Source organism: Streptomyces sp. NPDC020731 (genome assembly GCF_044334705.1).
Taxonomy (GTDB): Bacteria; Actinomycetota; Actinomycetes; order Streptomycetales; family Streptomycetaceae; genus Streptomyces.
In genome coordinates this window covers 108751-162192 of sequence record NZ_JBIRTN010000021.1, presented here as the reverse complement: position 1 = coordinate 162192, position 53442 = coordinate 108751, and the positions used below count along the sequence as shown (strand labels likewise).

Genomic DNA, 53442 nt, shown 5'->3' with positions numbered 1-53442 from the left:
GCCCCCCGGTCTACTCACCAAGTCCCACATTACCGGGGATTTTCAACTTACCCACTAAACACCGGGGTCCCGCGGTGATGACGCACGGAGCGGTGCGGCGCCCCCTCGCACAGGGGGCGCCGCACCGCGAGGGCCCGCCGGCTCAGCTCAGCGTCTGTATGGACGTCGGCTCGTACGGCGCCAGCTCGTCGAAACGGCCGGCCAGCACCTTGGCCGCCCAGTTCGGGTCCTGGAGCAGCGCTCGGCCCACGGCGACGAGGTCGAACTCGTCCCGCTCCATCCGGTCGAGCAGGTCGTCGATGCTGCCGAGCTCGGCACCCTCCCCCTGGAAGGCCTTGAGGAACTCGCCGTTCAGACCGACGGAGCCGACGGTGATGGCGGGCCTGCCGGTCAGCTTCTTCGTCCAGCCGGCCAGGTTGAGGTCGGAGTCCTCGAACTCCGGGAGCCAGTAGCGGCGCGTGGACGCGTGGAAGGCGTCGACACCGGCCGCGGCGAGCGGGGCGAGGATCGCCTCCAGCTCCTGGGGCGTCTCGGCGAGCCGGGCGTCGTAGGCGTCCTGCTTCCACTGCGAGTAGCGGAAGATCACCGGGAACTCGGGCGACACGGCCGCCCGCACCGCCGCCACGATCTCCGCCGCGAACGTCGCACGGGCCACCGGGTCACCGCCGTAGGCGTCGGTGCGGCGGTTGGTGCCGGACCACAGGAACTGGTCGATGAGGTAACCGTGGGCGCCGTGCAGCTCCACGCCGTCGAAGCCGATCCGCTCGGCGTCGGCGGCCGCCCGGGCGAACGCGGCGACGACGGCGTCGATGTCGCCCTGCGTCATCGCCTTGCCCTTGCCCTCGGTGCCGTCCGTGCGCACCCCGGACGGACCGACCGCCGGAGCCTCCGGGTACGGCGCCTGGCCCTGCTCGCGGACCATGCCGATGTGCCAGAGCTGCGGCACGATCGTGCCGCCCGCCGCATGCACCGCCTCGGCGACCTCCGCCCAGCCCGCGAGCTGCTCCTCCCCGTGGAACCGCGGCACCCGGTCGCTCAGCCCGGCCGACTCGTGCCCCACGTACGTCCCCTCGGTGACGATCAGCCCGACCCCGGCGGCGGCACGACGGGAGTAGTACGACACCACGTCCTCGCCGGGAACGCCGCCCGGCGAGAACATCCGGGTCATCGGCGCCATGGCGATGCGGTTGGGGACGGTCAGGCCGTTGATCGTGACGGGCCGGGAGAGGATCCCGGCGGCTCGGGCGGCGGCGTCCGGGGAGGTGACGGTCACGTGGGGCTCCTCTGCTTCGAATACCAGTTGGTATGTGCGCATGCATTAAATGCACGTTCAGCACCAACCGGGAAGCAGGGGGAGGCATTCCCTCTCGGGCCCAGGTGTGACTCCGGTCACGAAACGCCATCGGGGCACGGTCACCCGACGAGGACACGCCTCCTGCGCTTCGGCCTGTACGCGGACGGGGAAGGGCCGGCGCGGGTCGGCGCGCTCGTCGACGGGGCCGCGGCGGCGCCCGGCTCGTCGGACGGACCGTCCTGCGCACCCTGCCGGGGAGCGGGATGACGACCGCCGACCCCTACGGCCTCCTGGCGGAACAGTGGGCCCGGGAGCATCCGGGCCGGAGCAGCGGCGCACGGGAACCGGTCGAGCCGCGCGTCCGCCCGGTGTGTTCCCTGCGGTCCTGGCGGGCGATCCGCAAGGCGGTGCTGCGGGGCCTGTGCCCGCAGGGCGCGGCACCGCACACCTGCCGCGTCCCCCGGCGCGCCGCCCGATCCCGCCCGCCCGGAGCCCGGGCTCCGAGCCCCGGCGAGCCCGAGGACGGCCGCTGCCGGCGGTCTCCGTCCACTCGTGGGGAACCGCCATCGTGCTCCCCTCCCCCGTGGACATCACCCTCGGCACGGAGGAACTCGAGAACCGCGCGGACCGACCCCGCACACGCCCGAGGGCGGCACCCCCTGCCGGAACAGGGTGTGCCGCCCTCGGTCACGCGACGGACGGATCCGATCCCCGAAGGGATCAGAAGTCCATGTCACCGCCCGGCATGCCGCCGCCGGCCGGGGCCGCGTTCTTCTCCGGCTTGTCGGCGATGACGGCCTCGGTGGTGAGGAACAGCGCGGCGATCGACGCGGCGTTCTGCAGCGCGGAGCGCGTCACCTTCGCCGGGTCGATGATGCCCTCGGCGATCATGTCGACGTACTCGCCGGTCGCGGCGTTCAGGCCGTGGCCGACCTGAAGGTTGCGGACCTTCTCCACGACGACGCCGCCCTCGAGACCACCGTTGACGGCGATCTGCTTGAGCGGGGCCTCCAGGGCGAGCTTCACGGCGTTGGCGCCGGTCGCCTCGTCACCCTCGAGCTCCAGCTTCTCGAAGACCTGGGAGGCCTGCAGCAGGGCCACGCCACCACCGGCGACGATGCCCTCCTCGACGGCCGCCTTGGCGTTGCGCACGGCGTCCTCGATGCGGTGCTTGCGCTCCTTGAGCTCCACCTCGGTGGCGGCACCGGCCTTGATGACCGCGACACCGCCGGCGAGCTTCGCCAGGCGCTCCTGCAGCTTCTCGCGGTCGTAGTCCGAGTCGCTGTTCTCGATCTCGGCGCGGATCTGGTTCACGCGGCCCTGGACCTGGTCGGCCGAGCCGGCACCGTCGACGATGGTGGTCTCGTCCTTGGTGATGACGACCTTGCGGGCCTTGCCCAGCAGGTCGAGCGAGGCGTTCTCCAGCTTGAGGCCGACCTCCTCGGAGATGACCTCGCCGCCCGTGAGGATGGCGATGTCGCCGAGCATGGCCTTGCGGCGGTCGCCGAAGCCCGGGGCCTTGACCGCGACGGACTTGAAGGTGCCGCGGATCTTGTTGACGACCAGGGTCGACAGGGCCTCGCCCTCGACGTCCTCGGCGATGATCAGCAGCGGCTTGCCGCCCTGCATGACCTTCTCCAGGAGCGGGAGCAGGTCCTTGACGTTGGAGACCTTGGAGTTCGCGATCAGGATGTACGGGTCGTCGAGGACGGCCTCCATACGCTCCATGTCGGTGGCGAAGTACGCCGAGATGTAGCCCTTGTCGAAGCGCATACCCTCGGTGAGCTCCAGCTCCAGACCGAAGGTCTGGGACTCCTCGACGGTGATGACGCCTTCCTTGCCGACCTTGTCCATGGCCTCGGCGATGAGCTCGCCGATCTGGGTGTCGGCGGCGGAGATGGAGGCCGTGGAGGCGATCTGCTCCTTGGTCTCGACGTCCTTCGCCTGCTCCAGCAGGGCGCCGGAGACGGCCTCGACGGCCTTCTCGATGCCGCGCTTGAGGGCCATCGGGTTGGCGCCGGCGGCTACGTTGCGCAGGCCCTCCTTGACCAGGGCCTGGGCGAGAACGGTCGCGGTGGTCGTACCGTCACCGGCGACGTCGTCCGTCTTCTTGGCGACTTCCTTGACCAGCTCGGCGCCGATCTTCTCGTACGGGTCCTCGAGCTCGATCTCCTTGGCGATGGACACACCATCGTTGGTGATCGTGGGGGCGCCCCACTTCTTCTCGAGGACGACGTTGCGGCCCTTGGGGCCGAGCGTCACCTTGACGGCGTCCGCGAGCTGGTTCATGCCGCGCTCGAGGCCGCGCCGCGCCTCCTCGTCGAACGCGATGATCTTGGCCATGTGAAGTGGTCCCTCCAGGACTGGGGGTGATTCCTTCGGACCGCGCCCGCGCCCGCGACGGACGGCTCGCCAGCCCTGTGGTTCCTTGCCCCACACGGCCCGCGGGCCTCACCGACCCGGTCCTTCGTTGTCACTCTCACCTTCAGAGTGCTAACGCCAATGATTAGCACTCGACCCATGCGAGTGCAAGCGCCCATGGGGAGTACACGGGTGCGCTCAGCCGCACGCGAACACGGCGAAGGGCCCGCACCCCAGGAGGTACGGGCCCTTCGTCAGCAGAAGATGCTTGCGGCTGGCAGCGCGTTCAGGCGCTGAGACGAACCATGTCGGCCTGCGGGCCCTTCTGACCCTGCGAGATCTCGAACTCGACTCGCTGGCCTTCTTCGAGGGTGCGGTAGCCGTCCATCTGGATCGCGCTGTAGTGGACGAAAACATCCGCACCACCGTCGACCGCGATGAAGCCGTACCCCTTCTCCGCGTTGAACCACTTGACGGTGCCCTGAGCCATGCCTAACTCCCCTATTACTGGCCCTTGCACAGATCCGCACTTCGCGGATCCGGGTCAGACCTCACCCCCCAACGGTTGGGGGCGTGCGCCGGAACGCGTCGACCGCGGCTGAATGTATCTGTCCAACTGCCGTCTGCAACAGGTCAATCGGACGAGAAATCTGGACGACGCCGGTCCGGAATGTGGCGAGAATTCGCCTGAATCCGGGGCAAGTCGGGCCACGCAAAGGTCACAAATGCCGCGAAGGGTGCCCACACTTTGGCTACATCCAGTCGGGCCCGCGGCAGGAATTCAGTGTTTCCGATCAGCGGATCGGGAGCGCGTTCCCCAACTCTATCGCGCTCAATCCCATGGAATTGCCCCCTCCGCTTCTCTCACGGAGGGGGCAATGTCCTCAACACTCGGTAACCGTCATTACCGAAGGTAATGATCAGCCGCCGGCCACCGCCGGAATGATCGACACGCCGGCCCCGTCCGGGGTGGCCGTCCCGAGCCCCTGCTCGAACCGCACGTCGTCGTCATTGACGTAGACATTCACGAACCGCCGCAGCTTGCCCTGGTCGTCCAGCACCCGGGCGGCGATGCCCGTGTGGTTCTTCTCCAGGTCCTCGATGACCTGGCCGAGAGTCGCACCCTCGGCACTCACCTCGGCCTGCCCGCCGGTGTAGGTACGCAGGATGGTAGGGATCCGAACAGTAACGCTCACAACAAACCTCCGGTCGGGTGACTTACCGGGGACGCGGGGAGCCGTGCGATCAGCCCCCACCGGCCCGCGGACGAAAACGGTGGAGCAGCCCCTAGACGAGCCCGGCCTCACGGAACGACTCCAGGCTGGGACGGATCGTCGCCGTGAGCCCCGTACCGGCCACCGCGTCCAGCGTCTTCAGACCGTCCCCGGTGTTGAGCACGACGGTGGTCAGGGACGGGTCGAGCGCCCCGCTCCCGAGAAGCTTCTTGGCGACCCCCACGGTCACCCCGCCGGCGGTCTCCGCGAAGATCCCCTCCGTGCGCGCGAGCAGCTTGATCGCGTCGACGATCTGCTCGTCGTTCACGTCCTCCACGGCCCCGCCCGTCCGACGGGCGATGTCCAGCACGTACGGTCCGTCCGCCGGGTTCCCGATCGCCAGCGACTTGGCGATCGTGTCCGGCTTCTGCGGACGTACGACGTCGTGGCCCGCCTTGTACGCGGTGGACACCGGCGAACAGCCCTCGGCCTGCGCGCCGAAGATCTTGTACGGCCTGTCCTCGACCAGCCCGAGCTCGATCAGCTCCCGCAGCCCCTTGTCGATCTTCGTGAGCTGCGAGCCGGAGGCGATCGGGATCACGAGCTGGTCCGGCAGCCGCCACCCCAGCTGCTCGCAGATCTCGTACGCGAGGGTCTTCGACCCCTCGGCGTAGTACGGCCGCAGGTTGACGTTGACGAAGCCCCAGCCCTCGCCGGCCGGGTCGCCGATCAGCTCGGAGCAGAAGCGGTTCACGTCGTCGTAGTTGCCCTCGATGCCGACGAGCTCGCCGCCGTAGACGGCGGCCATGACGACCTTGCCCTGCTCCAGGTCGTGCGGGATGAACACGCAGGACCGGAATCCGGCGCGGGCCGCGGCGGCGCCCACCGCGCCGGCGAGGTTGCCGGTGGAGGAGCAGGAGAGGGTGGTGAAGCCGAAGGCGCGGGCGGCCTCGATGGCCTGGGCGACGACGCGGTCCTTGAAGGAGTGCGTCGGGTTGCCCGAGTCGTCCTTGACGAACAGCTTGCCGGCGTCGACGCCCAGCTCACGCGCGAGGTTGTCGGCCTGGACGAGCTTGGTCCAGCCGGGGTTGATGTTCGGCTTGGTCGCCACGTCCGCCGGGACGGGCAGCAGCGGCGCGTAGCGCCAGATGTTCGCGGGTCCCGCTTCGATCCGCTTGCGGAGCTCCTCGGTGTCGTGGGCCGAGAAGTCGTACGCGATCTCCAGCGGGCCGAAACACTCCTCGCAGGCGAAGACCGGGCCGAGGGGGACGCGGTGACCGCATTCGCGACAGGACAGCGCTGCGGCGGGGCCCAGGTCTACGGAGGTGGCGGCGGAGGAATCGGTGGTGCTTGCAACGGTCTGCACAGCCATGGAGGCGAGGCCCTTTCTCCTCATCTTCCTCACGACGCATCTCGCCGTGAGACGGATTTGGCACCTTCCCTAGCCGGGAGCCTCGCCACGTCCGTGTGACAAGAACCGACTGGAGGGTTGCCGGGGCTTCATCGGGCCGTATCCCTCTGCCCCTCTGGATGAGCGGTGTTCAGTTGTCGTCCGCGCGGTGACCCCGGCATGCGGTGGTCATCGGCGTTGTTCAAGACTGTAACCGAAGGCCTGCAGGGTGGAGACAGTCGTCCGAACCGCGAGATGGATCACAGGCCAGTGAGGAGCCCGGGACCGTGCTGGAAGAAGTCGAGCGCTGGCTGACCGACCGCGCCTGGTCCGTGGCCGACCGCCCGCTCCACCGGATCCTGGCGGCCAAGCGTGCCACGGGACAGACGGTGAGCGTGGTACTGCCCGCGCTCAACGAGGAGGCGACGGTCGGCGACATCGTGTCCGCCGTCCGGCACGACCTGATGCTCCGGGTGCCGCTGGTCGACGAGGTGGTGGTGGTCGACTCGGGTTCGACCGACCGCACGGCCGAGGTGGCGGCGGCGGCGGGCGCGACGGTGGTGCACCGGGACGCGATCCTGCCCCGGATACCGGCGGTGCCCGGCAAGGGCGAGGTGCTGTGGCGTTCGCTGCTGGTCACGTCCGGGGACGTCGTGTGCTTCGTCGACGCGGATCTGCGGGAGTTCTCCTCCGACTTCGTCTCCGGCATCGTCGGCCCGCTGCTCACCGAACCGGACGTACAGCTGGTCAAGGCCATGTACGACCGCCCGCTCGGCTCTGCGGCCGGTCAGGGCGGCCGGGTGACGGAGCTGATGGCCCGCCCGCTGCTGAACATGCACTGGCCCCAGCTGGCCGGCTTCGTCCAGCCGCTCGGCGGTGAGTACGCGGCCCGCCGCGGCCTCCTCGAACAGCTCCCGTTCCCGGTCGGGTACGGCGTCGAGCTCGGCATGCTGGTCGACGCCCTGCACCTGGTGGGCCTGGACGCGCTCGCCCAGGTCGACGTCGGCGTCCGCGTCCACCGCCACCAGGACGGTCAGGCCCTCGGCCGGATGGCCGCCGCCATCTACCGCACCGCCCAGCTCCGCCTGGCCCGCGGCCATCTGGTCCGCCCGTCCCTGACCCAGTTCGAGCGCACCGGTGACAGCTTCGAACCCCGCACGTACTCCGTCGACACGGAGGAACGGCCGCCGATGGCGGAGATCGCGGAGTACCGGGCACGACGGGTGGCCTGACCCGTATACGGCCGATCCGTGCGTTTGAGGCCCCTGGGACCGGGCTAGGTTGACGCGTATGGCTGTCACGCAGGGTGCTCAGGTGCTGGTCGCGTCGAATCGCGGGCCCGTCTCGTACACGGTGGAGGACGACGGTTCGCTGCGGGACAAGCGGGGTGGTGGCGGGCTGGTGTCCGGGTTGTCGGCGATCGGGCCGGAAGCGGGGGCGCTGTGGGTGTGCTCGGCGCTGTCCGACGGTGACCGGGAGGCCGTGCGGCGCGGGGTCGGCGAGGACGGCGTGCGCATGCTGGACGTCCCGGCGGACGTGCACGCGGACGCGTACAACGGGATCGCCAACTCGGTGCTGTGGTTCGTGCACCACATGCTGTACCAGACGCCGCTGGAGCCGGTCTTCGACGCGGAGTTCCGCCGTCAGTGGGCGTCGTACGAGGCCTACAACCGGGCGTTCGCCGAGGCGCTGGCCGAGGAGGCGGCGCGGGGCGCGGCGGTACTGGTGCAGGACTACCACCTCACGCTGGTCCCCGGGATGCTCCGCGAGCTCCGCCCCGACCTGCGCATCGCGCACTTCTCGCACACGCCGTGGGCACCCCCCGAGTACTTCGCGATGCTGCCGGACGACATCGCGCGGCAGGTGCTGCGCGGGATGCTGGGCGCCGACCGGCTGGGTTTCCTCACCCACCGCTGGGCGGACGCGTTCACCGCGTGCTGCGAGCGCTTCGCGGACGGGCTCGGCGACACGGCGGTGGGGGTGCACGGGCTCGGGGCCGACGCGGACTTCCTGCGCGCCCGCGCCCACGAGGCGGACGTCGAGGAGCGGATCGCCGCGCTCCGGGAGGAGATCGGTGCGGGGCGCCGGACGATCGTCCGGGTCGACAGGACCGAGCTGTCGAAGAACATCGTGCGGGGCCTGCTGGCGTACCGGCAGCTCCTGGACGATCACCCCGAGTGGCGCGAGCGCGTCGTGCACGTCGCGTTCGCCTACCCCTCCCGGCAGGATCTCGCCGTGTACCGCGACTACACCGCCGAGGTGCGGCGGGTCGCCGAGGAGATCAACGAGCGGTACGGCACACCGGGCTGGCGGCCGGTCGTCCTGCACGTCAAGGACGACTTCGCCCGCTCTCTCGCCGCGTACCGGCTGGCGGACGTGGCGCTGGTCAACCCGATCCGTGACGGCATGAACCTGGTCGCCAAGGAGGTCCCGGTCGTCTCCGACACCGGCTGCGCGCTGGTGCTGTCGCGGGAGGCGGGCGCCCACGAGGAGCTGGGCGAGGACGCGCTCACGGTCAACCCGTACGACGTCGTCGAGACCGCCGGCGCCCTGCACGAGGCCCTGACCATGAGCCCGGACGAACGCACCGAGCGCTCCAAGCGCCTGGCGGCGGCGGCGACCGCGCTGCCCCCGGCGCGGTGGTTCCTGGAGCAGCTGGACGCGCTGCGGGACGGGACGGTGTCCCGCTGACCGGTACGGCCGGTCGCGCAGGCGTGCGAGGGCGTGACCGTGGATAGGTTGGGCGTATGGCCAGCCACACGGATTCCACGGACCCGAACGCCACGCCGACGCCCGCCACGCAGGCCGGACGGGAGGGGCTGGACGCGCTTCTCTCCCGGCCGGGGAAGGCACTGATCGGGCTCGACTTCGACGGGACGCTCGCGCCGATCGTGGCCGACCCCGAGCAGGCCCGCGCGCACCCGGACGCGGTCGCCGCGCTCGCCGCGCTCGCGCCGAAGGTGGCCGCGGTCGCGGTCGTCACGGGGCGGCCGGCGGGGGTCGCGGTCCGGCACGGGGGCTTCGCGGGCGTCCCCGGCCTGGAGCACCTCGTCGTTCTCGGCCACTACGGCGCCGAGCGCTGGGACGCCGTCACCGGCACGGTCAGCGCGCCGGCCCCGCACCCCGGTGTCGCCACCGCCCGCGCGGAGCTGCCGGGACTGCTCGACCGGGTCGGCGCGTGGCAGGGCACCTGGATCGAGGAGAAGGGCGGCCGTGCGGTGGCGGTCCACACCCGCCGGGCCGCCGACCCGCAGGCCGCGTTCGAGGCCCTGCGTGAGCCGCTCGCCGGGCTGGCCGCCCGGCACGGACTCGTCGTCGAGCCCGGCCGCATGGTCCTTGAGCTGCGTCCGCCCGGCATGGACAAGGGCGTCGCCCTGATGGAGTACGCCCGCGAGATCGGCGCCGAGTCCGTCCTCTACGCCGGCGACGACCTGGGCGACCTGCCCGCCTACACCGCCGTCGACAAGCTCCGCACCACCGGCACCCCGGGCCTGCTGGTGTGCAGCGGCAGCGACGAGGTCGTCGAGCTGAGGAGGCGCGCGGACGTGGTGGTCGACGGGCCGACGGGGGTCGTACGGCTGCTGCGGGCGCTGGCGGGGCGGATGCCCTGACGGGTTTCTCTCCCCCGCCGCCCTTCCCTTCCTGGGGCGGTGAAGGGCGGCGGGGCGCTCAGCGTTCCGTGCGGCGGGTCTCCCGGATGCGGCGCAGGCGGTTGACCGTGACCGGGTCGTGGGCGAGGGCCCGGGGGTCGTCGAGGAGGGCGTTGAGGAGTTGGTAGTAGCGGACGGGGGCCAGACCCAGCTCCTCGCGGATCGCGCGTTCCTTGAGGCCGGGGCCCGGGAAGCCGCGGCGTTCCAGCGCGAGGATGTCCTGTTCGCGGCGGGCCAGCCGGCCGGCCCCGTGCCCCTCGTCCCCCGTGCTCATGCCCCGCAGACTACTCCGCGTTCTCCGCGCGCGTCGCCGTCGCCTGGAGTCCGCCGAGGACGCCGGCGGGGCTGCCGTCGGGGGCGACCGCCTTGCCGATCTGCTTCTTGACCGCCGCGTTGACCGTCGCCCAGGAGGTGTTGCCGACCGGGTAGAGCTCGGAGGTCGCCAGCTGGTCGAGGAAGGGCTCGAGGTCCTTGTCCTGGCCGGACGCGGCCATCGCCCGGGACGCGGAGGTGGTGACCGGCAGCAGGTTGTACTCGTGGGAGAAGTCGAGCACGTTCTCCTCGCTGTAGACGAAGTCGAGGAATTCGCCGACCTGGTCGCGGTGGCCGTTCTCCTTGAAGGCCATCATCCAGTCGGCGACGCCGAGCGTGGCCCGGCTCTCGCCGTCGACGCCCGGCGTCGGCACCATGCCGAACTCCACGCCCTTCTCCTTCGCCGTCTCCATCAGCGAGGGGTGTCCGTTGAGCATGCCGACGTCCCCGGCGGCGAACGCCGCGAACGCGTCGGCCCGGTCGAGTTCGCCGGGCGCGACGGGACCGGTCAGGCCCTTGCCGACCAGCTCGTCCTTCAGCCAGGCGAAGGTCTCGACGTTCTGCGCGGAGTCGATGCTGTACGTGCCCATGATGTCGGTGTAGCCGCCGTCGCCGCTGAGCAGCCACTGCATGGTCTCGGCCTGCGCCTCCTCCGGGCCGAGCGGCAGCGCGTACGGGTACTTCACGCCCTCCGCCTTGAGCGCCTCGGCGGCCGCGGCGAGCTCGTCCCAGGTCCGCGGCGGGGTGATGCCGGCCTCGGTGAACAGCTTCTTGTTGTAGAACAGCACGCGCGTGGAGGAGGCGAACGGCAGACCGTACTGCACGCTGTTGACCTCGCCCGCGGTGGCCAGCTGGGAGAGGAAGTCCGCCTGGACGGGGATGGAGAGCAGGTCGCCGGCCTTGTAGAGCCTGCCCTCGGCCGCGTAGTCGGCGTACGCGCCGATCTGCGCGATGTCCGGCGGGTCGCCCGCGTCGACCATCTCCTTGACCTCGCGGTCGACGTCGTTCCAGGAGTGGACGCTGACGTCGATCTTCACATCGGGGTGTTCGGACTCGTACCGCTCGACCAGGTCGGCCCAGTACTTCTTGGAGCTGTTGGCCGCGCTGTCGCCGTAGTCGGCGGCGACCAGCTTCAAGGTCACGTCGGAGGATCCGCCGCCGAACCCGCATCCGCCGAGGACTCCCGTCAGTCCCAGTGCGGACACCATCGCGATCGTCCTTGTCCTGACCCGCCGCTGCACGTGCCTTACCCCTGCCCCGGCGCTTCCGCGCCGTCCGAAAACATTTCGATAATCGGAATAAGGTCTACACCACGCGAGTGGACTAGACCTCTTGAGGGTAGCCGGTCCACACTGTCCCCCGTGAGACATGTCATCGCCCTCGATGTGGGCGGCACCGGGATGAAGGCCGCCCTGGTCGGGGCCGACGGCGAACTGCTGCACCGGTCCCGCCGGGCCACCGGTCGCGGACGCGGCCCGGACGCGGTCGTCGCGGACATCCTCGACCTCGCGGCCGAACTGCGCGCCCACGGCGTACGGCGGTACGGCGAACCCGCGTCCGCCGCCGGCGTCGCCGTCCCCGGGATCGTCGACGAGACGGAGGGCGTCGCCGTCTACGCGGCCAACCTCGGCTGGCGCGACGTCCCGCTGCGCGCGCTGCTCACCGAGCGCCTCGGCGGCGTCCCCGTCGCCCTCGGCCACGACGTGCGCACCGGCGGTCTCGCCGAGGGCCGTATCGGGGCGGGCCGGGGCGCCGACCGCTTCCTGTTCGTGGCGCTGGGCACCGGCATCGCGGGCGCCATCGGCATCGACGGCCGGGTGGAGGCGGGCGCGCACGGCTTCGCGGGCGAGATCGGCCACATCGTCGTACGCCCCGGGGGTGCCCCCTGTCCGTGCGGGCAGCACGGCTGTCTGGAGCGGTTCGCGTCCGCCGCCGCGGTGAGCGAGGCATGGGCCACGGCCTGCGGCGATCCCGGCGCGGACGCCGCGGACTGCGCGAAGGCCGTCGAGTCCGGGGACGTACGGGCCCGCCAGGTGTGGCAGGAGGCGGTGGACGCGCTCGCCGACGGGCTGGTCACCGCGCTCACCCTGCTGGACCCCCGGACACTGATCATCGGTGGCGGCCTCGCCGAGGCGGGGGAAACCTTGTTCACACCGCTGCGGGAGGCCGTCCGGCGGCGGGTCACCTTCCAGAAGCTGCCGCCCCTGGTCCCCGCGGCCCTCGGGGACACCGCCGGATGCCTGGGCGCGGGACTCCTCGCCCGGGATCTGATCGACACCACTGACCCCTCGGAGGTAACCACCTGATGGCCCCCACCAAGGTTCTCGCCGGTGCCCGGGTGGTACTGCCCACCGGGACCGTGGACGACGGCCGCGTGAACGTCGAGGGCACGCGGATCGCGGCCGCCGCGCCCGGGAACGCCGAGACGGTCGACCTGAGCGGCCACTGGGTGGTCCCCGGCTTCGTCGACCTCCACAACCACGGCGGCGGCGGGGCCTCCTTCGCCGGCGGCACCGCCGAGGACGTCCTGAAGGGCGTGCACACCCACCGGCTGCACGGCACCACCACGGTGGTCGCCTCCGCCGTCACCGGTGACCTGGACTTCCTCGCCCGGCACGCCGGAATGCTCGCCGAGCTGGCCCAGCAGGGGGACATCGCCGGCATCCACTTCGAGGGGCCGTTCATCTCCCCCTGCCGCAAGGGCGCGCACGACGAGGGACTGCTGCGCGACCCCGACCCGGCCGAGGTCCGCAAGCTGCTGGACGCGGCGCACGGGCACGCGAGGATGATGACGCTGGCCACCGAGCTGCCGGGCGGTCTGGACTCCGTACGGCTGCTCGCCGAGCACGGGGTGATCGCGGCGGTCGGGCACACGGACGCCACGTACGAGCAGACGCTCCGTGCCATCGACGCGGGCGCGACCGTCGCCACCCACCTGTTCAACGCGATGCCGCCGCTCGGCCACCGCGCCCCGGGTCCGATCACCGCCCTCCTGGAGGACGAGCGGGTCACCGTCGAGCTGATCAACGACGGCACCCATCTGCATCCGGCAACGCTCCAGCTGGCCTTCCACCACGCGGGCGCGGCCCGGGTCGCCTTCATCACCGACGCGATGGACGCGGCCGGCTTCGGCGACGGCCGCTACATGCTGGGCCCGATGGAGGTCGAGGTCGCGGACGGGGTGGCCCGGCTGGTGGAGGGCGGCTCGATCGCCGGCTCCACGCTCACCCTGGACCGCGCCTTCAAGCGGGCGGTGACGGTGGACGGGCTGCCCGTCGAGGACGTCGTACGGGCGATCTCCGCCAACCCTGCCCGGCTGCTCGGCCTGGACGGCCGGATCGGCTCCCTGGAGCCCGGCAAGGACGCCGACCTGGTCGTTCTGGACGCGGACTTCACCCTCAAGGGCGTCATGCGCCGGGGGGAATGGGTGGTCGATCCCCGACTGGGCTGATCCGTCCCGCCGTCATCGGACGGTGGCCGGTCCGAGGGGTGGGCCGACCGCCGTCCGTTTGGCATGATCGTGACCACGGAACGCACGGCAGGCGCAGGTACGAAGGGGGAGGTCGGCCCGGTGATCCTCACGGTCACGCTGAACACCGCTCTCGACATCACCCACCGTGTACCGTCCCTGCGGCCGGGGACCTCCCACCGGGTCGCCGAGGTGACGGAACGCCCCGGCGGCAAGGGCGTCAACGTGGCGCGGGTGCTCGCGGCCCTCGGCCACGAGGTGACGGTCACCGGCTTCGCGGGCGGCACGACGGGCCGGATCCTGCGGGACCGGCTCACCGGGGTCCCGCACCTGACGGACGCGCTGGTCCCGGTCTCCGGCACCACCCGGCGCACCGTCGCGGTCGTCGACGAGCGCTCCGGCACCACCACCCAGCTCAACGAGCCCGGCCCGGCGATCACCCACGCCGAGTGGTCCGCCTTCCAGGAGGTGTACGAGGATCTGCTGACCACCGCCTCGGCGGTGGCCCTGTGCGGCAGCCTGCCCCCGGGCGTCCCGGTGGGCGCGTACGCGGGCCTGATCCGCACGGCACGCGCGGCCGGAGTGCCGACCCTCCTCGACACCAGCGGGGCGGCCCTGCGCCGCGGGGTCGCCGGGCGGCCCGACATCCTCAAGCCGAACGCCGAGGAGCTGGCCGAACTCACCGGTTCCCACGAGCCGCTGCGCGCCACCCAGGAGGCCCGTCGGCGTGGCGCGGGCGCGGTGGTCGCCTCCCTGGGCCCGGAGGGCCTGCTCGCGGTGACTCCCGAGGGCCGCTGGCGCGCGGCCCCTCCGCGGCGGCTGCGCGGCAACCCGACCGGCGCCGGCGACTCGGTCGTCGCGGGCCTGCTCTCCGCCCTGGCCGAACGCCGTCCCTGGCCCGACCGCCTCGTCCGGGCGGTGGCCCTGTCGACGGCGACGGTCCTGTCCGCGACGGCCGGCGACTTCGACCGGGCGGTCTACGAGGAGCTGCTGGCCGGGATCACGGTGACCGGGGAAGCGAACGCGGCGTAGGGCAGGTCACTTCTTGACCTGGCCCTCCTTGAGCCACAGCTGGTCCAGCAGGACGTTGCACTTGTCGCCGTCGGCACAGGAGACCGAGATGGTGTTGGCGCCCTTGTTGAGGGTGGGCCAGGCGAAGGTCTGGGTCCAGCCCTTGGAGAAGTCGCCGTCCTTGGCGCGGGCGAAGTTGTCCATGTTGAGCTTGGAACCGAACTCCTTGCCGTTGACGGTGAGCGTCATCGACTGGGGGTCGTCGGTGGTGCTGTAGCGCACGAAGACGGTGTAGGCACCGTCCTCGGGGACGTCGTTGACGGTCCAGGTGACCGAGTTGCCCGGCTGGTTGAGGTTGGCCACGTAGACGCCGCCGTCGGACTGCGCGCCCTCGACGTCCGACGCGAGGGCGGCCGTACCGCCCAGCCGCATCGCCTTCGCGTCGACGGTGGGCAGCTCCGTCTTCTCCTCGTTCGCGCTCTTGCTCGCCGACGGGGTCGGTTCGTCGCTGTTCTGGACCTGGGTCGAGGTGGAGTCCGCCTGGTTGCCGCCGCTGTCCTCGTCGTCGCCGCCGATCACGGCCACGCCGATGCCGATCACGACCACGGCGACCACCGCGATCGCGCCGATGAGCAGACCCTTGGTGTTCGGACCGCCGCCCCGGCCGCCCCCGCCGCCGCGCGACATCTGGTGCGACTGAACGGTGGTGGCGCCGCCGGGCAGCGTCTCCGGGGCGGCGTAGTGGGGGGCGTTCGGCTGGCCGTAGGCACCCTGCTGCTGCGGTGCCTGCGGGGCGGGACCGGGCTGGCCGTACTGGCGGGTCCCGACCGGCCGCACCCGGTTGACCGAGTTCGGGTAGCCATAACCTCCGGACGGCGGCTGGGCCCCGTTGGCCTGCCCGTCGGCGTAGAGGTAGCCGAACGGGTCGTCGTCCTCCGGCGTGCTCGCGCCGTTGTTGCCGGCCGTCATCCCTTGGTGCTCCTAGCTGCGGATCGGGTGCGGTACGAGTGGTGGAGAAAGCGAGCCTACCTGCTTCCCATGGCCCGAACGGGTGACCCAGACCGCATCAAACCACTGACCTGCGGTTCATCCCGCACGTCGATGCTGTTTGGGACGAGATCGTTTCTCGACGTACATCCGCTCGTCGGCGGACTTCAGCACTTCGTCCGCCGTCATCCCGCAGTGCGCCCACCCGATGCCGAAGCTGACCCCGACCCGCACGGCCCGTCCCTCGGCCCGGATGGGCTGGATGATCTCGTTGCGCAGCCGTACGGCGAGGTCCTGGGCGTCGGCCCGGCCGAGCCCGTCGGCGAGGATCACGAACTCGTCGCCGCCGAGCCGGGCGACGGTGTCACCGTCGCGGACGCCGTTGCCGAGCCGGCGGGCGACCTCGATGAGCACCGCGTCACCCGCGTTGTGCCCGAACCGGTCGTTGATCGACTTGAAGCCGTCGAGGTCGCAGAAGAGCACCGCGAGTCCCTTGGCGCCGTCGTCGAACTCCGCGGCGGGCGCGACGGTGTGCACGTGGTGGTCATAGCCGTCGTAGTCCCCGTGCCCCTCCGTGCCCGGCGGGAAGTCGAAGTCGTGCCCCCGGTCGAAGGCGGGCGGGCCGTAGGCGGCGCCGAAGGAGTCCACGGAGTCGAAGGACTCGAAGGGTTCCATGGAGTCGACGGCGGCGGGCAGCGCGCTCCCCGGCGGCTGCCGGCACAGCCGGGCGGACAGCCGCGCCCGCAGCTCGGCGGAGTTCGGCAGCCCGGTGAGCGAGTCGTGGGAGGCGCGGTGGGCGAGCTGGAGCTCGCGGCGCTTGCGTTCCTCTATGTCCTCGACATGGGTGAGGAGGAAGCGAGGGCCGTCGGCGGCGTCGGCGACGACCGAGTTGCGCAGGGACACCCAGACGAAGGTGCCGTCACGGCGGCCCAGGCGCAGCTCGGCCCGGCCGCCCTCGGCGGAGGTGCGCAGCAGGGTGCCTATGTCCTCGGGGTGGACCAGGTCGGAGAAGGAGTAGCGGCGCATCGCGGAGGCGGGGCGGCCGAGGAGGCGGCACAGGGCGTCGTTGGTGCGCAGGATCCTGCCGTGCTGGTCGCCGCCCATCTCGGCGATGGCCATGCCTGAGGGGGCGTACTCGAAGGCCTGCCGGAAGCTCTCCTCGCTGGCCCGCAGCGCCTGCTGGTCGCGCTCCAGGCGGACCAGGGCGCGCTGCATGTTGGCACGCAGACGCGCGTTGCTGATCGCGATGGCGGCCTGGAAGGCGTACATCTGCAGGGCCTCGCGGCCCCAGGCGCCGGGCCGGCGGCCGTTGCGCGGGCGGTCCACGGAGAGGACGCCGACCAGTTCCCCGGAGGTGCCGCCGCCCTGCGGGCCGGGGGCGTACATCGGGGCGAAGAGCCGGTCGGAGGGGTGCCACTCGTCCTCGAAGCGGGGCGCGGGCCCGTCGGTGTACCACTGCGGGACGTCGTCGTCGTCGAGGACCCAGCCCTCGGTGTGCGGTATGAAGATCAGGTCGCCCCAGCGTTCGCCCATGTGGAGGCGGCGGTCCCAGGACTCGCGGGAACCGGTCCGGCCGGTGATGAGGGCCTCGGCGGCGGAGTTCCCGGCCAGGGCGGCGACGACCAGGTCGCCGTCGGGGCGTACGAGATTGACGCACGCCAGCTCGTACCCGAGGGCGCCCACGACGCCGTCGGCGACCGTCTGCAGCGTGTCCGCCAGGCTGCGGGCCGTGTTCATGTCGGCCATGGCTTGGTGGAGTTGTCGCAGCGACGCAAGACGGACGTAGGGTTCCGACTCGGTCTCCATCCTCGCCCTCCCCCCGAGACCTCGCAGCGAATCAAGGGTTGTCTTCGGCGTATCGTCCCAGCAGCTTCCCCGCCACTGAATCACAGCGCGCTGCCCACTCGGTACACAGGGTCAACAATTCTTGCCCCTTGTGACTCAAGTCACAGGTAAACGTGAACAATTGCGTGTTCTTTCCGCGGTTTTCCCGTGTGTTTGACGAACGCAGTTTTTGCGGTGTTTGTGTATGACCCGTGCCCGACTCGGACGTTGGTCCTAGGTCCCGGATCGGGCCGGGGTCCGATGCGGTGCCCGTGGAGCGGAGATTAGCGTTTCCGGCGTGCCGAACACTTCCGCCCCGTCCACGATCACCGTTCCGTCCGCCGCCCGGCATGCTGAGGGGGTGAGCAACGACGAGTTCCGAGCCGCCATGTCCCGGCTGGCCGCCGGCGTGGTCCTGGTGACCGCGCAGGAGCCACCGCTGGACCCGGACGACCCCGCGGCGCCGGCCGGCGAGGACGTCGGCATGACGGCCACCGCGTTCCTGTCGGTCTCCCTGGACCCGCCGCTGGTGCTGGTCAGCCTGCGCAACGGCTCCCGCATGGACGAACTCCTCGACGAGCAGCCCCTGTGGGCGGTGTCCGTGCTCTCCGGGAGCCAGCGGCACGTCGCGGGCCGCTTCGCGATGAAGGGCCGGGTCAGCGACCGCCTGCTCTTCGCGGACATCCCGTACCTGCGCGGCGAGCACAGCGGGGCGCTGCTGGTGGGCGGCGCGCTGGCGACCCTGGAGTGCCGCACCGAGCAGCGGGTGCCGGCCGGGGACCACACGCTGGTGATCGGCCGCGTCCTGACGGCCCGGGTGCCGAGCGCGGAGGGCGGCCCGCTGACGTATTTCCGGGGCCGTTACCGGCAGTTGGGCTGAACGCTTTGCGCGCGTAGCCGAAATCCCTTTTGTGGGCCGGGATTCCCGTGCTTAGGGTGCCCGGATGACGACGACCACCGCTCTTCGCCTCGAAGAGATCACGCCGAAGAACCTCAAGGCCGCCCTCGGCATACGGGTCCGCCCCGACCAGGAATTCGCCGTCGCGCCGGTGGTGAACTCCCTCGCCGAGGCGTACGTCCATCCGGACTCCGCCTGGCCCCGCCTGATCGTGGACGGCGACCGCGCGGTCGGCTTCCTGATGGCCTTCCTCGACATCGACTGGCGCGAGGACGGCGGCAGCGTCATCCGCTCCGGCCTGTGGCGGCTGAACATCGCGGAGGAGGAGCAGGGCAAGGGGTACGGCCGGTTCGCCGTGGAGTCGGTGGCCGAGGAACTCCGCCGCCGGGGCACCAAGGAGTTCTACGTCACCTGGGAGCCCGGCGACAACGGTCCCGAGGGCTTCTACCTGGGCCTGGGCTTCCACAAGAACGGGGAGGTCGTCGAGGGCGAAACGGTGGGCGTACTGGAGCTGGACTGAACACGTCCGGTGGACGCGCCCCGACAGGGACGCGGGAAACCGCGCGACCAGCCACGACGGCCCCGCAGGGACACCGACACCCGGGTCGGGCCACACCTGGGGGACCACACCTCGGGGGGCGGGGCCACATCCCCCGGGAGGCGGGACCACACCCCCGGGGGAGCCGGGCCCTCCGGAGGGCCGGGGCCACACCCCAAAAGGAGCCGAGGCCCCCGGAGGGTTGGGGCCACACCCCAGAGGGAGCCGAGGCCCCCGGAGGGCCGGGGCCCCCGGAGGGCCGGGGCCCCCGGAGGGCCGGGGCCACGCCCCAGAGGGAGCCGGGGTCACCCCCAGTCCCGCGCGGAGCGCCCCCGCTTCGTCTCGGCACGCTGCTTCTTCTCCCGCAACCGCCGCTCATTGATCCCGCGCGGAATACGAGTCGGCCTGCGCTGCTTCGGCGGAGGCGCGGTCGCCTCCGCGAGCAGCGCCGCGAGGCGCACCGCCGCGGTCTCGCGGTTGCGCCACTGCGAGCGGTGCTCCGAAGCGCGAACGGTGATCACACCGCCGGTCAGCCGCCCGGCCAGCCGCTCGAGCGCCCGCTCCTTCCACACCTCGGGCAGCGCCTCGGTGCGGGCGAGGTCGAAACGCAGTTCGACCTGGGAGTCGCTGGTGTTCACATGCTGTCCACCGGGCCCGGACGACCGCGAGAAACGCCACATGAGCTCGGCCTCGGGCAGGAAGACGGAGCCGCGGATGACATGGGGACCGGACATGCCCTACAGGTTCCCGCCTCCGACAGGGCCACGTCATCCGAATATCCGGATCCCGGGTAAAGAAAGTAAAGAGACCTGGAACCTCTTGCACCCCTCTCCGCGTTCAAGGTGGTAGCTGTAGCTTCTAGCCGTACGTAAACGAGGGAAGGGACTCCCAACAATGGCTGTAAGCCTGTCCAAGGGTGGCAACGTCTCGCTCACCAAGGAGGCTCCGGGCCTGACCGCCGTCACCGTGGGCCTCGGCTGGGACGTCCGCACCACCACCGGCACGGACTTCGACCTCGACGCCTCGGCGATCGCGGTCAACACGCAGGGCAAGGTCTACTCGGACGGCCACTTCGTGTTCTTCAACAACAAGCAGACCCCGGACAACACCATCGTCCACACCGGTGACAACCGCACCGGTGAGGGCGCCGGCGACGACGAGGCGATCAACGTCAACCTGGCCGCGCTCCCGGCCGACATCGAGAAGATCGTCTTCCCGGTGTCGATCTACGACGCCGAGAACCGCAGCCAGAACTTCGGCCAGGTGCGCAACGCCTACATCCGCATCATCAACCAGGCCGGCGGCGCCGAGATCGCCCGCTACGACCTGTCGGAGGACGCGGCCACCGAGACCGCCATGGTCTTCGGCGAGCTGTACCGCAACGGCGCGGAGTGGAAGTTCCGCGCGGTCGGCCAGGGCTACGCCTCGGGCCTCGTGGGCATCGCCCAGGACTTCGGCGTGAGCGTCTGACGGACGCCCCGCTTCCGTACCGGAGCCCCCGGCCCGGCTTCCCGCCCGGTCCGGGGGCTCCGGCACGCGGTCAAGGACGTTCCGGCCGCCCCGTCCCGTACAGCCAGTCCTCCCAGATCCCGGCGAAGTCCTTCTCCGGGGCCGACTCCTCCACATACGACGTGAAGTCGCCGGTGTCCGCGTTGCCGTGGCGGTGCTCCTGCGCCCAGCCCCGGAGCAGGGCCGGGAAGGCGTCGTCACCGACCGTCTGCCGGACCTTGTGCAGGACCATCGCGCCCCGCCAGTACACGGGAGTGGCGGAGATGTGCGCCGCGTCCGGCGGCTCGGCGGGCGGGAAGGACCAGAGCGCCTCGTTCGTCTCCGCGTCCGGGAAGTACCCCCCGGCGTACAGCGCGTCGAACGTCTGCCGTGCCGTGTCGCCGCCGTGCTCCTCCTGCCACAGCCACTGCGCGTAGGTCGCGAAGCCCTCGTTGAGCCACATGTCCCGCCAGCTCCTCGGGGTGACCGAGTTGCCGTACCACTGGTGGGCGATCTCGTGGACCAGCAGCGCGGTGTCGGGGGCGCCGGGGAAGACGGGCCGGTTCTGGGTCTCCAGGGCGTACCCGGCGTCCTCGGGACGCTCGACGATCGCGCCCGCGGAGGAGAAGGGGTACGGGCCGAAGGTCCGCTCCGCCCATGCCAGCACCTCCGGAATCCGTGCCAGGGGCGCACGGCCCGCCTCCGCCTGCTCCGGATCGACGGCCGTGTGCACGGGCAGCCCGCCGGCGGTCGCCGTGCGGCGGACGTCGTACCTGCCGATGGCCAACGTCGCGAGATAGCTCGCCATCGGCTCGCCGGTGCGCCAGCGGTACGTCGTACGGCTCCCCTTCCGCTCCTCACCGGCCGGCTCCCCGTTGGACACCACCCGCAACTCCTTCGGCACGGTCACCGCAAGGGCGTACGTCGCCTTGTCGGAGGGGTGGTGATTGCCCGGGAACCACGTCATCGACCCCACCGGCTCCCCCAGCGCCAGCGCCCCGTCGGCGGTACGCAGCCAGCCCTCCTCGGAACCGTCCGGGTCGGTGAGGGCCACCGGGGCGCCGGCATAGCGGACGGTCACCCGGAAGGTGCCGTCCACCGCCTCGCGCGGGCGGACGGTCAGCTCCTGCCCCGCCCGGCTCCAGCGGGCGGTCACGCCGTCGACGGTGACCTCCTCGACGTCGAGGCCCTCGAGGTCGAGATTCAGCGCGGAGAGGTCCTTCGACGCCCGGGCCGTGATCGTCGCGGTGCCGGTGAGATGGTGCGCGCGGGGGTCGTAGGCGAGGTCGAGGGCGTAGTGGCCGACGTCGTAACCACCGTTACCGGCCTTCGGGAAGTACGGGTCACCCACACCGGAACCGCCGGCGAAGTCCTCGGCCCCACCTCCGCAGCCGGCCCCGGACACCACGAGCAGGACGGCGGCGACGCTGCGGAAACAGGGGCGGTGGAGGCGCACCCCAGGATCCTATGAGGGCCGGTGTGCCACGGCGTGACACCATCACCCCCGTGCTCGACATCGGCTACGCCCTCTCCAACCGCTTCCCCGACCCCCCGCAGACCGACTACCGCCGCGCGGACGTCCACGCCCTGCGGCACGACCTGTTCTGCGGGGACGTCTATCTCGCCGACACCGAGTCGGACCGTGAGCTGTCCACGGCCTGGGGATGGGTGCCGGTGCTCGACTTCGCGTGGGCGCTGTGCGACATCGTGGAGCGTGTCGACCGGGACCCGGCCGGCTCCCGCGCCTCCCGCCCCCAGCACGCGGAACTGGACTTCACCGAGTCCACCGACCGCCTGCTCTTCGAACGCCGCTTCGGCTGGGTGGACATCGAGGCGGAATGGCTGCCGGCCGCCGAACCCCCGCTGACCTTCTCCCACACCGAACTCCGTCGCGAGGCCCGCGACTTCCTCCACGACCTCCTCGCCGACCTGACCGACCTCCACGAGGACCTCGGCGAGAACCCGGCCGTCTGGTCCCTCCAGGCCCGCTATCCCCGGGTGAGGTGACGCCCCCTCACCCCTCCACCCTGATCCCCAGCTCCCCCGCCAGCACCGGCGCCAGGTCCAGCAGCTGGGCCGCGCTGATCACCGCCCCCGACAGACGGTCCACGCCGCGCGCGATCTCCAGGGAAGCGGCACCGCGCAGGTCCACGTCCGTGAGGGTCGCGCCGGTGAGGTCCACGCCCTTCAGCGCGCAGTCCACGAACTCCACGCGCTCCAGCCGGGCACCGCCGAAGTCCGGCTCGACCAGGACACAGCCCTCGAAGACGACGTCCTTGAGCCGGGCCGAGCGCAGGTTCAGAAAGTCGATCTTCCCGCCCCGGACCAGCACCCGCTCCAGCGCCGCCCCGTGCAACTGCGTCCCGCCGAGACGCGCGTCGGTCAGCTCGACGTCGCGCAGGGTCGCCTCGGCCAGCTCGGTGCCCACGCCCCGCACACCGGCGAGCACCGAGTCCAGCACCCGCGCCCGCGGCAACCGCGCCCCGTCCAACGCGCACCCCGTCAGCGCGCAGTCCATGAAGCGCGCCCCCGCCCCGTCCTGCCCGGTGAAGTCCGCATCCCGGAACTCCAGCCCGTCGTAGTCCCCGTCCGGCTCCAGCCCACCCCCCTCGTACCGCTCCAGCGCGGGCAACCGCAGCTCGGGGCGCCGCGCCCTCTTCACTCCCGTACCGCCCACCGCTCTCCTCGCCATGGCCCCATGTTGAACCCCACCACTGACAATCCACCTGACCTGCGAAAACCCGGCGCATGTCACATTCGCGCACCCCCGCTCCGTCCTCTGTGCAAAGCCGGAAGGCGACCCCGACCGAGGGAGACCCCCAGCCATGCACCGCATCACCGTCATCGGCGGCGGCTTCGCCGGACTCACCGCGGCCATCACCGCCGCGGAGGCGGGCGCCAAGGTCACCGTCCACGAAGCCCACCACACCCTGGGCGGCCGGGCCCGCACCACCGAGGGCCCCTACCGGACGAACGACGGACCGCACGCCCTCTACAACGGCGGCCCGCACTGGACCTGGCTCCGACAGCACGGCCTCATCGGACCCCTCGCCCCGCTCCCGCCCCTGGAGGCGGCCCGGCTGCGGCTGCGCCACCGGGGCACCCTGCGCCGCACCCCGCCCTTCGCCATGCTGAAACTGCTGCGCCGCGGTGCCGCCGAGGCGCCCGTCGACACCGACTTCCTCACCTGGGCCACCGGGATCGCCGGCGAGGAGGGCGCGCGGGCCGCCGCCCACTACGCCGCGGTCGCGCTGTTCCACCACGACCCCGGCTCCCTGTCCGCCGCGTTCGTGCAGGAACGCCTGCGCCGCGCCACCAGACTGCCCCCGGAGGCCCACTACCCGCGCGGCGGCTGGGGCGGACTCATCGACCGGATGGCCGCCCGCGCGTGGAACCTGGGCGTGCGGATGGAAACCCTCTCCCGCGTCCACACCCTGCCCACCGACACCCCGGTCGTCGTCGCCACCTCGCTCGACTCCGCCCGCCGCCTCCTCGGCGACCCCACGCTGACCTGGCCGAGCGGCCGCACCGTCCTGGTCGACCTCGCCGTACGCACCCGGCGCGGTGACGCGTTCGCCGTGTCCGACCTCGACGCGCCCGGCTGGCTGGAGCGGTTCACCGCCCAGGACCGCACCCTCGCCCCCACCGGCGAGCAGCTGGTACAGGGCCAGATCCCCATCGGCCCCCGCGAGTCCAAGGCGGACGGCGCCGCCCGCGCGGAGGGACTGCTGGACCTGGCCTTCCAGGGCTGGCGGGAGCGGGTCACCTGGCGGCGGGACGCGGTGGCGAACGGCCGTACCGGCGCCGTCGACCCGCCCGGCACCGGCTGGCGCGACCGGCCCGCCGTCGACCGCGGCGACGGGGTCTACCTCGCCGGTGACCAGGTCGCCGCCCCCGGCGTGCTCTCCGAGGTCTCCTTCAACAGCGCCCTGACGGCCGTCTCCCTCGCCCTCGGCCGGAACACGCTTGACCTCAAGCATGCTTGAGGTCGAAGAGTGGGAGCCGTAGCAGCAACACACCCGGCGACCCGATCCCCTGGGGGAATCCCACATGCACGCCATCCGTCTGCACGCCTTCGGCCCGGCCGAGAACCTCACCTACGAGGAGACCGAGGACCCGCGGCCGGGCCCGGGCCAGGTCCGTATCGCCGTCCGCGCGGCCGGTGTCCACCTCCTGGACACGGCCCTGCGGGAGGGCGGGCAGGGCCCCGCCCCGGCCCCGGCCGCCCTGCCGACCATCCCCGGCCGTGAGATCGCCGGAGTGGTCGACACGCTGGGCGAGGGCGCCCCCGAGGACCTGCTCGGCCGCCGCGTGGTGGCCCACCTCGGCTTCGTCCCCGGCGGCTACGCGGAACTGGCCGTCACCGACGCCGACCGCCTCCACGAGATCCCCGAGCGCCTGGACTTCGCCGGGGCCGTCGCCATGATCGGCACGGGCCGTACGGCGATGGGGATCGTGCAGTTCGCCGAACCGGGCCCCCAAGACGTGGTCCTCGTCCCGGCCGCGGCCGGCGGCATCGGCACCCTCCTCGTGCAGTACGCCAAGAACGCCGGCGCCACCGTCATCGGCCTGGCCGGCGGCCCCGCGAAGACCGCCCGAGTGGCAGCCGACGGCGCCGACCTCGCCGTCGACTACACGGACCCTCACTGGCCCGAACGGCTCGACGCCCACCGGGGCAAGGTCACCGTCGTGTACGACGGCGTGGGCGGGGACGTCGCCCGCGCGGCGGTCGCCCTGCTCGCCCCCGACGGCCGCCACATCGTGTTCGGCTGGTCCTCCCAGGGCATCGGCAGCGACAGTCCGTACATCGTCGAGGGCCTCTCGACCAACGTCCTCGGCCCCGGGATGATGCGCAGGGCCGGCGGCCCCAACCCCATCAGAACCCTCGAACTGCGCGCCCTCGCGGAGGCCGGCGAGGGCAGGCTCACCCCCTCCGTACACCGCTTCCCGCTCGCGGAGGCCGCCGCGGCCCACCGGGCCCTGGAGAACAGGGGCACGACCGGAAAGGTCGTCCTGGAGCCGTAGCGGGCGCCGCTACTGTACGAGAGATGATCGACGTACCCGCAGAACTCGCCGCCGCCCAGGAGAAGTACAACAAGGAGGCCGGCCGCGCCTTCATCGCCGCCCTGCCCGACCTCACCGCCGCCTTCCTGGACCGCTGGGAGCTACGCGTCACCGGGGCGCCCATGCACGGCGTGAGCGCCCTGGTCCTCCCCGTCGACCGCGCGGACGGCACACCGGCGGTACTGAAGCTCCAGATCCGCGACCACGAGAGCGAGGGCGAACCGATCGCCCTGCGCCTGTGGAACGGCGACGGCGCGGTCCGCCTGCTCGACCACGACGATCCCACCGGCACCATGCTCCTGGAACGCCTCGACGCCACCCGGATGCTCTCGCACCAGGAGGACGTCCACGAGACCGTCCTGGTGATCGCCCGCCTCCTCGCCCACCTCCACACCACCCCGGCCCCCGACGGCATGCGCCGCCTCGGCGACATCGTCCGGACCATGCTGGAGCGGACCCCCCGCGCCCTGGACCACATCCCGGACCCGTCCGCCCGCCGCCTCGTCGCCGACTGCGCGGCCGCCGTGCGCGAGGTCGCCGACGAACCCGGCGACCGCCTGCTCCACTGGGACCTGCACTACGACAACGTCCTCGCCGCCGACCGCGCCCCCTGGCTCGCCATCGACCCCAAACCACTCGCCGGCGACCCCGGCTTCGACCTCTGGCCCGCCCTGGACAACCGCTTCGACGCCGACGACATCACCTGGCGCTTCGACGCCATGACCGACGTCCTCGGCCTGGACCGCGCGCGTGCGCGCGCGTGGACGTACGGACGGCTGCTGCAGAACTGCCTGTGGGAGATCGAGGACGGCCGCCCCTGGACGAGGCGGACCTGGAGACCGCCCGCCGCCTGCGCGGCCGTACGGCATGAGAAATCCCAGGCCGGAGAAGGTCCGACCTGGGATTCCGCCAGAGCCCCCTGTCGGATTCGAACCGACGACCTACTCATTACAGGGGTCGGCTGGTTCCTGCCGGGACTTCCGCCGTATATCCCCTCTCGTCCAGAACCGCCTGGTCAGAGAGGTTCAGTTTGATGTCCGATCCAGATCTGGGCGCGGCATCCCACTACATCCGCTCACGCATCCAGCCGCATACGGGACCAACAGCCACCGGGTGAAGCTGCGGCGCGGCGCCTCGGTGCTGCGCGCTGGAACGCTTCGAGCACCTCGGCGCCACCGACACCACGGACACCGTCCGCAAGCACTACCGCGGCCACGACCGAGGGCTCCTCATCACCGACGAGCAGGCGAATGCCCACCGCCGGGGGAGGGCCGACCGACCAGATCCCCGACGCGTTCCCGTCTGCCCCTGGAACCTCGCCGGTACCGCGTCGGCCACGGCAGTTCCGGCAACGGCACCCGCCACACCTTCGGCGGTCCGACGGACGCCGCTTTCCGGCCGGTCCCCTTCCTGGAGGCCGGCCACAAGGCCACCTGGCCCTGGACTGGCCGACCGCACGGCCCCGATTCACGTCATCCGAACCGGGGCCGTGCGGACCCGGCTACCGGACGGCGGCGTCCTGCAGTGCGATCCGCCGGCAGAGTTCCTCCAGACGGGTGCGCGACGTGGCCAGCAGCTCGTCGTCGTGGATCTCCTCCGCGGCGACCGTGGTGAGAAGCGCGGCCGTGTCCACCTCGTAGACGTCCAACGCCGCGCCGTACCGGTCCACCTCGTCCGCGGAGATCCCGTACCCCTTGCAGAACGACTCCGTCAGCAGGCCGTAGGAGCGGATCCGGGCCAGTTCGAAGAGCGGATCGCCGACGATCGCGTTCGCCACGTCGATGACGGCGGCGATCCGGCCCTCGTGCACGCACACGTTGGTGGCACGCAGATCGAGGTGCAGCAGGGACACGGCGTGGGCGCTCCTGCCCTGCGCCACCTCGGCGGCCCGACGCAGCACGGCGGGCGTGGCGAGGGGAGCGCAGTACCGGGCAGCGGCGTCGAGCCGGTCGCCGAGGCGCCCCACCACGTAGTCGGCCCACGACACGCCGAGCCGCAGCTCCGCCGCTCCGGGTTCGATGGTGTGGATGTGGTGCGCGTACTGCCCGAGCTGCCACTGCAGCTCCTCCGTCAACTCGGCGTCCGGCTCGTGCTCGACGTACTCGCAGAGCATCCACGAGACGCCGTCCGGGTGCGACCGCTCGCGCCAGGCGAGGACGGCGGGCACGGGGACGCCGCGTTCCGCCATCAGACCGAGGACGACCGTCTCCTTCGCCATGATCCGTCCGAAGTCGACCACTCCCTCATACGTGGTGTCGAGGGTCTCGTGCCGGGGCGAGCGAACCACGCCGGCGATCTCGTCGCCCTGCCACGCGAGGTCGGCCCAGAAGTCCACCCCGCTCCGCCAGGGTCGCACCTCAAGCCGGCTGTCGTCCGTCACGGCGCGGAGCTCGTGCTCCAGAAGCGACGTCCTCTTCTCAGCGCTCATCGAACCACTCGCTCCTGCGGGTATGTCATCCGGTCCTGCCAGTACTCGTCCGTGAGGGAGTACACCAGCTCGACGGCGTCACGTCCGGCGGCGGCCTCCGCCTCACTCAGCCAGGTCTTCTCCGCGGTGTTCTGGTCACGGTCGCCGAAGGTCTCGGCGGGCAGGCCGAGGTCACCGCGTTCGTTCCCGAAGTGCGTGGCGAGCCAGTTCACGTTGACCGCGGGAATGATGTCGACGTATTCCCGGACCCATTCGACCGTACCGTGGTAGTCGTCTCCCGGGATACCCATGATCAAGTTGGGGACGAGATACAGACCGAGCTCCCGCACCCGGTCGCACGCCTCCCTGAGGTGTCGCATCCGGAAAGGCTTGCGCAGGTACTTCAGCAAGTCGTCGTTGGCTGTCTCGACTCCGAACTCGACGTATCTCACGCCCAGTTCCACGCACTCCTTCAGGAAGTCGCCCCGCACCGCGAAGGACGGCGGCATCTGGACGATGAAACCTTCGAAATCAGGGTTGACCGTCTCGAAGCGCTTGCGCAGGTTGCCGATCTCGCGCCAGTTCTTCGCGTCACCGAACGACTTGTCGTCGAGGAAGACCAGCCGGAAGTCGAGCGGTTCGAGAGCGTCCACCTCGCTCTCCAACGTCATCGGGTCCGTGGGCACTACCTTCGTGGGCACCGTGCAGAACTTGCAGCGCAGTGAGCAGCCGCTGCTCAGGCTGTACCTCGGTATGCATTCCAGACCCCTGAACAGCCGGTAGTCCAGGATGCCCCTGTCGCGGGCGCCGGGCAGGGTGGCGGGCAGGTCCTCGACGTTGTGCAGGAAGTGGACGTCGGGGAACTCCTCGAACAGGGCCGGGTCGACGTACCCGCCGACGACGAAGGTCGCACCGGTCCGCGCCAAGTGGAGCAGCGCCTCGATGTTGGCATCCATGGCCGAGAAGAAGAAGACGGAGTCCGACTTCCCCCGCTGCACCTGCTCGAAGGCGTCGTCGAGGTTCTCGACGACCAGTAGCTCCTTGGCGAAGCGCTCGTCCGGCAGCATGGAGCTGACAATGGGGATCCAATAGGGGATCTCCATGAAGTGCCGCGGCATGTGGTAGCCGCGCATCCGCCCGTAGGAGCGGCGGTAGTAGTCGCGCATAGTGCTGTCGGAGGTGAGCAGTAGATCACTGAACTGCACCAGGACCGCCCGGACCGGTCCCCCCTGCGTGCCGGGAATCCGAATGCGTCGCTCCAGCTTCGGCGTCGGTACGAAGATGATGACATCCCCTTTGCATTTCGATGCGATACCTACACGTGCGGTCTCCGTTTCACAGCGGCAGAAGGCCCCTCACCTCTGCCAGCGAGCCGATGCGGTGCCCCGAGTAGTCGCCGTGCAGCCCTTCCCGGTCCACGAGGACTCCATAGAGTCCCGCATTGCGCGCTCCGCCCATGTCCGAATAGACCGAGTCCCCGACGTAGCAGGTGCTTGCCGGACTCGTACGAATGGCGCCCACCGCTTCGTGGAAGATCCTGGGGTCCGGCTTGCAGACACCGAAGCGGTAGGAGGTGACCACCGTGGTGAACACCTGCTCCAGTCCGGTGGTCCGGAGGATGTCCACGAGCAGGTCGTCGAAGTTGGAGACGATCCCGATGGGTACGCGGGCCGCCACCAGATCGGCGAGGAGGCCGGTCACTTCGTCGAAGACCCGGTAGTTGCCCGGGGCCAGGACGGCGGTGACGGCACGCTCGGCGGCTCGACGTCGCATGACCTCGGCCATGCCCGGGTCCGCGGTGCCGATAATCTGCTCCGCGAAGTGCGTCCACGCCCTCGCGCGGCTCGTATGGTCCGGCTGGTCGTCGGGCCATCCGGTCGTCGAGCCGACGTGGTCGAGCGCCCGCTTCAGCCGCTCGGGGCGGCACGTGCCCCCGAAGTGGGCGACGGCTTCCCCCAGAACCTGCGGCAGCGGTGTCGCCAGGTCGAACAGCGTCCCCGCGGCATCGAAGAGCACCCCCTCGATCACCGGCCTGCCCGTTGCGGAAGCTCCCAGCGCAGTTCCGTTCACTTCCTCACCCCCCTGTGTTCCATCGCCGCGCTGATCTCCCCGGCTTCCAGTCTTGTCCGGACCTCGGCGGCGTCCGCGAAGGCACGGTGCAGCTCCGGATCAGCGGCGCGCAGGTACGTGGTCAGCCGCGTCAGGCGACATCCCCTGGAGACCTTGGCCCGGTAAGTCGAGTCCCCGTAGTGGATCTGCATTCCCCCGAGCCGCGCCGCCCGGGAGACGAGTTCGTAGTAGGCCAGGTTGAAGTAGCCGGCCGTGCCCTCACGGGCGAAGGCGCCCAGCCTCGGCACAATCCGGCGGGTGGCGCGGTCCTCGTAGAAGCCCACGAACCCAATGGCACCGGCCTCGGAATCCGCACGCAGGACGTTGAGACCCGGGATCGCGGCCGCGCGGGCGAACCGGTCGCGCACCGATACGGCGTGCGCCGCATGGCCGTACCGGCGGTAGCGGGCGAGCTGCAGGTCCACAAGGTCGGCGGTCAGGCCGTCTGGGCCGTGCACGCTCACCACCGGCTCCTCCGCCAGGAACCGGGACCGCTCCTTGCGCAGCACCTTGCGCCGATGCGAGTGGAAGCTGCCGAAGTACTCCTCCAGGTCGGAGTAGTGCGCGTCGAGGACGGCGTCGGCTCCCACCTCCACGGCCACGTATCCGCGCTCGGCGAGGACACCGCGCAGAGCGCCGTCATCCACGCCCTCGCCGACGTGGCCGAACTCGACCACGGGCAGGCCCTTCGCGTCGGCCAGCTCCTCCACGCCCGCGACAAGCTCCCGGAGTTCGCGATGCCGCTGCGATGCGGACAGGTGCGGGGGGACGGTCACACCGGACAGCACACAGCCAGGAGTGACGACGGCGAGCGCGTCCGTCTCCGCTGCCGGCACGCGGCTTCTGAGGTCGGCCAACGCCGTCCCGGCGGCTTGCCGTTCGTCATCCCGGGTGAGACGCCCGATGAGCCCGACCACCGGTTCGCCGACGAGGACGTCCCACGGGGCGTAGGTCCGGTGCGCCGCCGTGTGGGGGATGCGGTAGCACGAGGCCAGTACGCCCCCGGCCCCCCCGCGGCCGGTGACGACGTAGTACTGGGACGCGCTGACCCGGCCCTCCTCTGCCTCCAGCCAGGGCACCGACCTCCGGATGTCCCCCGTGAACCACCGCTCCGCGCCGTCCACCGCCGCCACGTCGCGGATGCGCGTGAACAGCTCCGTGCGCGTCAACTTCCCTCCCGAGCCATACCGGTTGCTCCCCCGGCCACACCAGTGGGCGCCTTCGCAGGGTCGGAGGCCAGGTACTCCGCCACCCGGAACTCTCGCACCCGCCGGTCGGAGAGCAGCGCCGCGACGGACACAGCGGTCCAGACGGCCGCTCCCCACAGCAGCGGCAGCGGTCCTACCACGCCGGCGAGCAGCGGGGCCAGTACATACCCGAGCGGCAGGAAGGCGAACGAGCCCATCGAGGCCATCGCCCCGACCTTGGACAACTGCTCGGACGGCACGGTCTGCTGGACCACCGTGTTGACCAGCACCCCGTAGGCCCCGATCGCCGCGCCCGCCAGCACCTGGGACGCGCAGAGCGGAGCGAGCCCGGCTCCGGCGGCCAGGAGCAGCGGCGGCAGCCCGATAGCCAGCAGCCCCATAGCTCCGGCGAGTATGGGCCGGGAGAGCCGTGCCCTGCCGCTGACGAGACTTCCGAGCACCTCGCCCCCGGCGAAGAAGAGCATCAGCAGTGCCCACCCGTTGGGTGACATCCGCTGCACCAACTGGGGCCCGAGCACCAGGAACGGCGCGCTGACCAGCAGCAGGATCAGACTGTCGACAACCGTCATCCGCAGCAGCCACGGCAGTCGGCGCAGGGCCCGCCAGCCGTCCCGGAGTGCCGCCACCCCGCCCTCCGTGCGCTCGGTCGGCCTGCCGCGCGGCAGGCCGACCAGCAACAGAGCGCTGAGGAGGAAGGAAGCGCCATCGATGGCGAGCGCGAGCGCGGGGTCACCCAAAGCCGCGAGCACGGCCGCCACGGCTGGCCCCAGCAGCGCCGCAGAACCGGTCCACGCTCCGATCAGGGCGTTCGCCCCGCCCAGTTGACCCGCGTCGACGCAGTGCGGGAGGTACCCGAACGTCGCCGGGTACCCCAGCGCTACCGCCACCCCGTACAGCGCCTGGCAGGCGAGTGCCCACCACAAACTGCCGTCGCCGATCAGCACCGCAGCGGTCAGCAGCTGGGTGACGCCGCAGACGAGCGACGACGCGATCATGAGCGGCAGCTTGGCGAATCGGTCGGCGGCCACCCCGCCGAACAGGAGCAGCAGCACCTTCGGCACCAGCGCGGCGGCAAGCATGCCGCCCAGCCACGTCGGCGAGACGCCCCGCTGGGTCAGACTCAGTGCGAGGGCCGTGGGCACCACACCATCGCCCAGCAGCGACACGGCGCGGCTGGCGAAGAAGCGGCGGAAGCGTGGCGCCGCGAGGAGCCTGCGGAAGGAGAGCTTTCCCTCAGCGGTCACCCCGCTCACGGTTCAGCCGCCCCGGACGACGGCCGGTCGAGCGGTACGCCGACGCCGTCCGGCACCGGGTCCGGCAGGTTCCGTGCCCTGCGCAGCAGGCCCTCCCGCGCCTGGTGGCGCACCGCGCCCTCAGCGGCGAGCGCAACCGTCCACAGCGGCTCCAGGCGCGCACCACGCCGCACCTTCGCCTCGGACGTGCCGATCCCCAGGTTGACGGCCGGTGCCGCGAGGCGCTGGGCGAGGCGCAGCGGTTCATAGAACATGAGGCTGAAGTAGCAGCGTCCCGTCTCGGGCAGGGACTCGTCGACGCCGATCAGCCGGGCCCACAGCACGTCTGCGTAGTGGAAGACAACGTGGCAGCCGACGAGCCTGCCGTCGAACTCCGCGAGGATCGCGTAGGCACCGGGCACTTCTGTGCACCTGCCCAGGTAGCGGGCGAAGTCCGCGCTGGGCCGGTCGTAGGCGGGGTCGTACTTCTTCTCGTGCAGAACGAGCACCTCGGCCATGTCCGCGTGCGGCGCCGCGTCCAGCGGAACCGTGCGGAACGACAGCCCCGCGCCGCGGACCTTCCGCAGGTCCCCCTTGACCTGCTCTCGTCGGCTGCGGGGGAGCGCCGCGAGGTAGGCGTCGAAGCCTCCGCTCGGTACGTCGAGCCAGGACTCCCAGGCGATCAGACCCGCAGGGTGCCCCAGCGCAGCAAGTTCCGCGGCGGTCTCACCCGGCAGATAGGGCAGGAGCACCGCACCCTCCGGTGCGAGGTCGAGCAGCCGTGCGGCCACAGCTGAGGGCGGCATGGTGGGCGCGCCACCGCGGATCTCGTTGTGGTAGCCGGTGCGGGGCCCCGCCACGACGCACGACGTGGCAGGCAGGGCGCGGTCCAGGAGGTAGTCCGGGTGGTACCGGTGCGAGTGGACGGCAGGACCGTCGGTGAGCGCGGTGAACGTCGTCGCGCCCCCCGCGCCGTCCTCGATGAGGAGGTAGCGGTAGTCGTGTCCGTGGTCGTCCAGTAACGCGAACCAGTCGTCGCTGCTGTACAGACTCCGCGCGGGAACGCCTACGACCTCCCCCTTCACCTCTGCGAACGAACGCTTGAGATGCATGACAGTCCTGCCCCACCCCGGCCCCGGCGACGCTCACACACCTGACCAGCGGCAACCGGCTCCCTCCAAGTCGCCGCGGCGGTACGGAGTGCACACGCATCAACGTATGTTACGCACCAGTCTAGTTGCAGCCGACGTCGGCCTGTCAACGCTTTTGGGTGCCCGACAACGGGCCTGAACGATGGTGACGAATGACCCCGGTCTCTCGCCCCGAGAGAGCACGTCACGGCGGCAAACACCTCCTCGACCGGTTCGACTCGCAGATCGGCAGCACGACCGGTGAGGACCGAGGGCTTCGTGGGGCGGCCGGGTGTGGTTGCGGGGACGGAGGGCTGACGTGGCGGGGCGGGGGCGGGGCTTGGGGTCCGGATGAAACCGGTGCGGGTGGTACGTCGGCGGGCGGCTTCTGCGCAGGAGCTGGATACGGGTGAGCAGAACGCTGGCCGGGTGGTGGGCGGTGTGGAGTTCGCGTTGTGCGGCGGCCTGCTGGAGGAGTTGACGGGGTTGGTGGCCACGGGCTTCGGCGTCGGTGAGGTCGGGGGCGATCTTTCCGTCGGGGTGGAAGATCTGTTCGCGTCCTTGTCGAGGTCGCCGGAGCGGCCGACGGCGTAGCCGAGAAGGTCTCCGGACGGTCCACGGCGGGGGTTGACCAGGATGCCGTCGGCCTGGAGGCAGGCGAGGAGTTCCTCCGTGCTGCCGGCGTGGGGGATGGCGGCGCGGACAGGAGGAAGAAGCCCAGGAAGCAGGGCCGGGTCCTCCGCTCACGCATCGCTCACGCAAGCCACCCCGCGGCACCCGGGCCGTGTGACGTGTCATGCCCCGAGCACCACAGAAGGCCAGGTCACGGGCTATGTGACCTGGCCTTTTCCAGAGCCCCCTGTCGGATTCGAACCGACGACCTACGCATTACAAGTGCGTTGCTCTGGCCAACTGAGCTAAGGAGGCACCGCGCGGCGCGCGCGAAGGCGGGTCCACTGTACACAGAGCCGGTTTCGCCGGGCCACGCACTTGTGGGAGTGGCCCCCGATCGCTCACTCCAGGCCGTGGTCGAAGGTGTACGCCACCTTCGTCTCCCCGTGCCGGTAGGTGAACCCGCCCGTACCGCGCAGGCCGGTCAGTTCCCCGGTGCCCGAGCCCTCGACGACCTCGAAGACGCAGTGGACGGTGCCGTCGCTCTCGAAGCGGCCGCGCTCTTCGAGGACGAAGGTGCCCGCGCGGCCGTCGACCCGGCCGCTGACGAGTTCCATGCCCGCGAAGGTGCCGGTCCCCCCGGTCAGGTAGGCGATCGCGTAGTCGCAGGTGGTGGCCTCGGCCTCGATGCCGCCCGAGAAGGCGTTGGTGACGGTGGCGTTCGCGAGCCGGGGGAGGCTGCCTTCCCCGGTGACGGGGTTCTCCCTCCAGTCGGCGAAGGTGAAGTGGCCGGTGATCTTGGTGGTGGGCATGGACGTTCCCTTCCGGGGTGACCGACGGTGTGCCCCCACTCTCGTGCCCGTACCTGACATCTCCTGTCAGGTACGGCGGGAGAATGGGACCCATGCGCGCCGACCGGCTTCTCTCCCTGCTCCTGTTGCTGCAGAACCGCGGCCGGATGACCGCCCCCGAGCTGGCGGCCGAGCTGGAGGTCTCGGTGCGCACCGTGTACCGGGACGTCGAGGCGCTGGGCGCCTCCGGGGTGCCGGTGCGGGCCGAACGCGGGCCGGAGGGCGGCTACCGCCTGATGGAGGGCTACCGCACGCGGCTGACCGGTCTGACGGACGCGGAGGCCGGTTCGCTGGTCCTGGCCGGGCTGCCCGGACCGGCCAGGGACCTGGGGCTGGGTGCCGTGCTGGCGAGCGCCCAGCTGAAGATCGAGGCCGCCCTGCCGGGCGAACTGGCGGACCAGGCACGACGGGTGCGCGAACGGTTCCATCTGGACGCGCCGGCCTGGTTCCGGGACGCCGACCCCGTGCCGCACCTGGAGCCGATCGCGCGGGCGGTGTGGGAGCGGCGGGTGCTGGAGACCCACTACCGGCGCTGGCGCGGGGACGTGCGCCGGGAGATGCGTCCGCTGGGGCTCGTGCTGAAGGGCGGCATCTGGTACCTGGTGGCGCTGGCGGAGGACGCGGTGCGCACCTACCGGGTGTCGCGGTTCCAGGCGGTGACGGAGACCGGCGAGCGGTTCACCCGGCCCGCGGGCTTCGACCTGGCCGCGTACTGGGCGGAGTCCTCCCGGCGCATGGAGGCGGCGCTGCGACAGGGCACGGCCCGGCTGCGGCTGTCACCGCGCGGGCAGAAACTGCTGCCGATGCAGTTCGGGGCGGCGGGGGTGCGGGCGCTCGCGGACGCGGGGCCGGCGGACGGGCGGGGCTGGGTGGAGGTGGAACTCGCCGTCGAGTCGGAGGCGGTCGCGACCGGCGATCTGCTGCGGCTGGGCGTCGAGGCGGAGGTGCTCGGCCCGGCGGGGCTGCGGGAGGCGGTCGCCGCGGCGGTGGCGGTGCTGGCGGACCGGTACGCGGCCGGGCGTTGATCCCGTACGCGGCCGGGCGTTGATCCCCTACGCGACCGGAACGTCATCCCGACCGTCGAAAGTTTCCGTGAAATTCACAGTCCTGGAACTACTGACAACCAGGTGAACGCCGGGTACCGTCCTGTGCCAGTTCACTCATGTGGACCACACCACAACGGAACACCCGTCGTGGCATCACCTTCCTACTCGGATCGTCCGGCACGTTCCTGCCGGTAGAAGGGGACCATTCACCATGGCCACTGTCACGTTCGACAAGGCGACCCGGGTCTACCCCGGCTCCACCAAGCCCGCCGTCGACGCCCTGGAGATCGACATCGCGGACGGCGAGTTCCTCGTCCTGGTCGGCCCGTCCGGTTGCGGCAAGTCCACCTCGCTCCGCATGCTCGCGGGGCTCGAGGACGTGAACGGCGGCGCCATCCGCATCGGCGACCGCGACGTCACGCACCTGCCGCCGAAGGACCGGGACATCGCCATGGTGTTCCAGAACTACGCGCTCTACCCGCACATGTCGGTCGCCGACAACATGGGCTTCGCGCTCAAGATCGCCGGCGTCAACAAGGCGGAGATCCGGCAGAAGGTCGAGGAGGCCGCGAAGATCCTCGACCTCACCGAGTACCTCGACCGCAAGCCGAAGGCGCTCTCCGGTGGTCAGCGCCAGCGTGTCGCCATGGGCCGCGCCATCGTGCGTGAGCCGCAGGTGTTCCTCATGGACGAGCCGCTGTCCAACCTGGACGCCAAGCTCCGTGTGTCCACCCGTACGCAGATCGCGTCGCTGCAGCGCCGCCTCGGCATCACCACCGTCTACGTCACCCACGACCAGGTCGAGGCCCTCACCATGGGTGACCGTGTCGCGGTCCTCAAGGACGGTCTGCTCCAGCAGGTCGACACCCCGCGCAACATGTACGACAGGCCCGCGAACCTGTTCGTCGCCGGCTTCATCGGTTCCCCGGCCATGAACCTGGTCGAGGTCCCGATCGCCGACGGCGGTGTGAAGTTCGGCAACTCGGTGGTGCCGGTGCAGCGCGACGCGCTCTCCGCGACCAGCGACAAGACCGTCACCGTGGGCGTCCGCCCCGAACACTTCGACGTGGCCGGCCCCGACGTCGACAAGGGTCTCGCGGTCACCGTCAACGTCGTCGAGGAGCTGGGCTCCGACGCGTTCGTGTACGGCACCGCGCACGTCGGCGGCGAGACCAAGGACATCGTGGTCCGCGTCGGCGGCCGTGAGGTCCCGGAGAAGGGCAGCCAGCTGCACGTCGTGCCGCGTGCGGGCGAGACCCACGTGTTCTCGACGTCGACCGGTGCGCGCCTGTCCGACTGACACCGTTGCGCAGAAGGGCCCCGCAGATCACTGCGGGGCCCTTCGCGTTGTCGACAAATACCCCGGCAGAACGGTCATTTCGAGCGTTGTACGTCAACACGTGGCCCGGAGTTGCGGGTTCCGGGTCCCCCGTAACGGTGACGGAATGTTTTCTTGTCGCTACCGGGCGCTACCCTCACACGCGTGAAGCACTCCACTAACCGTCAGACGCGTCGCGGCCGGGGCCCCGCCCGCCGGATCGGCCGCTCCCTCGCCTTCGTCCTGCCCGTCGTCCTGGTGCTCTCCGGGACTCTCGCGGTCGCGCGGGTCAACTGGTCGGGGACCCCCTCGAGCCCCGTGCTCACGGCCTCGGACACCTCCGCCTCCGGCGCGTCCTCGCGTGCCGGCGCCCGGGCGCCGCAGCATGTGCTGCGGGACAAGCTGCTGGTCGAACTGCAGGAGGAGAACCCGGGCGTGGCACTCACCCACCTCCAGCAGGCCGTGAACGACCGCCCGTCGCTGGCGAAGCACTGCGCGTCCATCGCCCGCGCCCTCGGCAAGGCGGCGGTCCGCGTCCACGGCCCCACCCAGGCCCAGTCCTACGCCCGCCCGGTCTGCGACACCTCCTTCGCCTCAGGCGTCACCACAGCCAACCACTGACCACCGCTGCCTCGTTCCCACGAGCAACCGGATGCCGCCGTTCCCGCGGGCAGTCGTGCCGCAGGGCGGCACGGGTGGGCGCGACGGCACCCCGCAAACGCCGGGCTGCGCGCCCAGCCCCCGGCCGGCACCAGCACAAGGCGCCGGCACAGGGCACCTGCAAAAGCACCGGACGCCGCGCCGCGTAAAGTGCGGGCATGACCGATCCGCGTGCCGTCGCCCGTCCCGTACAAGCCGTGGTCCTGGCCGGAGGCCAGGGATCCCGGCTTCGTCCGTACACCGACGACCGCCCCAAGCCGATGGTCGAGATCCCCGGCACGGGAACCCCGATCATCGGCCACCAGCTCTCCTGGCTCGCCGAGGAGGGCGTGACGGACGTGGTGGTCTCCTGCGGCCACCTCGCCGACGTCCTGCAGAAGTGGCTGGACACCGCCGACCTGCCCCTGTCCGTCACCACCGTCGTCGAGACGGAACCCCTCGGCCGCGGCGGCGGCCTGAAGTACGCCGCCGCCCGCCTCCCGCACCCGGACCGGCCCTGGTACGCCACCAACGGCGACATCTGGACCCGTTTCTCGCTGCGCGACATGGCCGACTTCCACACCGAGCGGGACGCCGTCGCGACCCTCGCCCTGGCCCGCCCGCGCATCCCGTGGGGCGCGGTGCGCACGGACGGCTTCGGCCACATCACCGACTTCATCGAGGCCCCGCCGTCGCCCTTCGAGATCAACGCGGGCGTGTACGTCTTCTCCCCCGAGTTCGCCGGCCTGCTCCCGGAGCGCGGCGACCACGAGCGCACCACGTTCCCGCATCTCGCGCGTGAGCGCCGCCTGGCCGGTTTCCCGATCCCCCAGGGCTCCTACTGGCGCGCGATCGACACCGCGAAGGACCTGACGGAGGCGGCCAAGGAACTGGCGTCCCAGGGCCGCTGAACTCTTCCCGTCCATCCGTCACATCGTCCGGTCACCGTCCGTCAGTGAGGTGACGTGGCGGCACCGCCGCGTCGGACGAGTGGAAGGAAAGGACGCACGATGCTGACCGACGTCATGTACGTGACGATCAACGTGACCGACCAGGACCGGTCTCTGAGGTTCTACACGGACCAGCTCGGCCTGGAGAAGCGTGTGGACCATCCGGGCCCCGAGGGGCGCTTCCTCACGGTGGGCGTCCCGGGCAGTGCTCTGGAGTTCGTCCTGTGGCCGCACGCGGCGGCCGCGGGGCAGCCGGCCGAGGGAGAGCCGGACAAGGCGCTCAGTTCGTTCTTCCTCGAGTCGGACGACCTGAGGAAGGACTTCGTGGTGTGGCGCGACCGCGGTGTGACGTTCGACCGGCCCGAACCGGAGGACTACCCGTTCGGGGTGCGCATCGAGGCCGTGGATCCGGACGGCAACCGGATCGCGCTGCGCCAGCGCGTCCGGGCGGGCGGGGCGTGACGTCCGACCGTCCGTAGGCACCGCCGTACGACGGTTACGGCAGTGGGAGCCCCGCACGTCGTCCGTGCGGGGCTCCCACTGCCGTACACGGATGGCTGCCCCTATCCCAGGAGGCGGCCCACGAGTCCGGGCTCCCCGGAGGAACCGCCGCTGCCACCGCTCGGGGTGCCGCCGCCGCTGCCGCCGCCGGAGGCGCTGCCGCCGCCCGAGGTCGGGCCGGAGCTGGTGCTCGGTGCCTGGCCGGCCGGGGAGGACCGCTGGGGTGGGGCCTGCCCGGCGCTGCCCTGGGTCTGGCTGGGCGCGCCGGTGGCCGCGTCGGCGCCCTGGGTCGCGCCGGGGGTCATGGCGCCGGCGGACGGGCTCGCCGCGTCCGAAGTGGCGTCCCGGGTGGGCGAGGTGGAGGCGGACGGGGTCCGCTTCTCCTTCCGGCGTTCGCCGGACTCCGCCGGCAGCGGGGAGCCGGGGAGCTCGTTGCGCGGGGCCTCGCCTGGCCCGGGGACGACCACACGGTCGGCGTCCCGCACGGCACCGCCGAGCAGCGAGCCGACGAGCATGCTGAACCCGCAGACCACGAAGGTGACCAGGGCGCCCCGGCGCAGCACGTACCGGCGCAGGTCCCAGATGTCGGCGCGGGGACCGAGCCGGCGCCAGGCCCCGCCGGCGAGGCGGCCGTCGACGGAGTAGACGGGGGCGCCCGCGATGATCAGCGGCGACCAGGCGGCGAGGTAGATGATGTCGGGCGTCTCGTAGGCGGGGACGCTCTTCCAGCTGACGGTGACCAGCAGTGCCGCCGAGAGCACCGCCCCGACGACGGCGGCCAGGCGCTGCCAGCAGCCGAGGGCGGTCAGGACACCGACGACGATCTGTGCGAAGGCGATGGCCAGTCCGGAGCCGATGGGGTGCTCGAGGGCGAACTGGCGCAGCGGCTCGGCGACTTCCCACGGGTGCAGGGTGTGCAGCCACTTGACCATGGAGCCGCGCTTGCCGCCCTCGAAGTAGAGGGGGTCGCACAGCTTGCTCATCCCGGCGTAGACGGAGATGCCGCCGAGGAAGACGCGCAGCGGGAGCAGGACGACGCCGAGGTTCATCCGGCGCCCGGGGTAGTAGGCGTGCCGGGCCGGGTCGTCGCCGTGCCGCCTGGCGCGTCGGCCGGTGTCCTCGAACTCGTCGTCGTACGCGGGTTCACCGTAGGCGCTGCCGACCGTGCGCATGGGGGGCAGCAGGGGTTCGTCGGCGGGGCGGCGCTGGGCGCCGACGAACGGGGTTTCGAGGGGCTGGGTGGCCGGGTCGTCGGCGTAGTCGTATCCGGCGCCGGTGCGCGGGATGACCTGGGTGGCCCCGGCGTCGGTGAGCGGCTCGTCGGTGTGGCGGACGCCTTCGTGCCGTACGGCCTGGAGCAGTCGGTGGGCGCCGGTGTCGTCGGGCGCGGACCGGCCGCTCCAGACGACGGGCCGGCGGCGGGCGCCCGGCTGGCCCGGCGTGCCCACGGTGGTGACGACGGGGATGTGGGCGGTGTCCTCGGCGGCACTCGCGTGCCGTGCGATCCGCGGCGATTGGGCGCGCCGCGCCGAGACGCCCAGCTGCACGCGGAAGCTGGCGTGATTGACGATGACCTGCGCCGGATCGCTCGGTACCTTCACCATGCTCAGCGCGGGAACGTCGTCGAGTCCCGACGAGCGGTCCCCCGTGGGTGTGCGGGGTGTTCTGGTGTCCACACTCATCTAACCGAGTGACACGGCGTTAGGACACTGCCTTGACCCGCCGGAAGTGTCCGGACAGCATCAAGCCTGCCCGGACCACCCGGAACACCCCATGTGGGTGATCCCGTCGAACGCCCGTTCAGCCCCGCCGGCGCGCCGCCTCGTACAGCACGATCCCCGCCGCCACACCGGCGTTCAGCGACTCCGTGCCGCCCGGCATCGGGATCCGTACCCGGAAGTCGCAGGTCTCGCCGACCAGTCGGGAGAGCCCCTTGCCCTCGCTGCCGACGACGATGACGACCGGCCCGCTCAGCGCGTCCAGGTCGCCGAGCTCGGCCTCCCCGTCGGCGGCCAGACCGACGATCGCGACCCCGGCCTTCTTGTACGCCTCCAGCGCGCGCGTCAGGTTGGTGGCGCGGGCGACGGGCGTACGGGCGGCCGCACCGGCGGACGTCTTCCAGGCACCGGCGGTCATCCCGGCGGCCCGCCGCTCGGGCACGACGACGCCGTGGCCGCCGAACGCGGAGACGGACCGGACGACCGCGCCGAGGTTGCGCGGGTCGGTGACCCCGTCGAGGGCGACGATCAGCGGGTCCTGCCCCTCGTCGTGGGCGCCGGCGACGAGGTCCTCGGGGTGCGCGTACTCGTACGGCGGGACCTGGAGCACCAGGCCCTGGTGGTTCAGGCCGTTGGTCATGCGGTCGAGTTCGGGGCGGGGGGCCTCCATGAGGTTGATCCCGCCGCGCTCGGCCGCGAGCTGGAGCGCCTCGCGCACCCGCTCGTCGTTGTCGATGAACTGCTGGACGTACAGCGTGGACGCGGGCACGCCCTCGCGCAGCGCCTCGACGACCGGGTTGCGGCCGACGACGAGTTCGGAGGTCGAGCGGCCCCCGCCGCGCCGCTGCTGCTGCGAGCGCCCCTGGGCGCGGCGCACCTTCGACTGGGCGGCGCGCTGCTTGGCGTGCCCCTTGCGCATCTCGGCGGGCGGCGTGGGGCCCTTGCCTTCCAGGCCCCGGCGCCGCTGGCCGCCACTGCCGACCTGCGCGCCCTTCTTGCCGGACATGCGGCGGTTGTTCGCGGCCATGAGGTATCCGTCTCCATGAAGTCGTGGGTGGTGCTTGTGTGCGTACGTCTGTGAAGTGTGCCGCCCGGAGGCCCGGACGGCACAGTCGATCTTCAGGCGCCGAGGCCGACAGAGCCCGGCCCTCAGCGCGGGCCGAGACTCCAGCGCGGCCCCTGCGGGCTGTCCTCGATCACCAGACCGGACTGGTTGAGCTGGTCGCGGATGGCGTCCGCGGTGGGCCAGTCCTTGCGGACCCGGGCGGCCTCGCGCTGGTCGAGGACCATGCGGACCAGGGTGTCGACCACGCCATGGAGGTCCTCGCCGCGGTCGTTCTCGCCGGCCCAGTGCGGGTCCAGCGGGTCGAGGCCGAGCACGCCGAGCATGGCGCGGATCTCCGCGAGGCGGGCGACGGCCGCTTCCTTGTCGTCGGCGGCCAGCGCGCTGTTGCCCTGCCGGACGGTGGTGTGCACGACGGCGAGCGCCTGCGGGACGCCCAGGTCGTCGTCCATCGCCTCGGCGAACGCGGGCGGGACCTCGTCGGCGGGTTCGACGACGCCCCCGGCCTTCTCCACCACGCGCTGCACGAAGCCCTCGATCCGCGCGAACGCGGACTCGGCCTCGCGCAGGGCCTCCTCGCTGTACTCGATCATCGACCGGTAGTGCGGGGTGCCGAGGTAGTAGCGCAGCACGATGGGCCGCCAGCGCTTGACCATCTCGCTGACCAGTACGGAGTTGCCGAGCGACTTCGACATCTTCTCGCCGCTCATGGTGACCCAGGCGTTGTGCACCCAGTACCGGGCGAACTCGTCACCGTAGGCCTTGGCCTGGGCGATCTCGTTCTCGTGGTGCGGGAAGATCAGGTCGAGGCCGCCGCCGTGGACGTCGAAGGCGCTGCCGAGGTACTTGTGCGCCATCGCCGAGCACTCCAGGTGCCAGCCGGGGCGTCCGCGGCCCCACGGCGTCTCCCAGCTCGGCTCGCCGGGCCTGGCCGCCTTCCACATCGCGAAGTCGCGCGGGTCCCGCTTGCCGGTCTCGCCCGCGCCGGAGGGCTGGAGCAGGTTGTCCAGCTCCTGGTTGGACAGCTTCAGGTACTCGGGGAACGAGGCGACGGCGAAGTACACGTTGCCGTCGGCCTCGTAGGCGTGCCCGCGCTCGATGAGACCGCGCATCATCTCGACCATCTCGGTGATGTGGCCGGTGGCGCGCGGCTCGTAGGTCGGGGGCAGGCAGCCGAGGGCCCGGTAGCCGTCGGTGAAGGCGCGCTCGTTCTCGTAGCCGATGGACCACCAGGGGCGGCCCTGCTCGGCGGACTTGGCGATGATCTTGTCGTCGATGTCGGTGACGTTGCGGACGAACGTCACCTCCAGGCCGCGGTACTCGAACCAGCGGCGCATGATGTCGAAGTTCAGGCCCGAGCGGATGTGGCCGATGTGGGGTGCCGCCTGCACGGTGGCACCACACAGGTAGATCGAGACGCAACCCGGCTGGAGCGGGGTGAAGTCACGGATCTGCCGGGCGCTGGTGTCGTACAGGCGAATAGTCACGACACCAGGGTAGTAGGCGCGGACGTGTGCGCGGTGCGGCTCGCTGTTTCGACGACGTTTGTCATGGCGGGCGCGGTTGCCCGTCACGCGCGGGGTCGGCGGGTGCTTGTCGCGCCCGCGCGGCGGAGCCGCGTACCGGCACGGCCCCGCGCCCCTCTCGGGTCGGGACGATCAGCCCTCGTTGACGACCAGTGCCGTCGCCACCGCCATGAGGCCCTCGTCCCTTCCCGGGAAGCCGAGACCGTCCGTCGTGGCGCCCGAGACCGAGACCGGGGCGCCCACCGCCTCCGAGAGAAGCTTCTGCGCCTCCTCCCTGCGCTTGCCGATCTTCGGGCGGGGGCCGACCACCTGTACGGCGATGTTGCCGATGCGGAAGCCGGACTCCCGGACGATGCGCGCGGCCTCCGTCAGCAGGGTGACGCCCGACGCGCCCGACCACTCGGGGCGGCCGGTGCCGAAGTGCCGGCCCAGGTCGCCGAGGCCGGCGGCGGAGAAGAGGGCGTTGCAGGCGGCGTGGGCGACGACGTCCGCGTCGGAGTGGCCGGCGAGGCCGGGGCCCTCGCCCTCCCACTTCAGGCCGGCGCACCACAGTTCGCGGCCGTCCTCGAAGGCGTGGATGTCGGTGCCGATGCCGACCCGGGGCAGGGGGCAGGGCTGCTCAGAAGCCATCGTTGAGCCTCCTGCGGGCCAGGACCGCCTCGGCCAGGACCAGGTCGAGGGGGCGGGTGACCTTGAAGCCCTCCTCGTGCCCGGGGACGGTGACGACGGTGAGGCCGAGCTGTTCGACCATGCTCGCGTCGTCGGTGACGTTGTCCTTCACCGTCTCGTGCGCGCGCACCAGGGTGGCCCGGTCGAAGCCCTGCGGGGTCTGCACCGCCCGCAGCAGCGACCGGTCCGGGGTGGCGACCACGGGCTCCGGCCCGCCCGGGGCGGCGGCGGGTTCGACCTGCTTGACGGTGTCGGCGAGCGGCAGCGCGGGCACGACGGCCGGCGCTCCGTCGCGTACGGCCTCGATGACGGCGTCGACGGTGTCCACGGGGACGAGCGGGCGGGCCGCGTCGTGCACCAGGACGATGTCGTAGCCGGGCGGCAGCGCGTCCAGGCCGAGCTTCACGGACTCCTGGCGGCTCTCACCGCCGGGGACCACGACGAAGTCGGTGCGGTCGGGCAGCGCGTGCGCGTCGAGCAGCGACTTGACCTCGGGGGCGCCCTCGGGCGGGGCCACGACGACCACCAGGGAGACGGCGCGGGAATCGGCCATCGCGCGGACGGCGTGGATGAGCATGGGCGTGCCGCCCAGTGCGCGGAGCGCCTTGGGGGCGCCCGGGCCGAGGCGTACGCCACGGCCGGCGGCCGGGATCACGGCCGCCGTACGGGCGGTCGTACGGCCGGATGCGGGGTTCGGCGACGGCGGGGAGAGCGGATCGTCAGACATCGGTTCCTGTCAGGTTTGTGTGCTCGGCCCAGGTGGGTATGGCCTGTGCGTACCCCCTGCTCCCGGAGCGGGGGGAGTGCCGGGCGTGATGCCTTGACCAGCCCCTTCCGTGATTCTGGTCGAGTCGACCGCCCGGGCCCGGCACGCCAGGGGTGGGGACGTGAGTCATGACACATTCCCCGGCGCGGCGCAAGTGCAACGCTGAAAAGGCGTCCGGGTGCGAACATGCCGCAGCGCCCGGCGACATCCATGACGTCATCGGGCACCGCGGCATTTCGATGTGCTGAGTGCTGAGAATGAGCTGCGCACTGCGAATGCGAGCAGCTGTGACTCAGGAATCTCAGGAGGCGAGAACCTCGTCGAGCAGGGCCTCGGCCTTGTCCTCGTTGGTGTTCTCCGCGAGGGCGAGCTCGCTGACCAGGATCTGACGCGCCTTGGCGAGCATGCGCTTCTCACCGGCGGAGAGTCCGCGCTCGCGCTCACGACGCCACAGGTCACGCACGACTTCCGCGACCTTGATGACATCGCCCGAGGCGAGCTTCTCCAGATTTGCCTTGTAACGACGGGACCAGTTCGTGGGCTCCTCGGCATACGGAGCGCGCAGCACCTCGAAGACCCGGTCCAGCCCGTCCTGACCGACCACATCACGTACGCCGACGAACTCCGCATTGTCCGCTGGCACACGTACCGTCAGGTCGCCCTGGGCGACCTTCAGCACCAAGTAGGTCTTGTCCACGCCTTTGATCTGGCGAGTTTCGATAGCCTCGATCAGCGCGGCCCCGTGATGGGGATAGACCACGGTGTCGCCAACCTTGAACGTCATGTGACAGGTACCCCTTCCGTGGCTATCCAGGGTAACACGGATACGGCGTCTTCTGAATGGCGTTTTCGCAGGTCAGGGCCATTCTCAGGGCTTGACAACAGCGACAGGAACGTGCTGCGGACGCCTAACGGAAGCAGGTATTCGCAGGTCGGAGCGGCTCTTCGGCGCAAGCGAAACGCGTACGCTACACGCATCCGGAGCCCCGCACGAGCGGTTGAACATCCCCATATGTCCGGTTCCAAGTGCTCGACTTCCGCTACTCCGTTCGGTGCGCGGAGCCGGGTTCCGGTCGAATCCGGAATTGATCACACGGCCCGGGGATGAGCGGCCGGTGATCAATTCCGGAGGCCTCCACTCATTCCTTCGCGAGAAATGCGCGATCACTATGGGAATGGCGCGGGAGTGCGGCGTGAAAGTGACCCGAGTGACCGGTGAGTCACTTGTGGCTCAAGAGACGAGACACGCCCGCTCCCGACTGCGGACGAGGCAGTGACCAGGGGTTCCGGACACGCCTTCCCGGGTCAACGGGGGGCGTCTCGGGAGGGTCGGGTGCGGCCGTGCGGGAACGGCTCGGTAACCTGAGGCCGCTGACAGACCCTTAGGGCGGCTCAACCCGGTCGCCAAACGCTCGAGTAAGGAGTTGCCGCCGCCGTGAGCAGCAGCCTTCGACGCGGTGCTCTCGCCGCCGCCGCCATCGCGTTCTCGATCGCCTCGCTCTCCGCGTGCGCGGCCGGCAACAACGCCCAGACCCTGGAGATCCAGCCGGACAACGCGTCGACGACCGTCGGTGACATCAAGATCCAGAACGCCACGGTCATCACCCAGCCCGACCTGGAGTCGACGGGCCCGGCGGTCGTCTCCGCCACGCTGTTCAACGAGGGCCGCACCGACCAGACGCTGGAGTCGGTCACCCTCCCCGGCACCGACAAGACCGCCGAGCTGACCCCCGCCGAGGGCGGCAGCCTCACCGTCCCGGCCGGCGGCTCGCTGATCCTCGGTGGCGAGGGCAACGCGGCCGCCGTGCTGCCCAGCAGCCGTGAGGCCGTCCGGGACGGCAACGCGCAGAAGGTCACCTTCACCTTCAGCAAGACCGGTGACGTGAGCCTGCGCGCGATCGTCTTCCCGGCCGAGCACTTCTTCGAGAGCTGGGGCCCGACCGAGGCCGCGGCCGCACCGGGCGCCTCGACGGAACCGTCGACGGAGCCGTCGGCGGAGTCCTCCGGCGAGCCGGCCGACGGCACCACGGGCGAGACCACCGGCGCCCCGGAGGACACCGGGACCGGCGAGTCGGCGGGGACCGGCGGCTCCACGGAGACCGGCGACTCGACGGGCACCCCGACCGACGCGGCCTCCGCCAGCGCACAGACCGGCCACTGAGCACGGACACGAGCACGACGTGAAAGGGCGGGACCCCGAACAGGGGTCCCGCCCTTTCACGTCACCGCGGGCAACCGTGCCTCCCCCAGTGCCTCAGGGGTCCGGGAGGTGCCCCGCAGACGCCGGGCCGCGCAACACCCCCCGCCCAGCCCTCACACCGGCACCGGCACCGGACAACGCGGCGTCGCAGGCCTACGGCTCGAACTTGTATCCCAGCCCCCGCACCGTCACCAGATACCGCGGCGCCCCCGGATCCGGCTCGATCTTCGCGCGCAACCGCTTGACGTGCACATCAAGCGTCTTGGTGTCACCGACGTAGTCGGCCCCCCACACCCGGTCGATGAGCTGCATCCGCGTCAACACCCGCCCCGCGTTCCGCAGCAGCATCTCCAGCAGATCGAACTCCTTCAGCGGCAGATCGACCTTGGTGCCACCCACGGTCACCACATGCCGGTCGACATCCATCCGCACCGGTCCGGCCTCGAGCGCCGCGGGCGCGGCCTCCTCCGGCTCCCCGCGCCGCCGCAGCACCGCGCGGATACGGGCGACCAGCTCCCGCGAGGAGAACGGCTTGGTGACGTAGTCGTCGGCCCCTATCTCCAGCCCGACAACCTTGTCGATCTCACTGTCCTTGGCGGTCACCATGATGACGGGGACGTTGGAACGGCCGCGCAGCTGGCGGCACACCTCGGTGCCCGGCAGTCCGGGCAGCATCAGGTCAAGCAGAACGAGGTCGGCGCCGTTGCGCTCGAACTCGTCGAGTCCGTCGGGCCCGGTGGTCGCGACGGCGACCTCGAAGCCCTCCTTGCGGAGCATGTACGACAGGGCGTCGGAGAAGGACTCCTCGTCCTCGACGACGAGCACTCGGGTCACGGAAGGACCTCCGGGGAGGGAAGCGTTTCGTACGCGGATGAATCGGAAGAGTGGGGGGATGAGCAGGACGCCCGTCCGGCCTCACCGTCGAGGCCCTGGGTGTCGTCCTGGTGGGACATGTCGTCCCGGTGGGACATCTGGTGGGCGCGGTCGCGGGCCGCACGGGCCTCCGGCAGCCGCAGGGTGAAGGTGGAGCCCTGGCCCTCGGCGCTCCACACCGTGACCTCCCCGCCGTGCGAGGCGGCCACGTGCTTCACGATCGCGAGGCCGAGCCCCGTACCGCCGGTGGCACGGGAGCGGGCCGGGTCGACCCGGTAGAAGCGCTCGAAGACGCGCTCCTTGTCCTTCTCGGAGATGCCGATGCCCTGGTCGGTCACCGCTATCTCGATCAGGTCCCCGCCGGGCTGCGCGACCGTACGGGCCGCGATGCCCACGCGGGTGCGGGCGGGTGAGTAGTTGACCGCGTTCTCGACGAGATTGCCGAGCGCGGCGGCGAGCTGGCCACGGTTGCCCCACACGCGCAGGTCGGCCGTGCCGGCCACCCGTCGCCCGTCACCACCCTGATCGAGTCCTTCGGGCGCCAGGACGTTCGAGGCCATGGTGATCTCCTTGGTGCCCGCCGCGTGCCGGCAGCGGTCGATCGCCTCGGCGACCAGTTCGTCGACGCGGATGGGCTCGGCGTCCTCCAGCGGGTCGTCGTTCTGCACCCGGGAGAGGTCGATGAGCTCCTGCACCAGGTTCGTCAGCCGGGTCGCCTCGATCTGCATCCGCCCGGCGAACCGTTCCACCGCCTCGGGGTCGTCGGAGGCGTCCATCACGGCCTCGGAGAGCAGCGAGAGCGCCCCGACGGGGGTCTTCAGCTCGTGGCTGACGTTGGCGACGAAGTCACGTCGTACCGCCTCGATGCGGCGGGCCTCGGTGAGGTCCTCGACGAGCAGCAGAACGAGCCGGGAGCCGAGCGGCGCCACCCGCGCGGACACCGCGAGGGCCTCGCCGCGTCCGGTCCCCCGGCGGGGCAGGTCCAGCTCGACCTGGCGTATCTCGCCGTCGCGCCGGGTGTCACGGGCCATCTGCATCATCGGCTCCACGGCCAGCTTGCCGCCGCGGACCAGCCCGAGGGCGTACGCGGCGGAGCTGGCCTTGACCACGCCGTCGGCCTCGTCGAGGACGACGGCGGACGAGCGCAGCACGGACAGCACGGTGTCCACACCCGGCGGAAGCACCGGGTCCGTGTGCAGGGAGGTGCGCGTGGGGCGCCTCTGTTCGCGCTCGCTGAAGCGGAACGCCAGCATGGCGATGACGCCGGTGAGCACTCCGGCGATCGCTGCCACTGCGGCGACCGCCGCGTTCACGTCCATGCCCCCAGGTTAGGCATGGCACGGGCGGTGCCCACAGCCGTCGGCGTGCGAGCTCGAACACTCGTCGCCCAGAGTTCACCTTGGAGCCAGGGATGGTTCATTCGGGGTGCCGGAATCGGACGCGTACGGGACGGAACGTGGGAGCGTGGGGAGGAGCCCAGGCCCCTGAAGCCCGGACGAAGACGCACGAGAGGAACCCTGATGCGGGACGCGTACCACGAGGAACTGGATTCGATCGGCGACGGTCTGGTGGAGATGGCCCGGCTGGTCGGGTCGGCGATCGGACGCGCCACGACGGCCATCCTCGATGCCGACCTGAAGCTGGCGGAGAGTGTGATCGAGGCCGACCAGAAGGTCGACGAGCTCCAGCACGACCTGGAGGCCCGGGCCATCGCCCTGCTGGCCCGCCAGCAGCCGGTGGCGACCGACCTGCGGATAGTCGTCACCTCGCTGCGGATGTCGGCCGACCTGGAGCGCTCGGGCGACCTCGCCCAGCACGTGGCCAAGCTCGCCCGGCTGCGCTACCCGGAGCGCGGGATCCCGCGGGACCTGCACGCCACGATCCTGGAGATGGGCCAGCTCGCGCAGCGCCTGATGGCGAAGGCGGCCGAGGTGATCATCACCAAGGACGTCGACCTGGCGCTCCAGCTGGAGCAGGACGACGACGCGATGGACCTGCTGCACCGCACGCTCTTCCAGCACCTGATGGACGACCGCTGGAAGCACGGCATCGAGACGGCCGTCGACGTCACGCTGCTGGGCCGGTACTACGAGCGCTTCGCCGACCACGCGGTCTCGGTCGCCAAGCGCGTCGTGTACCTGGTCACCGGCGAACACGCGGACGAGATCCAGACGGACCTGCAGCCGGAGATCCAGGCGGTGACGGGGGCGGAAGGAGCCTGACCGGGGGCGTACCCGCGCGACGGAGCCCGGCCGGAGTGCGTACGAGCCTCAATGCGCCGTTGATGCGCCCGGCGGGACGGGCGTCCAATGGGGGGAGGCGTGCACAGGCGCCAGCCCCGAGGAGGGACCCATGGCCGATTCCCCCAGCACGACACCCGACCCCACGCAGGAGCGCGAGACCGAGCAACCCGCCGAGATCAGGAACCTCACCCTGATCGCCGCCTGCGGCTGCGGCTCGGGCTGCGGCTGCGGCTGCCAGTCGGGCAACCCCTGTCAGTGCGGCTGACGCCGTAGGCACCCGGCCCGCCACCGACCGAGGGCCCCGGGGCCCGTCATGGGCGCCGGGGCCCTCGGCGTACCGGTGGCCCCCTCCGCCGAAGCGGACCGGCGCAGCCGGCGCCTCTCAGGAGGCACTGACCTCCGCGGCCTTTCCCACCACGACCGCTTCCTTCTCCGGAAGCTCCTCCCCCGGAAGCTCTTCCTCCGGAAGCCGCCGCATCAGCAGCCCGTAGCCGAGGCCGGCCACCGTCCCGACGACGGCGCACATCCCCCACAGCCACTCGGCGCCCCAGTGGTCGATGACGAACCCGGACATCAGCGGGGCGACGAGGGAGGCGACCGCCCAGGACATGGTGTACATGCCCTGGTAGCGCCCGCGTCCGTGCACCGGGGAGAGCCGTACGACGAGCCCGGTCTGGGTCGGCGCGTTGACGATCTCGGCCAGCGTCCACACGCACACGGTGAGGGCGAAGACGCCGACCGACCCGGCGAAGGCGGTGAGCCCGAAGCCGTATCCGGCGAGCAGCGAGGAGATCACCAGCAGCCGCCCGGGGTCCCGGTGTTCGATGAACCGGGTGACGGGGATCTGCAGGACGACGATCAGTACGCCGTTGACGGCGATGGCCATGCCGAAGTCCGCGGGCGTGAACCCGGCCTCCCCCATGGCGATGGGCAGCCCCAGGTACCCCTGCTGGAAGACGAGGGCGATGAGGAAGGACAGCCCGACGACCCCCATGTACCGCCCGTCGCGCAGCACGGTCAGCAGGGAGACGGACCCGCTCCCCCCGGAGGTGTCCGGGGAGTCCTTGCCGCTCGGCCGGGACTCGGGCAGCTTCACGAAGACGAGCACGGCGCAGACCAGCGTCATGCCCGCCTCGATCAGGAACCCGATGAGGTAGCTGTACTCGGCGATGAACCCGGCGCCCGCGGAGGAGATCGCGAAGCCGAGGTTGATGGCCCAGTAGTTGAGCGAGAAGGCCCGGATACGGTCCTCCGGCCGCACGATGTCCGCCATCATCGCCTGCACGGCGGGCCGGGAGGCGTTGGAGGCCATGCCGACGAGGAAGGCCACGGCCGCGATGGCGACCGGGTCCCGCATGAAGCCGAGCAGCGCGACGGACAGGGCGGTGGCGGTCTGCGCGACGAGCAGCGTGGGCCGCCGCCCCAGCCGGTCGGTCATCACCCCGGCGCCCAGCGACGAGATGACTCCACCGAGCCCGTGCAGCGCGGCGACGAGCCCGGCGTAGGAGGCGGAGTACCCCCGGTCGAGGGTGAGGTACAGCGCCATGAAGGTGGCGACGAACGCCCCGAGCCGGTTGACGAGGGTGCTGGCCCACAACCACCAGAATTCGCGGGGAAGCCCCGAGACGGACTCGCGCGCGGCACGTCTCAGTCCGGCGACTGACATGGGACCCCCGTAGAAGATGTAAGCGCCTGATGCGGCATGCACACCTTACGAAAGGCCGGATCCCGGGGACCACCCGATTAACAGATCCCGTCAACCGTCCGCCAAGCGGGCAGGGCGCGCGGCCCCTGCGGGGCGTCGATTACGCTCGGACACATGGCCGACGCACCGTACAAGCTGATCCTCCTCCGCCACGGCGAGAGCGAGTGGAACGAGAAGAACCTGTTCACCGGCTGGGTGGACGTCAACCTCACCCCGAAGGGCGAGAAGGAGGCGACGCGCGGCGGCGAACTGCTCAAGGACGCCGGCCTGCTCCCCGACGTGCTCCACACCTCCCTCCAGAAGCGCGCGATCCGCACCGCGCAGCTCGCGCTGGAGTCCGCCGACCGCCTGTGGATCCCGGTGAACCGCAGCTGGCGCCTGAACGAGCGTCACTACGGCGCCCTGCAGGGCAAGGACAAGGCGCAGACCCTCGCGGAGTTCGGCGAGGAGCAGTTCATGCTGTGGCGCCGCTCCTACGACACCCCGCCGCCCCCGCTCGACAACGACGCCGAGTACTCCCAGTTCTCCGACCCGCGCTACGCGACCCTCCCGCCGGAGGTGCGCCCGCAGACGGAGTGCCTGAAGGACGTCGTCGTCCGGATGCTCCCGTACTGGTTCGACGCGATCGTCCCCGACCTCCTGACCGGCCGCACGGTCCTGGTCGCCGCCCACGGCAACAGCCTGCGCGCCCTGGTCAAGCACCTCGACGGCATCTCGGACGCCGACATCGCGGGCCTGAACATCCCGACGGGCATCCCCCTGTACTACGAGCTCGACTCGGACTTCAGCCCGGTCACCCCGGGCGGCAAGTACCTCGACCCGGACGCGGCCGCGGCGGCGATCGAGGCGGTCAAGAACCAGGGCAAGAAGAAGTAAGCCCGCACGAATAGGCCCCCTACCTGCGGTTTCTCCGCGAGTAGGGGGCTTGTCGTTGCCTCTGGGCCGCCTCTGGGCCGTCAGGTGCTGGACGGCTCCGGCCGGGCCGTGTCGAAGACGGCGGCGATTGCCTTGCGGGTCCGCTCCTGGCTCGACGGCATGAGGTGCGCGTACACGCGGAGCGTCAGGCCCGGGTCCGAGTGGCCAAGGTACTCGGCGAGGGCCTTGATGTTCTCGCCCGCGTCCAGGAGCACCGAGGCGTAGAAGTGACGGAGGGCGTGCATGCCGTTCTCTCGGGAC

The 53442-nt window shown here is 71.2% G+C and carries 50 protein-coding genes, 1 tRNA gene, 2 pseudogenes and 1 riboswitch (1 of these 54 only partly in view); of the genes and pseudogenes, 22 read left to right on the top strand and 31 right to left on the bottom strand.

What is annotated here, in order from left to right; all coding sequences use genetic code 11:
- Positions 1–142: 142 nt before the first annotated feature.
- From ACH4VX_RS29200 to thrC, 5 genes are all read right to left on the bottom strand, one after another.
- Positions 143–1273, bottom strand: a complete 1131-nt coding sequence (locus ACH4VX_RS29200) for an NADH:flavin oxidoreductase (protein ID WP_398371498.1) — start codon at positions 1271–1273, stop codon at positions 143–145.
- A 741-nt stretch (positions 1274–2014) separates the two neighbouring features.
- Positions 2015–3637, bottom strand: coding sequence for a chaperonin GroEL (groL, locus tag ACH4VX_RS29195; protein WP_398371496.1), 1623 nt, complete (start codon positions 3635–3637; stop codon positions 2015–2017).
- Between the two features lie 304 nt (positions 3638–3941).
- Positions 3942–4145, bottom strand: a complete 204-nt coding sequence (locus tag ACH4VX_RS29190) for a cold-shock protein (RefSeq protein WP_004929928.1) — start codon at positions 4143–4145, stop codon at positions 3942–3944.
- A gap of 430 nt (positions 4146–4575) precedes the next feature.
- A complete protein-coding gene (locus ACH4VX_RS29185) occupies positions 4576–4851 on the bottom strand; it encodes a MoaD/ThiS family protein (protein WP_398371494.1) in 276 nt (91 codons plus the stop codon).
- A gap of 91 nt (positions 4852–4942) precedes the next feature.
- Positions 4943–6241 carry a threonine synthase gene (gene thrC, locus ACH4VX_RS29180; RefSeq protein ID WP_398371493.1) on the bottom strand — a complete coding sequence of 433 codons (1299 nt, stop codon included), beginning with the start codon at positions 6239–6241 and terminating at the stop codon, positions 4943–4945.
- Positions 6242–6258: 17 nt separating this feature from the next.
- A riboswitch (SAM riboswitch) is annotated at positions 6259–6406 on the bottom strand.
- 140 nt (positions 6407–6546) lie between these two features.
- On the opposite strand from thrC, the gene ACH4VX_RS29175 reads away from it, so the two are divergent.
- The 3 genes from ACH4VX_RS29175 to otsB are packed head-to-tail and all read left to right on the top strand — an operon-like array spanning position 6547 to position 9870.
- Complete coding sequence (locus ACH4VX_RS29175; protein WP_398371491.1) at positions 6547–7491, top strand: glucosyl-3-phosphoglycerate synthase; 945 nt, start codon at positions 6547–6549, stop codon at positions 7489–7491.
- A gap of 58 nt (positions 7492–7549) precedes the next feature.
- Positions 7550–8950, top strand: coding sequence for a trehalose-6-phosphate synthase (locus ACH4VX_RS29170; protein ID WP_398371490.1), 1401 nt, complete (start codon positions 7550–7552; stop codon positions 8948–8950).
- Positions 8951–9006: 56 nt separating this feature from the next.
- Positions 9007–9870 (top strand): trehalose-phosphatase, encoded by an 864-nt coding sequence (gene otsB / locus ACH4VX_RS29165; protein ID WP_398371488.1) that lies wholly within the window; start codon positions 9007–9009, stop codon positions 9868–9870.
- 58 nt (positions 9871–9928) lie between these two features.
- On the opposite strand, the gene ACH4VX_RS29160 is transcribed toward otsB, so the two are convergent.
- Entirely contained in the window at positions 9929–10183 is a 255-nt protein-coding gene (locus tag ACH4VX_RS29160; protein ID WP_398371486.1) for a DUF3263 domain-containing protein, read from the bottom strand.
- Between the two features lie 10 nt (positions 10184–10193).
- Entirely contained in the window at positions 10194–11429 is a 1236-nt protein-coding gene (locus ACH4VX_RS29155; RefSeq protein WP_398371484.1) for an extracellular solute-binding protein, read from the bottom strand.
- Between the two features lie 153 nt (positions 11430–11582).
- On the opposite strand from ACH4VX_RS29155, the gene ACH4VX_RS29150 reads away from it, so the two are divergent.
- From ACH4VX_RS29150 to ACH4VX_RS29140, 3 genes are all read left to right on the top strand, one after another.
- Entirely contained in the window at positions 11583–12527 is a 945-nt protein-coding gene (locus ACH4VX_RS29150) for an ROK family protein (protein WP_398371483.1), read from the top strand.
- Positions 12527–13672, top strand: a complete 1146-nt coding sequence (nagA, locus tag ACH4VX_RS29145) for an N-acetylglucosamine-6-phosphate deacetylase (protein ID WP_398371482.1) — start codon at positions 12527–12529, stop codon at positions 13670–13672. Before ACH4VX_RS29150 ends, nagA begins: the two co-directional genes overlap by 1 nt.
- A 120-nt stretch (positions 13673–13792) precedes the next feature.
- Positions 13793–14722 carry a 1-phosphofructokinase family hexose kinase gene (locus ACH4VX_RS29140; protein WP_398371520.1) on the top strand — a complete coding sequence of 310 codons (930 nt, stop codon included), beginning with the start codon at positions 13793–13795 and terminating at the stop codon, positions 14720–14722.
- Between the two features lie 6 nt (positions 14723–14728).
- Here ACH4VX_RS29140 and ACH4VX_RS29135 read toward each other — a convergent pair whose 3' ends face one another.
- A complete protein-coding gene (locus ACH4VX_RS29135) occupies positions 14729–15670 on the bottom strand; it encodes a carbohydrate-binding protein (protein ID WP_398371481.1) in 942 nt (313 codons plus the stop codon).
- A gap of 117 nt (positions 15671–15787) precedes the next feature.
- Positions 15788–17494, bottom strand: a complete 1707-nt coding sequence (cdgB, locus tag ACH4VX_RS29130) for a diguanylate cyclase CdgB (protein ID WP_398371480.1) — start codon at positions 17492–17494, stop codon at positions 15788–15790.
- A gap of 316 nt (positions 17495–17810) precedes the next feature.
- On the opposite strand from cdgB, the gene ACH4VX_RS29125 reads away from it, so the two are divergent.
- Together ACH4VX_RS29125 and ACH4VX_RS29120 are read left to right on the top strand one after the other, a co-directional pair.
- The gene (locus tag ACH4VX_RS29125; RefSeq protein ID WP_398371478.1) at positions 17811–18392 is read left to right on the top strand and encodes a flavin reductase family protein; all 582 of its coding nucleotides are present in this window, start codon (positions 17811–17813) and stop codon (positions 18390–18392) included.
- Between the two features lie 64 nt (positions 18393–18456).
- Positions 18457–18930, top strand: coding sequence for a GNAT family N-acetyltransferase (locus tag ACH4VX_RS29120; protein WP_398371477.1), 474 nt, complete (start codon positions 18457–18459; stop codon positions 18928–18930).
- Positions 18931–19253: 323 nt separating this feature from the next.
- On the opposite strand, the gene arfB is transcribed toward ACH4VX_RS29120, so the two are convergent.
- The gene (gene arfB, locus ACH4VX_RS29115; RefSeq protein WP_398371475.1) at positions 19254–19682 is read right to left on the bottom strand and encodes an alternative ribosome rescue aminoacyl-tRNA hydrolase ArfB; all 429 of its coding nucleotides are present in this window, start codon (positions 19680–19682) and stop codon (positions 19254–19256) included.
- Between the two features lie 160 nt (positions 19683–19842).
- Here arfB and ACH4VX_RS29110 point away from each other — a divergent pair, with 160 nt between their 5' ends.
- On the top strand, positions 19843–20418 hold the full coding sequence (locus tag ACH4VX_RS29110; RefSeq protein ID WP_398371474.1) for a TerD family protein: 576 nt from the start codon (positions 19843–19845) through the stop codon (positions 20416–20418).
- Between the two features lie 70 nt (positions 20419–20488).
- On the opposite strand, the gene ACH4VX_RS29105 is transcribed toward ACH4VX_RS29110, so the two are convergent.
- Complete coding sequence (locus tag ACH4VX_RS29105; RefSeq protein ID WP_398371472.1) at positions 20489–21892, bottom strand: M1 family metallopeptidase; 1404 nt, start codon at positions 21890–21892, stop codon at positions 20489–20491.
- Between the two features lie 50 nt (positions 21893–21942).
- On the opposite strand from ACH4VX_RS29105, the gene ACH4VX_RS29100 reads away from it, so the two are divergent.
- A complete protein-coding gene (locus tag ACH4VX_RS29100) occupies positions 21943–22443 on the top strand; it encodes a hypothetical protein (protein ID WP_398371518.1) in 501 nt (166 codons plus the stop codon).
- A gap of 7 nt (positions 22444–22450) precedes the next feature.
- On the opposite strand, the gene ACH4VX_RS29095 is transcribed toward ACH4VX_RS29100, so the two are convergent.
- Positions 22451–23128 (bottom strand): pentapeptide repeat-containing protein, encoded by a 678-nt coding sequence (locus ACH4VX_RS29095; protein WP_398371470.1) that lies wholly within the window; start codon positions 23126–23128, stop codon positions 22451–22453.
- Between the two features lie 133 nt (positions 23129–23261).
- Here ACH4VX_RS29095 and ACH4VX_RS29090 point away from each other — a divergent pair, with 133 nt between their 5' ends.
- From ACH4VX_RS29090 to ACH4VX_RS29080, 3 genes and pseudogenes are all read left to right on the top strand, one after another.
- Positions 23262–24422, top strand: coding sequence for an FAD-dependent oxidoreductase (locus ACH4VX_RS29090; protein ID WP_398371468.1), 1161 nt, complete (start codon positions 23262–23264; stop codon positions 24420–24422).
- 64 nt (positions 24423–24486) lie between these two features.
- Entirely contained in the window at positions 24487–25461 is a 975-nt protein-coding gene (locus ACH4VX_RS29085; protein WP_398371466.1) for a zinc-binding dehydrogenase, read from the top strand.
- A gap of 23 nt (positions 25462–25484) precedes the next feature.
- Positions 25485–26312 (top strand): annotated as a pseudogene (locus ACH4VX_RS29080) (aminoglycoside phosphotransferase family protein); the annotation flags it as partial.
- Positions 26313–27001: 689 nt separating this feature from the next.
- Here the strand turns inward: ACH4VX_RS29080 and ACH4VX_RS29075 are convergent.
- The 9 genes and pseudogenes from ACH4VX_RS29075 to ACH4VX_RS29035 all read right to left on the bottom strand — a co-directional run bounded on the left by ACH4VX_RS29075 (position 27002) and on the right by ACH4VX_RS29035 (position 35010).
- A complete protein-coding gene (locus ACH4VX_RS29075; protein WP_398371464.1) occupies positions 27002–27928 on the bottom strand; it encodes a phosphotransferase family protein in 927 nt (308 codons plus the stop codon).
- The gene (locus tag ACH4VX_RS29070; RefSeq protein ID WP_398371462.1) at positions 27925–29112 is read right to left on the bottom strand and encodes a radical SAM protein; all 1188 of its coding nucleotides are present in this window, start codon (positions 29110–29112) and stop codon (positions 27925–27927) included. Before ACH4VX_RS29070 ends, ACH4VX_RS29075 begins: the two co-directional genes overlap by 4 nt.
- 130 nt (positions 29113–29242) lie before the next feature.
- Positions 29243–29977 (bottom strand): HAD family hydrolase, encoded by a 735-nt coding sequence (locus tag ACH4VX_RS29065; protein ID WP_398371460.1) that lies wholly within the window; start codon positions 29975–29977, stop codon positions 29243–29245.
- On the bottom strand, positions 29974–31185 hold the full coding sequence (locus ACH4VX_RS29060) for a hypothetical protein (protein WP_398371458.1): 1212 nt from the start codon (positions 31183–31185) through the stop codon (positions 29974–29976). The genes ACH4VX_RS29065 and ACH4VX_RS29060 overlap by 4 nt, the downstream gene beginning before the upstream one ends.
- Positions 31182–32468, bottom strand: a complete 1287-nt coding sequence (locus tag ACH4VX_RS29055; RefSeq protein ID WP_398371456.1) for an MFS transporter — start codon at positions 32466–32468, stop codon at positions 31182–31184. The genes ACH4VX_RS29060 and ACH4VX_RS29055 overlap by 4 nt, the downstream gene beginning before the upstream one ends.
- Before the next feature lie 5 nt (positions 32469–32473).
- A complete protein-coding gene (locus tag ACH4VX_RS29050; RefSeq protein ID WP_398371454.1) occupies positions 32474–33568 on the bottom strand; it encodes a GNAT family N-acetyltransferase in 1095 nt (364 codons plus the stop codon).
- Positions 33569–34096: 528 nt separating this feature from the next.
- Positions 34097–34290 (bottom strand): annotated as a pseudogene (locus tag ACH4VX_RS29045) (mobilization protein); the annotation flags it as partial.
- A 149-nt stretch (positions 34291–34439) separates the two neighbouring features.
- Positions 34440–34513 (bottom strand) — tRNA-Thr (locus ACH4VX_RS29040).
- Positions 34514–34599: 86 nt separating this feature from the next.
- Positions 34600–35010, bottom strand: a complete 411-nt coding sequence (locus tag ACH4VX_RS29035; protein WP_398371452.1) for a DUF3224 domain-containing protein — start codon at positions 35008–35010, stop codon at positions 34600–34602.
- Between the two features lie 92 nt (positions 35011–35102).
- Between ACH4VX_RS29035 and ACH4VX_RS29030 the strand changes: the two genes are divergently transcribed.
- The 5 genes from ACH4VX_RS29030 to ACH4VX_RS29010 all read left to right on the top strand — a co-directional run bounded on the left by ACH4VX_RS29030 (position 35103) and on the right by ACH4VX_RS29010 (position 39464).
- On the top strand, positions 35103–36074 hold the full coding sequence (locus ACH4VX_RS29030; RefSeq protein ID WP_398371450.1) for a helix-turn-helix transcriptional regulator: 972 nt from the start codon (positions 35103–35105) through the stop codon (positions 36072–36074).
- A 232-nt stretch (positions 36075–36306) separates the two neighbouring features.
- Complete coding sequence (locus ACH4VX_RS29025) at positions 36307–37395, top strand: ABC transporter ATP-binding protein (RefSeq protein ID WP_398371448.1); 1089 nt, start codon at positions 36307–36309, stop codon at positions 37393–37395.
- A gap of 183 nt (positions 37396–37578) precedes the next feature.
- Positions 37579–38034 carry a hypothetical protein gene (locus tag ACH4VX_RS29020; protein WP_398371446.1) on the top strand — a complete coding sequence of 152 codons (456 nt, stop codon included), beginning with the start codon at positions 37579–37581 and terminating at the stop codon, positions 38032–38034.
- 197 nt (positions 38035–38231) lie between these two features.
- Complete coding sequence (locus ACH4VX_RS29015) at positions 38232–38963, top strand: NDP-sugar synthase (RefSeq protein ID WP_398371444.1); 732 nt, start codon at positions 38232–38234, stop codon at positions 38961–38963.
- A 99-nt stretch (positions 38964–39062) separates the two neighbouring features.
- Positions 39063–39464, top strand: coding sequence for a VOC family protein (locus ACH4VX_RS29010; protein ID WP_398371442.1), 402 nt, complete (start codon positions 39063–39065; stop codon positions 39462–39464).
- A gap of 101 nt (positions 39465–39565) precedes the next feature.
- On the opposite strand, the gene ACH4VX_RS29005 is transcribed toward ACH4VX_RS29010, so the two are convergent.
- The 6 genes from ACH4VX_RS29005 to ACH4VX_RS28980 form a co-directional block, all read right to left on the bottom strand.
- Complete coding sequence (locus ACH4VX_RS29005) at positions 39566–41185, bottom strand: DoxX family protein (protein WP_398371440.1); 1620 nt, start codon at positions 41183–41185, stop codon at positions 39566–39568.
- A gap of 118 nt (positions 41186–41303) precedes the next feature.
- Positions 41304–42248, bottom strand: coding sequence for a 23S rRNA (guanosine(2251)-2'-O)-methyltransferase RlmB (rlmB, locus tag ACH4VX_RS29000; protein ID WP_398371438.1), 945 nt, complete (start codon positions 42246–42248; stop codon positions 41304–41306).
- Positions 42249–42370: 122 nt separating this feature from the next.
- Positions 42371–43771 (bottom strand): cysteine--tRNA ligase, encoded by a 1401-nt coding sequence (gene cysS / locus ACH4VX_RS28995; RefSeq protein WP_398371436.1) that lies wholly within the window; start codon positions 43769–43771, stop codon positions 42371–42373.
- Positions 43772–43942: 171 nt separating this feature from the next.
- Positions 43943–44440 carry a 2-C-methyl-D-erythritol 2,4-cyclodiphosphate synthase gene (gene ispF / locus ACH4VX_RS28990; RefSeq protein WP_398371434.1) on the bottom strand — a complete coding sequence of 166 codons (498 nt, stop codon included), beginning with the start codon at positions 44438–44440 and terminating at the stop codon, positions 43943–43945.
- Positions 44430–45206, bottom strand: coding sequence for a 2-C-methyl-D-erythritol 4-phosphate cytidylyltransferase (gene ispD / locus ACH4VX_RS28985; protein WP_398371432.1), 777 nt, complete (start codon positions 45204–45206; stop codon positions 44430–44432). The genes ispF and ispD overlap by 11 nt, the downstream gene beginning before the upstream one ends.
- A 340-nt stretch (positions 45207–45546) precedes the next feature.
- Positions 45547–46029 (bottom strand): CarD family transcriptional regulator, encoded by a 483-nt coding sequence (locus tag ACH4VX_RS28980; protein WP_003953493.1) that lies wholly within the window; start codon positions 46027–46029, stop codon positions 45547–45549.
- A 651-nt stretch (positions 46030–46680) separates the two neighbouring features.
- On the opposite strand from ACH4VX_RS28980, the gene ACH4VX_RS28975 reads away from it, so the two are divergent.
- Entirely contained in the window at positions 46681–47406 is a 726-nt protein-coding gene (locus tag ACH4VX_RS28975) for a DUF461 domain-containing protein (RefSeq protein ID WP_398371430.1), read from the top strand.
- Between the two features lie 192 nt (positions 47407–47598).
- Here the strand turns inward: ACH4VX_RS28975 and ACH4VX_RS28970 are convergent, their stop codons facing one another.
- Together ACH4VX_RS28970 and ACH4VX_RS28965 are read right to left on the bottom strand one after the other, a co-directional pair.
- Entirely contained in the window at positions 47599–48279 is a 681-nt protein-coding gene (locus tag ACH4VX_RS28970) for a response regulator transcription factor (RefSeq protein ID WP_016825667.1), read from the bottom strand.
- The gene (locus ACH4VX_RS28965) at positions 48276–49637 is read right to left on the bottom strand and encodes a sensor histidine kinase (RefSeq protein ID WP_398371428.1); all 1362 of its coding nucleotides are present in this window, start codon (positions 49635–49637) and stop codon (positions 48276–48278) included. Before ACH4VX_RS28965 ends, ACH4VX_RS28970 begins: the two co-directional genes overlap by 4 nt.
- Before the next feature lie 201 nt (positions 49638–49838).
- Here ACH4VX_RS28965 and phoU point away from each other — a divergent pair, with 201 nt between their 5' ends.
- Both phoU and ACH4VX_RS28955 read left to right on the top strand, forming a co-directional pair.
- Entirely contained in the window at positions 49839–50540 is a 702-nt protein-coding gene (phoU, locus tag ACH4VX_RS28960) for a phosphate signaling complex protein PhoU (protein ID WP_398371426.1), read from the top strand.
- A 130-nt stretch (positions 50541–50670) separates the two neighbouring features.
- Positions 50671–50826 (top strand): hypothetical protein, encoded by a 156-nt coding sequence (locus tag ACH4VX_RS28955; protein ID WP_398371424.1) that lies wholly within the window; start codon positions 50671–50673, stop codon positions 50824–50826.
- A 117-nt stretch (positions 50827–50943) separates the two neighbouring features.
- On the opposite strand, the gene ACH4VX_RS28950 is transcribed toward ACH4VX_RS28955, so the two are convergent.
- Complete coding sequence (locus tag ACH4VX_RS28950; protein ID WP_398371422.1) at positions 50944–52227, bottom strand: MDR family MFS transporter; 1284 nt, start codon at positions 52225–52227, stop codon at positions 50944–50946.
- 153 nt (positions 52228–52380) lie between these two features.
- Between ACH4VX_RS28950 and ACH4VX_RS28945 the strand changes: the two genes are divergently transcribed.
- Entirely contained in the window at positions 52381–53142 is a 762-nt protein-coding gene (locus ACH4VX_RS28945) for a phosphoglyceromutase (RefSeq protein ID WP_398371420.1), read from the top strand.
- An 80-nt stretch (positions 53143–53222) separates the two neighbouring features.
- On the opposite strand, the gene ACH4VX_RS28940 is transcribed toward ACH4VX_RS28945, so the two are convergent.
- Positions 53223–53442 carry the final stretch of a tyrosine-type recombinase/integrase gene (locus ACH4VX_RS28940; protein WP_398371418.1) on the bottom strand. The gene runs 1028 nt beyond the window's last position, so the window shows 220 of its 1248 coding nt (coding positions 1029–1248); its start codon lies beyond the right edge, outside the window; it ends in the stop codon at positions 53223–53225.

What these genes read in the sequence shown, in the direction of transcription:
- groL (WP_398371496.1), bottom strand. Translation starts at nt 3,637, where the DNA reads ATGGCCAAGATCATCGCGTTCGACGAGGAGGCGCGGCGCGGCCTCGAG.
- ACH4VX_RS29190 (WP_004929928.1), bottom strand. Translation starts at nt 4,145, where the DNA reads ATGGCTCAGGGCACCGTCAAGTGGTTCAACGCGGAGAAGGGGTACGGC.
- thrC (WP_398371493.1), bottom strand. Translation starts at nt 6,241, where the DNA reads ATGGCTGTGCAGACCGTTGCAAGCACCACCGATTCCTCCGCCGCCACC.
- ACH4VX_RS29170 (WP_398371490.1), top strand. Translation starts at nt 7,550, where the DNA reads ATGGCTGTCACGCAGGGTGCTCAGGTGCTGGTCGCGTCGAATCGCGGG.
- otsB (WP_398371488.1), top strand. Translation starts at nt 9,007, where the DNA reads ATGGCCAGCCACACGGATTCCACGGACCCGAACGCCACGCCGACGCCC.
- ACH4VX_RS29160 (WP_398371486.1), bottom strand. Translation starts at nt 10,183, where the DNA reads ATGAGCACGGGGGACGAGGGGCACGGGGCCGGCCGGCTGGCCCGCCGC.
- ACH4VX_RS29155 (WP_398371484.1), bottom strand. Translation starts at nt 11,429, where the DNA reads ATGGTGTCCGCACTGGGACTGACGGGAGTCCTCGGCGGATGCGGGTTC.
- nagA (WP_398371482.1), top strand. Translation starts at nt 12,527, where the DNA reads ATGGCCCCCACCAAGGTTCTCGCCGGTGCCCGGGTGGTACTGCCCACC.
- ACH4VX_RS29135 (WP_398371481.1), bottom strand. Translation starts at nt 15,670, where the DNA reads ATGACGGCCGGCAACAACGGCGCGAGCACGCCGGAGGACGACGACCCG.
- cdgB (WP_398371480.1), bottom strand. Translation starts at nt 17,494, where the DNA reads ATGGAGACCGAGTCGGAACCCTACGTCCGTCTTGCGTCGCTGCGACAA.
- ACH4VX_RS29120 (WP_398371477.1), top strand. Translation starts at nt 18,457, where the DNA reads ATGACGACGACCACCGCTCTTCGCCTCGAAGAGATCACGCCGAAGAAC.
- arfB (WP_398371475.1), bottom strand. Translation starts at nt 19,682, where the DNA reads ATGTCCGGTCCCCATGTCATCCGCGGCTCCGTCTTCCTGCCCGAGGCC.
- ACH4VX_RS29110 (WP_398371474.1), top strand. Translation starts at nt 19,843, where the DNA reads ATGGCTGTAAGCCTGTCCAAGGGTGGCAACGTCTCGCTCACCAAGGAG.
- ACH4VX_RS29095 (WP_398371470.1), bottom strand. Translation starts at nt 23,128, where the DNA reads ATGGCGAGGAGAGCGGTGGGCGGTACGGGAGTGAAGAGGGCGCGGCGC.
- ACH4VX_RS29090 (WP_398371468.1), top strand. Translation starts at nt 23,262, where the DNA reads ATGCACCGCATCACCGTCATCGGCGGCGGCTTCGCCGGACTCACCGCG.
- ACH4VX_RS29085 (WP_398371466.1), top strand. Translation starts at nt 24,487, where the DNA reads ATGCACGCCATCCGTCTGCACGCCTTCGGCCCGGCCGAGAACCTCACC.
- ACH4VX_RS29075 (WP_398371464.1), bottom strand. Translation starts at nt 27,928, where the DNA reads ATGAGCGCTGAGAAGAGGACGTCGCTTCTGGAGCACGAGCTCCGCGCC.
- ACH4VX_RS29050 (WP_398371454.1), bottom strand. Translation starts at nt 33,568, where the DNA reads ATGCATCTCAAGCGTTCGTTCGCAGAGGTGAAGGGGGAGGTCGTAGGC.
- ACH4VX_RS29035 (WP_398371452.1), bottom strand. Translation starts at nt 35,010, where the DNA reads ATGCCCACCACCAAGATCACCGGCCACTTCACCTTCGCCGACTGGAGG.
- ACH4VX_RS29030 (WP_398371450.1), top strand. Translation starts at nt 35,103, where the DNA reads ATGCGCGCCGACCGGCTTCTCTCCCTGCTCCTGTTGCTGCAGAACCGC.
- ACH4VX_RS29025 (WP_398371448.1), top strand. Translation starts at nt 36,307, where the DNA reads ATGGCCACTGTCACGTTCGACAAGGCGACCCGGGTCTACCCCGGCTCC.
- ACH4VX_RS29015 (WP_398371444.1), top strand. Translation starts at nt 38,232, where the DNA reads ATGACCGATCCGCGTGCCGTCGCCCGTCCCGTACAAGCCGTGGTCCTG.
- ACH4VX_RS29010 (WP_398371442.1), top strand. Translation starts at nt 39,063, where the DNA reads ATGCTGACCGACGTCATGTACGTGACGATCAACGTGACCGACCAGGAC.
- ACH4VX_RS29005 (WP_398371440.1), bottom strand. Translation starts at nt 41,185, where the DNA reads ATGAGTGTGGACACCAGAACACCCCGCACACCCACGGGGGACCGCTCG.
- rlmB (WP_398371438.1), bottom strand. Translation starts at nt 42,248, where the DNA reads ATGGCCGCGAACAACCGCCGCATGTCCGGCAAGAAGGGCGCGCAGGTC.
- ispF (WP_398371434.1), bottom strand. Translation starts at nt 44,440, where the DNA reads ATGGCTTCTGAGCAGCCCTGCCCCCTGCCCCGGGTCGGCATCGGCACC.
- ispD (WP_398371432.1), bottom strand. Translation starts at nt 45,206, where the DNA reads ATGTCTGACGATCCGCTCTCCCCGCCGTCGCCGAACCCCGCATCCGGC.
- ACH4VX_RS28980 (WP_003953493.1), bottom strand. Translation starts at nt 46,029, where the DNA reads ATGACGTTCAAGGTTGGCGACACCGTGGTCTATCCCCATCACGGGGCC.
- ACH4VX_RS28965 (WP_398371428.1), bottom strand. Translation starts at nt 49,637, where the DNA reads ATGGACGTGAACGCGGCGGTCGCCGCAGTGGCAGCGATCGCCGGAGTG.
- phoU (WP_398371426.1), top strand. Translation starts at nt 49,839, where the DNA reads ATGCGGGACGCGTACCACGAGGAACTGGATTCGATCGGCGACGGTCTG.
- ACH4VX_RS28955 (WP_398371424.1), top strand. Translation starts at nt 50,671, where the DNA reads ATGGCCGATTCCCCCAGCACGACACCCGACCCCACGCAGGAGCGCGAG.
- ACH4VX_RS28950 (WP_398371422.1), bottom strand. Translation starts at nt 52,227, where the DNA reads ATGTCAGTCGCCGGACTGAGACGTGCCGCGCGCGAGTCCGTCTCGGGG.
- ACH4VX_RS28945 (WP_398371420.1), top strand. Translation starts at nt 52,381, where the DNA reads ATGGCCGACGCACCGTACAAGCTGATCCTCCTCCGCCACGGCGAGAGC.